Annotated in this window: 55 protein-coding genes (2 of these 55 running past the window's edge); 35 read left to right on the forward strand and 20 right to left on the reverse strand. The window is 70.8% G+C overall.

Going from position 1 to position 55844, the window contains the following annotated elements:
• On the reverse strand, window positions 1-184 hold the 5' portion of the coding sequence (locus ACZ58V_RS37005) for an ion channel protein (RefSeq protein ID WP_471295587.1). It extends 1103 nt beyond the left edge of the window; only the first 184 of its 1287 coding nucleotides appear in the window; the start codon lies at window positions 182-184; its stop codon lies beyond the left edge, outside the window.
• 105 nt (window positions 185-289) lie between these two features.
• Between ACZ58V_RS37005 and ACZ58V_RS37010 the strand changes: the two genes are divergently transcribed.
• The 5 genes from ACZ58V_RS37010 (at window position 290) to ACZ58V_RS37030 (ending at window position 6024) form a co-directional block, all read left to right on the forward strand.
• Complete coding sequence (locus ACZ58V_RS37010) at window positions 290-1054, forward strand: MerR family transcriptional regulator (RefSeq protein ID WP_471295590.1); 765 nt, start codon at window positions 290-292, stop codon at window positions 1052-1054.
• Between the two features lie 181 nt (window positions 1055-1235).
• Complete coding sequence (locus tag ACZ58V_RS37015) at window positions 1236-3137, forward strand: ABC transporter ATP-binding protein (RefSeq protein WP_471295593.1); 1902 nt, start codon at window positions 1236-1238, stop codon at window positions 3135-3137.
• Entirely contained in the window at window positions 3134-4618 is a 1485-nt protein-coding gene (locus ACZ58V_RS37020) for a phytoene desaturase family protein (RefSeq protein ID WP_468192550.1), read from the forward strand. The genes ACZ58V_RS37015 and ACZ58V_RS37020 overlap by 4 nt, the downstream gene beginning before the upstream one ends.
• 358 nt (window positions 4619-4976) lie before the next feature.
• The gene (locus ACZ58V_RS37025) at window positions 4977-5633 is read left to right on the forward strand and encodes a class I SAM-dependent methyltransferase (protein WP_471295596.1); all 657 of its coding nucleotides are present in this window, start codon (window positions 4977-4979) and stop codon (window positions 5631-5633) included.
• A 28-nt stretch (window positions 5634-5661) separates the two neighbouring features.
• A complete protein-coding gene (locus tag ACZ58V_RS37030; protein ID WP_468192546.1) occupies window positions 5662-6024 on the forward strand; it encodes a transposase in 363 nt (120 codons plus the stop codon).
• Between the two features lie 52 nt (window positions 6025-6076).
• Here ACZ58V_RS37030 and ACZ58V_RS37035 read toward each other — a convergent pair whose 3' ends face one another.
• The gene (locus ACZ58V_RS37035; RefSeq protein WP_468193042.1) at window positions 6077-6259 is read right to left on the reverse strand and encodes a hypothetical protein; all 183 of its coding nucleotides are present in this window, start codon (window positions 6257-6259) and stop codon (window positions 6077-6079) included.
• On the opposite strand from ACZ58V_RS37035, the gene ACZ58V_RS37040 reads away from it, so the two are divergent.
• The 4 genes from ACZ58V_RS37040 (at window position 6260) to ACZ58V_RS37055 (ending at window position 8997) form a co-directional block, all read left to right on the forward strand.
• Window positions 6260-7117, forward strand: a complete 858-nt coding sequence (locus ACZ58V_RS37040) for an alpha/beta fold hydrolase (RefSeq protein WP_471295684.1) — start codon at window positions 6260-6262, stop codon at window positions 7115-7117.
• Window positions 7114-7701: a hypothetical protein gene (locus ACZ58V_RS37045; RefSeq protein WP_468192544.1), complete on the forward strand. Its 588-nt coding sequence runs from the start codon at window positions 7114-7116 to the stop codon at window positions 7699-7701. The genes ACZ58V_RS37040 and ACZ58V_RS37045 overlap by 4 nt, the downstream gene beginning before the upstream one ends.
• A gap of 129 nt (window positions 7702-7830) precedes the next feature.
• Window positions 7831-8013 carry a linaridin family RiPP gene (locus ACZ58V_RS37050; RefSeq protein WP_215119833.1) on the forward strand — a complete coding sequence of 61 codons (183 nt, stop codon included), beginning with the start codon at window positions 7831-7833 and terminating at the stop codon, window positions 8011-8013.
• A gap of 144 nt (window positions 8014-8157) precedes the next feature.
• The gene (locus ACZ58V_RS37055; protein WP_468192542.1) at window positions 8158-8997 is read left to right on the forward strand and encodes a hypothetical protein; all 840 of its coding nucleotides are present in this window, start codon (window positions 8158-8160) and stop codon (window positions 8995-8997) included.
• A gap of 31 nt (window positions 8998-9028) precedes the next feature.
• On the opposite strand, the gene ACZ58V_RS37060 is transcribed toward ACZ58V_RS37055, so the two are convergent.
• Window positions 9029-9403: a YbjQ family protein gene (locus ACZ58V_RS37060; RefSeq protein ID WP_468192541.1), complete on the reverse strand. Its 375-nt coding sequence runs from the start codon at window positions 9401-9403 to the stop codon at window positions 9029-9031.
• Between the two features lie 136 nt (window positions 9404-9539).
• Between ACZ58V_RS37060 and ACZ58V_RS37065 the strand changes: the two genes are divergently transcribed.
• On the forward strand, window positions 9540-10397 hold the full coding sequence (locus ACZ58V_RS37065) for a DedA family protein (RefSeq protein WP_471295600.1): 858 nt from the start codon (window positions 9540-9542) through the stop codon (window positions 10395-10397).
• Window positions 10398-10513: 116 nt separating this feature from the next.
• Here the strand turns inward: ACZ58V_RS37065 and ACZ58V_RS37070 are convergent, their stop codons facing one another.
• Complete coding sequence (locus ACZ58V_RS37070; RefSeq protein WP_468192538.1) at window positions 10514-12211, reverse strand: threonine/serine exporter family protein; 1698 nt, start codon at window positions 12209-12211, stop codon at window positions 10514-10516.
• Window positions 12212-12328: 117 nt separating this feature from the next.
• Window positions 12329-12820, reverse strand: coding sequence for an inorganic diphosphatase (locus ACZ58V_RS37075; protein ID WP_184594751.1), 492 nt, complete (start codon window positions 12818-12820; stop codon window positions 12329-12331).
• A gap of 124 nt (window positions 12821-12944) precedes the next feature.
• Between ACZ58V_RS37075 and dacB the strand changes: the two genes are divergently transcribed.
• The 6 genes from dacB (at window position 12945) to folE (ending at window position 20643) form a co-directional block, all read left to right on the forward strand.
• A complete protein-coding gene (gene dacB, locus ACZ58V_RS37080; RefSeq protein WP_468193008.1) occupies window positions 12945-14480 on the forward strand; it encodes a D-alanyl-D-alanine carboxypeptidase/D-alanyl-D-alanine endopeptidase in 1536 nt (511 codons plus the stop codon).
• Window positions 14481-14695: 215 nt separating this feature from the next.
• Complete coding sequence (locus ACZ58V_RS37085; RefSeq protein WP_471295602.1) at window positions 14696-15823, forward strand: zinc-dependent metalloprotease; 1128 nt, start codon at window positions 14696-14698, stop codon at window positions 15821-15823.
• A 195-nt stretch (window positions 15824-16018) separates the two neighbouring features.
• The gene (gene tilS, locus ACZ58V_RS37090; RefSeq protein ID WP_468192535.1) at window positions 16019-17056 is read left to right on the forward strand and encodes a tRNA lysidine(34) synthetase TilS; all 1038 of its coding nucleotides are present in this window, start codon (window positions 16019-16021) and stop codon (window positions 17054-17056) included.
• Between the two features lie 61 nt (window positions 17057-17117).
• A complete protein-coding gene (gene hpt / locus ACZ58V_RS37095; protein WP_184594965.1) occupies window positions 17118-17678 on the forward strand; it encodes a hypoxanthine phosphoribosyltransferase in 561 nt (186 codons plus the stop codon).
• 185 nt (window positions 17679-17863) lie between these two features.
• Window positions 17864-19906, forward strand: coding sequence for an ATP-dependent zinc metalloprotease FtsH (ftsH, locus tag ACZ58V_RS37100; RefSeq protein ID WP_468193007.1), 2043 nt, complete (start codon window positions 17864-17866; stop codon window positions 19904-19906).
• 131 nt (window positions 19907-20037) lie between these two features.
• Window positions 20038-20643, forward strand: a complete 606-nt coding sequence (folE, locus tag ACZ58V_RS37105; RefSeq protein WP_468192533.1) for a GTP cyclohydrolase I FolE — start codon at window positions 20038-20040, stop codon at window positions 20641-20643.
• Between the two features lie 222 nt (window positions 20644-20865).
• Here folE and ACZ58V_RS37110 read toward each other — a convergent pair whose 3' ends face one another.
• The 6 genes from ACZ58V_RS37110 to ACZ58V_RS37135 form a co-directional block, all read right to left on the reverse strand.
• Window positions 20866-21354 carry a DUF3180 domain-containing protein gene (locus tag ACZ58V_RS37110; RefSeq protein ID WP_471295605.1) on the reverse strand — a complete coding sequence of 163 codons (489 nt, stop codon included), beginning with the start codon at window positions 21352-21354 and terminating at the stop codon, window positions 20866-20868.
• Between the two features lie 59 nt (window positions 21355-21413).
• Window positions 21414-22025, reverse strand: coding sequence for a 2-amino-4-hydroxy-6-hydroxymethyldihydropteridine diphosphokinase (gene folK, locus ACZ58V_RS37115; RefSeq protein ID WP_471295608.1), 612 nt, complete (start codon window positions 22023-22025; stop codon window positions 21414-21416).
• Entirely contained in the window at window positions 22022-22381 is a 360-nt protein-coding gene (gene folB / locus ACZ58V_RS37120) for a dihydroneopterin aldolase (RefSeq protein ID WP_184594766.1), read from the reverse strand. Before folB ends, folK begins: the two co-directional genes overlap by 4 nt.
• Window positions 22382-22641: 260 nt before the next feature.
• Entirely contained in the window at window positions 22642-23145 is a 504-nt protein-coding gene (locus ACZ58V_RS37125; RefSeq protein ID WP_468192528.1) for a nuclear transport factor 2 family protein, read from the reverse strand.
• Window positions 23142-24032, reverse strand: coding sequence for a dihydropteroate synthase (gene folP / locus ACZ58V_RS37130; protein WP_471295610.1), 891 nt, complete (start codon window positions 24030-24032; stop codon window positions 23142-23144). Before folP ends, ACZ58V_RS37125 begins: the two co-directional genes overlap by 4 nt.
• A gap of 73 nt (window positions 24033-24105) precedes the next feature.
• Entirely contained in the window at window positions 24106-25950 is a 1845-nt protein-coding gene (locus ACZ58V_RS37135; protein ID WP_471295612.1) for a phosphatidylglycerol lysyltransferase domain-containing protein, read from the reverse strand.
• A 232-nt stretch (window positions 25951-26182) separates the two neighbouring features.
• On the opposite strand from ACZ58V_RS37135, the gene ACZ58V_RS37140 reads away from it, so the two are divergent.
• Together ACZ58V_RS37140 and ACZ58V_RS37145 are read left to right on the forward strand one after the other, a co-directional pair.
• Complete coding sequence (locus tag ACZ58V_RS37140; RefSeq protein WP_471295614.1) at window positions 26183-27331, forward strand: alpha/beta hydrolase; 1149 nt, start codon at window positions 26183-26185, stop codon at window positions 27329-27331.
• 115 nt (window positions 27332-27446) lie between these two features.
• Entirely contained in the window at window positions 27447-28637 is a 1191-nt protein-coding gene (locus ACZ58V_RS37145) for a hypothetical protein (protein ID WP_468192523.1), read from the forward strand.
• A gap of 28 nt (window positions 28638-28665) precedes the next feature.
• Here ACZ58V_RS37145 and ACZ58V_RS37150 read toward each other — a convergent pair whose 3' ends face one another.
• Entirely contained in the window at window positions 28666-30012 is a 1347-nt protein-coding gene (locus tag ACZ58V_RS37150) for a PH domain-containing protein (RefSeq protein ID WP_468193005.1), read from the reverse strand.
• An 83-nt stretch (window positions 30013-30095) separates the two neighbouring features.
• On the reverse strand, window positions 30096-30629 hold the full coding sequence (locus ACZ58V_RS37155) for a PH domain-containing protein (protein WP_468192521.1): 534 nt from the start codon (window positions 30627-30629) through the stop codon (window positions 30096-30098).
• A 31-nt stretch (window positions 30630-30660) separates the two neighbouring features.
• Between ACZ58V_RS37155 and ACZ58V_RS37160 the strand changes: the two genes are divergently transcribed.
• Entirely contained in the window at window positions 30661-31812 is a 1152-nt protein-coding gene (locus ACZ58V_RS37160) for an NADH-quinone oxidoreductase subunit D (protein WP_215119813.1), read from the forward strand.
• 18 nt (window positions 31813-31830) lie between these two features.
• Here the strand turns inward: ACZ58V_RS37160 and ACZ58V_RS37165 are convergent, their stop codons facing one another.
• The gene (locus ACZ58V_RS37165) at window positions 31831-32832 is read right to left on the reverse strand and encodes an SAM-dependent methyltransferase (RefSeq protein ID WP_471295617.1); all 1002 of its coding nucleotides are present in this window, start codon (window positions 32830-32832) and stop codon (window positions 31831-31833) included.
• A 118-nt stretch (window positions 32833-32950) separates the two neighbouring features.
• Between ACZ58V_RS37165 and ACZ58V_RS37170 the strand changes: the two genes are divergently transcribed.
• Both ACZ58V_RS37170 and ACZ58V_RS37175 read left to right on the forward strand, forming a co-directional pair.
• The gene (locus tag ACZ58V_RS37170; RefSeq protein WP_468192517.1) at window positions 32951-34144 is read left to right on the forward strand and encodes a sensor histidine kinase; all 1194 of its coding nucleotides are present in this window, start codon (window positions 32951-32953) and stop codon (window positions 34142-34144) included.
• 101 nt (window positions 34145-34245) lie between these two features.
• Window positions 34246-34917, forward strand: a complete 672-nt coding sequence (locus ACZ58V_RS37175; protein WP_382589498.1) for a response regulator transcription factor — start codon at window positions 34246-34248, stop codon at window positions 34915-34917.
• 47 nt (window positions 34918-34964) lie between these two features.
• Here ACZ58V_RS37175 and ACZ58V_RS37180 read toward each other — a convergent pair whose 3' ends face one another.
• Window positions 34965-36074, reverse strand: coding sequence for a DUF5937 family protein (locus tag ACZ58V_RS37180; protein ID WP_471295620.1), 1110 nt, complete (start codon window positions 36072-36074; stop codon window positions 34965-34967).
• A gap of 159 nt (window positions 36075-36233) precedes the next feature.
• Between ACZ58V_RS37180 and ACZ58V_RS37185 the strand changes: the two genes are divergently transcribed.
• Window positions 36234-36455: a hypothetical protein gene (locus tag ACZ58V_RS37185; protein WP_468192514.1), complete on the forward strand. Its 222-nt coding sequence runs from the start codon at window positions 36234-36236 to the stop codon at window positions 36453-36455.
• Here ACZ58V_RS37185 and ACZ58V_RS37190 read toward each other — a convergent pair.
• Window positions 36445-37632 (reverse strand): threonine aldolase family protein, encoded by a 1188-nt coding sequence (locus ACZ58V_RS37190; protein ID WP_471295623.1) that lies wholly within the window; start codon window positions 37630-37632, stop codon window positions 36445-36447. The genes ACZ58V_RS37185 and ACZ58V_RS37190 overlap by 11 nt on opposite strands.
• Window positions 37633-37782: 150 nt before the next feature.
• Between ACZ58V_RS37190 and ACZ58V_RS37195 the strand changes: the two genes are divergently transcribed.
• The 10 genes from ACZ58V_RS37195 to ACZ58V_RS37240 all read left to right on the forward strand — a co-directional run bounded on the left by ACZ58V_RS37195 (window position 37783) and on the right by ACZ58V_RS37240 (window position 46312).
• Window positions 37783-38721, forward strand: a complete 939-nt coding sequence (locus ACZ58V_RS37195; protein WP_468192510.1) for a Rossmann-like and DUF2520 domain-containing protein — start codon at window positions 37783-37785, stop codon at window positions 38719-38721.
• On the forward strand, window positions 38718-39710 hold the full coding sequence (gene panC / locus ACZ58V_RS37200; RefSeq protein WP_468192509.1) for a pantoate--beta-alanine ligase: 993 nt from the start codon (window positions 38718-38720) through the stop codon (window positions 39708-39710). Before ACZ58V_RS37195 ends, panC begins: the two co-directional genes overlap by 4 nt.
• The gene (locus ACZ58V_RS37205) at window positions 39707-41428 is read left to right on the forward strand and encodes an L-aspartate oxidase (RefSeq protein ID WP_471295626.1); all 1722 of its coding nucleotides are present in this window, start codon (window positions 39707-39709) and stop codon (window positions 41426-41428) included. The genes panC and ACZ58V_RS37205 overlap by 4 nt, the downstream gene beginning before the upstream one ends.
• Before the next feature lie 5 nt (window positions 41429-41433).
• Entirely contained in the window at window positions 41434-42408 is a 975-nt protein-coding gene (gene nadC, locus ACZ58V_RS37210) for a carboxylating nicotinate-nucleotide diphosphorylase (RefSeq protein WP_471295628.1), read from the forward strand.
• Between the two features lie 14 nt (window positions 42409-42422).
• The gene (locus tag ACZ58V_RS37215; protein WP_184594802.1) at window positions 42423-43220 is read left to right on the forward strand and encodes a type III pantothenate kinase; all 798 of its coding nucleotides are present in this window, start codon (window positions 42423-42425) and stop codon (window positions 43218-43220) included.
• A gap of 449 nt (window positions 43221-43669) precedes the next feature.
• Complete coding sequence (locus ACZ58V_RS37220; RefSeq protein WP_471295689.1) at window positions 43670-44386, forward strand: hypothetical protein; 717 nt, start codon at window positions 43670-43672, stop codon at window positions 44384-44386.
• A gap of 18 nt (window positions 44387-44404) precedes the next feature.
• The gene (locus tag ACZ58V_RS37225) at window positions 44405-44587 is read left to right on the forward strand and encodes a hypothetical protein (RefSeq protein ID WP_184594804.1); all 183 of its coding nucleotides are present in this window, start codon (window positions 44405-44407) and stop codon (window positions 44585-44587) included.
• Between the two features lie 199 nt (window positions 44588-44786).
• Entirely contained in the window at window positions 44787-45209 is a 423-nt protein-coding gene (locus tag ACZ58V_RS37230; protein ID WP_471295691.1) for a BlaI/MecI/CopY family transcriptional regulator, read from the forward strand.
• A 9-nt stretch (window positions 45210-45218) separates the two neighbouring features.
• Complete coding sequence (locus ACZ58V_RS37235; protein WP_189725877.1) at window positions 45219-45752, forward strand: amino-acid N-acetyltransferase; 534 nt, start codon at window positions 45219-45221, stop codon at window positions 45750-45752.
• Window positions 45753-45976: 224 nt separating this feature from the next.
• Complete coding sequence (locus ACZ58V_RS37240; protein ID WP_094057033.1) at window positions 45977-46312, forward strand: histone-like nucleoid-structuring protein Lsr2; 336 nt, start codon at window positions 45977-45979, stop codon at window positions 46310-46312.
• Between the two features lie 9 nt (window positions 46313-46321).
• Here ACZ58V_RS37240 and ACZ58V_RS37245 read toward each other — a convergent pair whose 3' ends face one another.
• Window positions 46322-47122: an SCO3374 family protein gene (locus ACZ58V_RS37245; RefSeq protein WP_471295631.1), complete on the reverse strand. Its 801-nt coding sequence runs from the start codon at window positions 47120-47122 to the stop codon at window positions 46322-46324.
• Between the two features lie 430 nt (window positions 47123-47552).
• Between ACZ58V_RS37245 and ACZ58V_RS37250 the strand changes: the two genes are divergently transcribed.
• Window positions 47553-50078 (forward strand): ATP-dependent Clp protease ATP-binding subunit, encoded by a 2526-nt coding sequence (locus ACZ58V_RS37250; RefSeq protein WP_468192503.1) that lies wholly within the window; start codon window positions 47553-47555, stop codon window positions 50076-50078.
• Between the two features lie 66 nt (window positions 50079-50144).
• Here the strand turns inward: ACZ58V_RS37250 and ACZ58V_RS37255 are convergent, their stop codons facing one another.
• Window positions 50145-50780 (reverse strand): HAD family acid phosphatase, encoded by a 636-nt coding sequence (locus tag ACZ58V_RS37255; RefSeq protein ID WP_468192501.1) that lies wholly within the window; start codon window positions 50778-50780, stop codon window positions 50145-50147.
• 437 nt (window positions 50781-51217) lie between these two features.
• Between ACZ58V_RS37255 and ACZ58V_RS37260 the strand changes: the two genes are divergently transcribed.
• On the forward strand, window positions 51218-51916 hold the full coding sequence (locus ACZ58V_RS37260) for a M23 family metallopeptidase (RefSeq protein ID WP_471295634.1): 699 nt from the start codon (window positions 51218-51220) through the stop codon (window positions 51914-51916).
• Between the two features lie 27 nt (window positions 51917-51943).
• Here the strand turns inward: ACZ58V_RS37260 and ACZ58V_RS37265 are convergent, their stop codons facing one another.
• Window positions 51944-52540 (reverse strand): TetR/AcrR family transcriptional regulator, encoded by a 597-nt coding sequence (locus ACZ58V_RS37265; protein ID WP_471295636.1) that lies wholly within the window; start codon window positions 52538-52540, stop codon window positions 51944-51946.
• A 123-nt stretch (window positions 52541-52663) separates the two neighbouring features.
• Here ACZ58V_RS37265 and ACZ58V_RS37270 point away from each other — a divergent pair, with 123 nt between their 5' ends.
• The gene (locus tag ACZ58V_RS37270) at window positions 52664-54259 is read left to right on the forward strand and encodes an MDR family MFS transporter (RefSeq protein ID WP_471295639.1); all 1596 of its coding nucleotides are present in this window, start codon (window positions 52664-52666) and stop codon (window positions 54257-54259) included.
• Between the two features lie 262 nt (window positions 54260-54521).
• On the opposite strand, the gene cseC is transcribed toward ACZ58V_RS37270, so the two are convergent.
• Window positions 54522-55844, reverse strand: the 3' portion of a protein-coding gene (cseC, locus tag ACZ58V_RS37275; RefSeq protein ID WP_471295641.1) for a two-component system sensor histidine kinase CseC. The gene runs 33 nt beyond the window's last position; only the last 1323 of its 1356 coding nucleotides appear in the window; its start codon lies off the right edge, out of view; the stop codon is at window positions 54522-54524.

The raw sequence follows: 55844 nt of genomic DNA on the forward strand, positions 1-55844 counted from the left end.
CCAGCGCGTCCGGCACGGTCTGCCACAGCACGTCCTCGAGCTGCTCGGCGGCGCTCTCCACCCCCACCAGGAGCAGGCTGGAGATCACCCCCACCGCCAGTGCGGGCAGGATCGACGGCAGCAGCGTACGGGCGGGAGTCGCGGGGGTGACGGAGGGCGCCTGCCGCTCGGAGTCCTGGACCACGAGCACACGATAAACGGATCAAACGGAACAAACCGGGAACCCGCTTGCACCTCACGTGGCGTGAGGCCCGACCGTGAAGCACGCAACACCAAGAAGGGAGCGGAAGTGAGCTTCTCCGTGGGACAGGTCGCGGGCTTCGCCGGGGTCACCGTGCGCACGCTGCACCACTACGACGGCATCGGCCTGCTCGTCCCGAGCGAACGCAGCCACGCGGGCCACCGGCGTTACAGCGACGCCGACCTCGACCGGCTGCAGCAGATCCTGTTCTACCGCGAGCTCGGCTTCCCCCTCGACGAGGTCGCCGCCCTGCTCGACGACCCGGACGCGGACCCGCGCGCCCACCTGCGGCGCCAGCACGAACTGCTGACCGCCCGGATCGAGAAGCTGAGCAAGATGGCGGCGGCCGTGGAGCACGCCATGGAGGCACGCACGATGGGCATCGACCTGACCCCCGAGGAACGCTTCGAGGTCTTCGGCGACAAGGACCCCGAACAGTACGCCGAGGAGGCCGAGCAGCGCTGGGGCGGCACCGAGGCCTACGCCGAGTCACAGCGCCGGGCCGCGAGCTACACCAAGGAGGACTGGAAACGCATGCAGGCCGAGGTGGCCGACTGGGGCGAGCGCTACGACGCCCTGATGGACGCCGGTGAACCCGCGACCGGGGAGACGGCCATGGACATGGCCGAGGAACACCGGCAGCACATCTGCGGCTGGTTCTACGAGTGCTCGTACGAGGTGCACCGCCGCCTCGGCGAGATGTACGTCGCCGACGAGCGCTTCAAGGCGTTCTACGACTCCATGCGCCCGGGTCTCGCCGAGCACCTGAAGGACGCGATCGCGGCGAACGCGGACCGCCACCGCGCCGAGTAAGAAGCGCGCAAAAAAGGAGAGCGCTTAATTTGCGCGAGTCCTCTTGCTTCTTCAGGTAATGAGACGACCGCCCGCCCATCAGTCAACCTACTCATAACTTTAGGCCGGAAGGGGCGTGTTAGCTTCGAACAAAGCGGGGGGAGCGCTTGTGGCGAGTCACGTGAAAAACGCGAGCCCGGAAGTGAGGGGCCCGAACGGCGCGGAGTCGGTGGCGAGCGTCGCCAGAGCGCACACCGGGCTGCTGCTCACAGGTGTGCTGCTCGGTCTGCTGGGCGTGGGCGCCTCGCTCGCCCAGCCCTGGGCCATCGGCAACCTGATCGAGGCGGCGGGCGGGGGAGCCTCGATGACCGGCCCCGTCGCCCAGCTCGTCGCCCTCTTCTGCGCGGGCGCGCTCTTCTCCTCGCTCCAGGCCTATGTCATCGGGCGGGCCGGGGAGAATATCGTCCTCGACGTTCGGCAGATCCTGGTCGGACGGCTTCTGCGCGCCGATCTCACCGCGTTCGGAAAAGAGTCGCAGGGCGATATCTTCACCCGCACGGTCACCGATACCTCACTGGCGAGAATTGCCCTCGCGCAGAGCCTCGCCCAGCTGATCGTCAGCGGCGCCACGGTCATCGGCGGCATCGTGCTGATGTTCCTCATCGATCTGTGGCTGATGGTCATCACCATGAGCTGCCTGGGGACCGCCAGCATCATCTCCGTCACGCTCGCCCGGAAGCTGCGCAAGGCCGCTCTGCGGAACCGGGACGACACCGGCGCCTTCGCCGGCGGCATCCAGCGCGTGCTCTCCGCACTGCCCACGGTGAAGGCGTCCCGCGCCGAGTCCCGTGAGGCCGCCCGCATCGGCGAACTGGCCGAGAAGACGCGGCGCTCGGGCATCCGGGTCAACGCCTACAACGCACTGCTGACACCCTCCATGAACGTCGGCACGCAAGGCGCCCTGGCCGTCGTCGTGGGCGTCGGGATGGCCTGGGTGGCCCGCGGCGAGATGGACATGGCCAGTCTGACCACGTTCATCATGTACTTGTTCCAACTGGTGTCGCCGCTGGTGATGCTCTTCATGGGGGTGGGCCAGCTCGTCCAAGGCCGCGCCGCCATCCAACGGGTGGACGAACTCGCCCGCCTGCCCCAGGAGGGCGACGGCACGGCCGGCGCGGCGGGCTCCGCGACCTTCGGGCACCTGGCCCCGCACTGGCCGGCGGTCGAGTTCCACGACGTGCGCTTCGCCTACCGGCGAGGGAAGCAGGCGGAGCGGACGCAGGTCCTCAACGGCGTCTCGTTCAGCGTGCCGACCCGGGGGCTGACGGCGGTGGTCGGGCCTTCGGGCGCGGGCAAGACCACCATGTTCCAGCTGCTCGAACGCTTCTACCCGGTCGACGGCGGCCTCGTCCGGCTCGGCGGACAGAACGTCGAGGCGCTGCCCCTCGACACGGTCCGCGGGCTGGTGGGCTACGTCCAGCAGGACAGCGCGGCCATGCGCGGCACCATCCGGGAGAACCTGACCTACGCCAATCCCCACGCCGGTGACGACGCCATCCGGGAGGCGGTGGCGATGGCCGGCCTCACTTCGGTGATCGCCCAGCTCCCGCGCGGCCTGGACACCGAACTCGGCGACCAGGGCAGCGGGTTGTCCGGCGGACAGCGCCAGCGCCTGTGCATCGCCCGCACACTGCTCCAGCAGCCCGCGGTCATGCTGCTGGACGAAGCCACCTCCAACCTGGACTCCGACTCGGAGCGGGACTTCCGCGAGGTGCTGCGCCGCGTCTCCCGGCGGTGCGCGGTCATCGCCATCGCCCACCGGATCTCCACGGTGATCGACGCCGACCAGATCGTGGTGATGGAAGCGGGCAGAGTCCGGGCCACCGGAGTGCACCAGGACCTGATGGAGCGCGACGAGCTCTACCGGCGCCTCGCCGGCTCGCAACTGCACGCCGAGCCCGGCCTCGCCGCCCCGACGGCCCGCCCGGTACCGGTGGAACCGTGGGCGCCCCCGCCCTCCATCGCGGTCGGCTGGCCGTCGTACGTCGGACTCGCCGAGCAGACGTTGCAGCTTCGGCCCATCAAGAGTGAGGAGCACTGGTGAGTACCACCGACGTCGCCATCGTGGGCACCGGACCCAACGGCCTCGCGGCCGGCGTGGTCCTGGCCCGTGCCGGTCTGCGCGTGGAGCTCCACGAGGCGGCCGAGAGCATCGGGGGAGGGCTGCGCACCGCTTCGCTCTTCGACTCCGGGGTGGTGCACGACATCTGCTCCGCCGTCCACCCCATGGCCGCCGCCTCCGCGTTCTTCCGCGCGTTCGACCTGCCGGCCCGCGGAGTCGAGCTCCTGCAGCCCGAGATCGGTTACGCCCATCCGCTGGACGGGGGCCGTGCCGCCCTGGCCTACCGCTCACTGGCGAAGACGTGCGAGCACCTGGGCGCCGACGGCCCCGGCTGGCGCCGGCTCATGGGCCCGCTGCTCGAGCGCAGCGAAGAGGTCGTCGACCTCGTCCTGTCCGGACCGCGCACCCTGCCGCGGACCTCAGCGGCGGCCCTGCTGCTGGCGAGCCGGGCAGCGGTCCACGGCAGCGGGCTCGGCGCGGCGCTCTTCCGCGGCCAGGAGGCGCCCGCCCTGCTCACCGGTGTCGCCGCGCACGCGGTCGGGAAGCTGCCGAGCCTGGCGTCCGCGGGGGTGGCCATGCTGCTGGGCCATCTGGCGCACGGTACGGGGTGGCCGCTGCCGCGCGGTGGCAGCGGACGTATCGCACAGGCACTGGCCGAGGACATCACGGCACATGGCGGCGTCTTCCACACCGGGCACCACGTGACGGACCTGGCCGAACTGCGCGGCGCGCGCGCGGTGCTGCTCGACACCAGCCCCAAGGGCCTGCTGGCTCTCGCGGGCGGCCGGCTGCCCCGCGCCTACGCGCGCGCTCTGGAGCGGTTCCGCTACGGCCCGGGCGCCGCCAAGGTCGACTTCCTGGTCTCCGAGCCGATCCCCTGGGCCGACCCGGCGGTGGGCCGCGCCGGAACCGTGCATCTGGGCGGCACGCATGCCGAGATGGTGCGCCAGGAGACGGCGAACGCCCGCGGAGTGCGTACCGGGGAGCCGTTCGTCCTCGTGGTGGACCCGGCGGTGGCCGACCCCGGGCGGGCCCTGCCCGGCAAGCGCCCGGTGTGGGCGTACGCGCATGTGCCGAACGGTGACCCCACGGACCCCTACGACCTGGTCCGGGCGCGTATCGAGCGCTACGCCCCCGGGTTCGGGGACACCGTCGTCGCCCACCGGTCCGTCGCCGCCGCCGCGTACGAGGCCTACAACCCCAACTACGTGGGCGGGGACATCGGTTCCGGTGCGATGACGCTCTATCAGAGCATCGCGCGGCCCCTCCCGCGCCTCGACCCCTACCGGACCCCGCTACCCGGAGTCTTCCTGTGCTCCTCGTCCACTCCTCCGGGTCCCAGTGTGCACGGAATGTCTGGATACCTGGCCGCCCTCTCCGCACTCCGGCATTGTTTCGGGATATGTGAGGTACCCGACTTGGCGCCCGATTCGGCACCACTTGCATTCCGGCGTCCTGGATAAATGCGCGGCGCGCTCCTTGGGAATCGGTGGCCAAAATCCATGGAACTGGCCATATCGCTTTGGTACGGTGGTGCCAACGAAGCTCCCCACAAGCTCCGTTGAGGCGTTACCGTGCTGTCTGACTCACCACACGGGTGGTCGCGGAGTTTTCCGCAACCGCTGAAGCCGGCATCTCACGTCTTGCCCGGCTCCGACTCCTCGGCTTCATGACGCTCCCATCGGTATGGCAGTGGGGACATCATGAACGGGGAATTCTGTGGTAACCGGAGTTGAAGACATAGGCTACGGCAGACAGTTCGAAGGGTGGTACGACCGGCTGATCCCGGATGACAGGATTACCGCCGAGGCTGTAAAGGGGTTGCAGGCGCGCCACCCTGCTCCCGAGGCGGGGACCCTTGAATTCGGTGTCGGCACCGGGCGTATCGCCATTCCACTGTCCCGGAGCGTCGGCCAGGTGACCGGCGTGGACTCCTCTCCGGAGATGCTGGACGCGCTGCGCGTCAAGCTCAAGGACGGCGGGGACGTCACCCCGGTGCACGGGGACATACGCGCCTACACCTCGGAGTCCCGCTACGGGATGGTGTACTGCGTCTGCGCGACCTTGTCGTGCCTGACCACTCCCGAGGATCAGCGACGGGCCGTGCGACGCGCGGCCGACCTGCTGGTTCCCGGTGGACGGCTGGTCATCGAGACGCACAACAAGCCGCCGATCCTGGAGCTTCACGAGGGCCGGACCCGCACCACCTACTTCGTCCCCTACCCGGAGCCCGGGACGGGTGTGCAGACCCATTCCACCCTGCTCGACGGCGGTCTGTGGCACTGCTCGCACATCCTGTACCAGGCCGACGGCACCACCCGGGTGGGCAGTGAACTCACCCGGCTGACGACCCCGGAGGACGTCGACGGCTACGCCCGCGCGGCCGGTCTGGAGCCCGAGGCCCACATGTCCCGCTGGGACGGCACCCCTTACAGCCAAGAGGCGCCCATGTTCATGTGCTCCTACGTCAAACCCTGAGCGCACTACACACAGCACACGGTTGGCTATGAGGGGGTTGTACGTGGGGCGTCCGCCAGTACTTCCGGTAGACAAGAAACTCGGCCTGGTGGTCAGAGTGATGAGCGGTGAACTGACAGCGGCCGAAGCCGCACGGGAAGCAGGGGTGTCCGAGCAGTCGGTATCGAACTGGCGCCGGCAGTTTATTGAGGGCGGCCGCAGCGGCCTGGCCGGCGAGGGTGGAAGACCCACCGAGGAAGCGTCCCGGATGGCCGAGCTGGCAAAAGAAAACGCCATGCTCAAGGTGACGATCGGCGAACTCTACATGGAACTGCGGAAGTACGGCCGGAGCACGGCCCTACGCCCGCCGCAGCGACGTGAAGGAACCCGCCCCGGTCGGCTCGTCAATTAACTCATAAATTGAGCCCAGGATTGCGTGTTAGCCTTCCGGGCAGACAGTCACTTCACATCACGGGGGAGGGAATGTGGCGTCTTTGGAGCGCCAGTTTGCCGTCGGCATTTCTGGATTGGCCGGCGCTAGCCTTCTGGCCGGTGCGGTAACGAGATTCACTGGCAAACGCGAGCGTGCGCGTCGCTACCAGCTGCACGAGAGACCGGACGGAAGTCTCGTCGAGGTTGACGTCCATATTCCTCCGCAGGCACAGCGCGCCGTTCTGCTCGACAACGGTATGGGTGCGCCTCAGGAATACTGGGACTGGGTCTGTGGCGCACTTCCCGCGGACATGGCGTACGTGCGGTTCAACCGCCCCGGCTACGGGCTCAGCACGCCGGACACCCGGTACGGCCTGGACCCGCACTTCGAGCTGTTGCAGGAACTGCGCGACACCTACCTGGCCGGCCTTCCGGTCGTCCTGGCAGGCCACTCCCTGGGCGGCTACCTCGTCGCGGCCTATGCCGCGCTGCATCCGGACGCGGCCGAGGGCGTGACGCACGTGGTCATGATCGACGCCACCGAGGTGGTCAGCCTGCGCCACGCCCGCCGAACCGACGTCGACCGCTGGTCCAACCAGCGGATGGTGATGGAGCAGGTGTTCGCCGGTACGGGTCTCTCGGTCTTCCGCCCCGCCATGAACCGGAACCAGCAGTACCGCCCGGACATCAACCGGAGCTACCGGGCCTTCCAGACGACCCCCCGCACCTGGGCCACGGCCCATCGGGAGTACCGGGACGCGATGACCTATCCGCAACTGACCGATCTCGACTGCCCGCTGACGGTCATCACCGCGGAGAACAACATCGGCGACAACACCCTGCACGCCGGTATCCAGGCCAGACTGGCCGTCATCTCCCAGCGGGCCCGGCACCACTTCGTCGCCGGCTCCGATCACGAGTCCCTGCTCTCCGTGCGGCCGCACGCCGAAGAGGTGGCGGAGCTGATCGTCGGCGAACCGCCCTCCGAGCCGCTCGGGACGTCGTGGCGGCCGTCCACCAAGGGACTCCGGGCCGTCGACAGCGCTGCGGAGCGGGAGGAGGAGTTGGCATGACCATGATGCCGAACGCCGAACGCGTGAAGGTCGCCGCCGTCACGACGTCGCTCGCCGTATGGCTGGTCGCGACGGCCGTGGCACAGATCCCCGAGCAGCGCTTCGACGGTCTCCTGCGCCGCGGGAGGCTGCGCATACCGACCCCGAACTGGCGCTTCTTCGGGCCGAACCCCGGCGTCAAGGACAACCATCTTCTGTACCGTGACCTCACGGACGGCAAGCCCGGTGAGTGGACAGAGGTCCCGATCGTCCAGGACCGGCCGTGGTACGCACTGGCCTGGAACGCCCGCAACCGGAGCCCGAAGGCCCTGTTCGACGCCACCCAGCACGCCCTGACCCATGCGGTCGCCTTCGGATCCGAGGTACTTCCGGTGACGACGGCGACCGGGTACCGGCTGCTGGCCCGCTACATCCAGCTCCACCTTCCGCATGCCGAGGGCGCCTCGCACAGCCAGTTCATGCTGCTGCACTCGTACCCCACCAGCCCGGAAGACCGGAACATCGAACCCGTCTTCGTCTCCATGGAATTCCCCCTGGAGGGAGACGTCACCCCGGCTGACGCGCCTTCGCGGATAGCCGCATAGCGAGTCGATCAACCCCCTCGACTGGAAGCCGCGAGCTCACTCGGCACCCTCGTGCCGCGTGAGTCCGCGCCCTCCCGCCGAACGGCTGGAGAACTCGCTCCGAGCTTTTCTGAGAGAAAGAGGACAACAATGTCTGTTGTGGCTGACTTCGCCAACACCGAGCTGGCGGACGTGACCCCGGGCCGTATCGGCAACGAGGCGACCCCGACCATGCTCACCCCGACGGCCACCATCGCGACCCCCGAGGGTGTCGCCGTGACCGCCGCGACCGCTTACGCCTTCAACGAGGTCACGAACGACCTCGCGGGCTGAACAGCCGGCCGGCGGGCGATGCTGACCGGCATCGCTAGCTCCGTCTGATGAAAGACGCGGCGGCACGGTACGCCCGATACGCATACCGTGCCGCCGCTTTTCATATCCACCGTACTCGCATCACACCATCGGGAGCACCCATCCATGTTCCTCAGCGCTCCGCCCGAGGTCACGGCACGCCGAGTGGCTTCGCTGGGTACGCTGGTCTCCGCACTCGAAATGCTGAGCCAGACGCGTAAGTTCGAAGAAGGCGAAATGCTGAGCGGGCAGTTGGCGAACATGCGCCCCAAGTTCGCCAAGCGCTTTCCCCGGCTGACCCGCGCCCTCGAGTCCAAGCAGGCGGCGGTCGCCCTGTACGGGATACAGGCGGGTGCTTCCGCCGCCACCCTGATCTGGGGCCACAAGCGCGGAGTGCGCACGGCGGGCAGTGCCGTTCTGGCGGCGACGGGCGCGGCCGGACGCCTGCGCTCCCCCTTCGGCGGGGACGGCGCCGACCAGCTCCAGCAGGTCATCAACATCGCCCTCGCCTCGACCGGCACCTTCAAGGACGGCGACAAGGCCCGCGACGTGGCCATGCGCGCGCTGGCGCTGGAGACGAGCATCTCCTATGTCGCGTCCGGTGTGGTCAAGCTCGTGTCCCCGGTGTGGCTCAGCGGAGAGGCGTTCAGCGGCGTCATCCGTACGCGCAACTACGGCGACCAGCGCGTCTACCGGCTCGTGCACAAGTACCCGACGGTGGGAAAGCTCGTGACCTGGGGGACGATCGCCGCGGAGGTCTCCTTCCCGCTGGTCTTCGTCCTGCCCAAGCCCGCGGCGAAGGCCTATCTCGGCTCCATGACGCTGTTCCATCTGGGAATCGGGCAGTTCATGGGCCTCAATCGCTTCGTACTGGCGTTCGGTGCTACTCATCCGGCGCTTCTCTACGTCTTCGCCCAGCGGGACGAGCGCGCGGAGCGGGACGGGAAGGCGTCGCTCGAGGGGTGACGCCGTACGGCCACAACAAGGGATTCTCCGGTCACCCTGTGTGATCAACCTCGATCACCACGGCCGTGCCGTACGCGCACACCTCCGTGCCCACGTCCGCCGCCTCCGTCACATCGAAGCGGAACGCGAGCACACCGTTGGCGCCGCGCGCGCGTGCCTGCTCGACGAGTCGCTCCATGGCCTGGTTGCGGGTCTGCACGAGGGTCTTGGTCAGCCCGCGCAGCTCGCCGCCGACCATCGACTTCAGCCCGGCACCGATCTGGCTCCCCAGGTGCCGGGAGCGCACGGTCAGGCCGAAGACCTCGCCGAGCACCTCCCGCACGCGGTAGCCGGGTACGTCGTTCGTGGTGACGACGAGGACCTCGGGCTGGGGGCCCTGTCCACCGCCGTATTCGTCGATGCCCATGGTTCACAGCTTTGACCGGGACCGCCCACAGTGCATCCTGAGTACGCCCATGGAACCTGGGCCATGACGGCCGCGTTGATACTTTGAGGCAGTCAGCCCCAGCCCGTATCCCCCCAGCAGCAGGAGCCACATCCCCGTGACCACGCTTGCGCTCGGCCCCGAGTGGCTCAGCCCGGACTACCTGATCTCCACGTTCAGCCTGCCCGGCATCCTGCTCATCGTCTTCGCGGAGTCCGGACTCTTCGCGTTCCTGCCCGGCGACTCCCTGCTGTTCACGGCCGGCCTCTTCGTGGCCGAGGGCACCTACATCACCCAGCCGCTGTGGCTGGTCTGCACGCTGATCGTGATCGCCGCCGTCGTCGGTGACCAAGTGGGCTACATGATCGGCAAGTTCCTGGGCCCGAAGCTCTTCAACCGACCGAACTCCAAGCTCTTCAAGCAGGAGAACCTGGACAAGGCCCACGAGTTCATGGAGAAGTACGGCCCCAAGGCGATCGTCCTGGCCCGCTTCGTCCCGATCGTGCGCACCTTCGCCCCCATCGTGGCCGGCGCCGGCCGCATGAAGTACCGCACGTTCCTCACGTACAACGTGATCGGCGGCATCGCCTGGGGCACCGGCGTCACCCTCGCGGGCTACTGGCTCGGCCAGATCGGCTTCATCAAGAAGAACGTCGAGTCGATCCTGATCCTGATCGTCCTGCTCTCCGTCCTCCCGATCATCATCGAGTACCTGCGCGAGCGCTCCAAGAAGAAGCGCGCGGCGGCCTCGGCCCCGGTTCCCCAGTCCCAGCTGCCCGCCATGGACGACGCCACGACCCAGCTCCGCCGCATCACCCCGGACGACCAGCCCCCGCACCACCAGCCCCCGCACCACCAGCCCTACGGCGACCAGAACGGCTACAACGACCAGCAGTACTACAACCAGTACCCCCAGGCCCCGGGCTACGGTCAGCAACAGCAGGGGAACCAGCAGCCCTACAACGGGGGCTACTGAGTCTTCAGGGGCGCGGGGCCGTATCGATCTGCGGCTCCGCCGCGTGGGCGCGACAAGCGACGAACCACCCGCAGCCGCCAACGGACACGAAGCCCCGGCCCCATAGGCACTCGGCGCTAGAACCCTCGCGTCCGCTTGGCGGCCCGCCGCTTCTCAGCAGACCCGATCCGCAGGAACATCCGCGAGATCTCGGACCCCAGATTCACTCCGATGGCGATGGCCATGGCCAGCGCCACCGCCTTGGACAGCGACACCAACCCCTCGTCGATCTCGTTCTGCGCGATCGCCAGCAGTCCGAAGTACGTCGCGGAACCCGGCAGCAACGGCCCGATCGCCGCGGTCGTGTACGGCAGAGCCGAAGCGAACTGATACCGCGACAGCAACTGCCCGAACAGCCCCACCAGCCCCGCGGCCGCGGCCGTCGAGGCCACCGGCGAGATCTCCCCGGCATAGTGCATCGCGCCGTACACGATCCACGCGACACCGCCGTTCAGCGTCACCCACACCACGGTGGATCGTTCCTGCTGAAGCAGCACGGCGAACGCCAGCGACAGCAGCATCGACGCCCCGATCAGCAGCACCGGCTCGTCGGAGACCCCGAGCGCCGCGTCGGGGTTCAGCCGCGCTCCCAGCTGCACACCGAAGTACAGCACCAGGAGCACACCCGCGACGATGCCCACGAAGAAGTACAGAACCTCCAGCAGACGCGCCGACGCGGTGATGTAGAAGCCGGTCAGCCCGTCCTGCACCCCCGCCACCAGCGCCCGCCCGGGCAGCAGCGCGAACAGCCCACCGGTGATGACCGCGGAGGCGTTCACGTTCACATGGACCAGCGTCAGCGTGACCCCGATCGCGGCCGGCGGCATCGCGGCCACCGTGAACTGGTAGAACTCCGGCAGCCCGCGCCCCGCGCACAGCCACGCCAGCCGGTCACCGAGCATCGCGCCGAGCGCGGCCGCGACGAACACGAGCAGATCACCGCCGACGAGCACGGAGGCCGCACCGGCCAGCAGCCCGCTCGCACCGGTCAGCGCCCAGCCGGGGTAGGGGTGCCGGTTACGCCGGATCTCCGCCAGCCGCCGGTAGGCCTCCTCCAGGGAGACCGCCGTCTCGTCGTCGCTGAGGTCGTCCACCAGCTGGTACACGGCCGCCAGCCGCGTGTAGTCGGTGCCTCTGCGGCGCACGGTCCGCGACGCCGTGACCGGGTCGTCGACGAGCGACGGCTGGTAGGAGATCGCCAGCAGCGTGAAGGTGACGTTCGGCTCGCAGCGGTCCAGACCGTACGACCGGCAGACGGCGAACATGGCCGCCTCCACGTCCTCGGCGCCCTCACCGCCCGCCAGCAGCAACTCCCCGATACGCAGCGTCAGGTCGAGCACGCGCGGCACGGCGGGACCCGACTCGTCGGTGCCGCGCTGGCTCGGCTCCGGCGCCGGCCGCTCCGCGACCGGCATGCGCAGCATGGTGCGCATCCGGTCCTGCCAGGGCACGTCCTTGGTCAGGCTGACCACGGGGATCCCGCTCGGCGGGGTGAACGCCGACGGGGCCTGTTTCGCGCTGTACGTGCTCGGCGTCGTGAACGCCGACCCCTCCGGCTCCACCGAGGGCGCCTGCGGGACGTCCATCCCCTCCGGCAGGGAGAACTCGGACGTCGTCTCGGCCTCCGCACCGGCCGTCCTGTGGACGGCCAGCCCCTCCGGGATCGCGAACTCCGACGTCGTCGACATCTCCCCGTCGACGGCGGCCCCGCCGGGAGGCGAGAACCCGCTCCTCGCCTCGTCCGACTTCGGCTTGCGGTCCTCCGCGTCCGTCACTGCCTGGCGCTCCCTGTACGACACGTCAGCCTCGTACCCCCCACAGCTTCAGTATGCGCACAAACGGACGAACGGGCCGCACGCGCAGGCGTGCGGCCCGAGGGCATCAAGGAGGGGTCAGTGCCCGCCCTGCTCCTTGAAACGCTTGTAGGACCGCTCGATCTCGACCTCGGCGTCCGTACGGCCCACCCAGTCGGCACCCTCGACCGACTTGCCGGGCTCCAGGTCCTTGTAGACCTCGAAGAAGTGCTGGATCTCCAGGCGGTCGAACTCCGACACGTGGTGGATGTCCCGCAGGTGCTCCACACGCGGGTCCGTCGCCGGCACGCACAGCAGCTTGTCGTCGCCACCGGCCTCGTCCGTCATACGGAACATACCGATCGCACGGCACTTGATGAGACAGCCCGGGAAGGTCGGCTCGTCCAGGATGACCAGCGCGTCCAGCGGGTCGCCGTCCTCGCCGAGGGTGTTCTCGACGAAGCCGTAGTCGGTCGGGTAGGCGGTCGAGGTGAAGAGTCGCCGGTCCAGGCGGATACGACCGGTCTCGTGGTCCACCTCGTACTTGTTGCGCGAACCCTTCGGAATCTCGATCGTGACGTCGAACTCCACCGGTGGCTCCTCCATGATCAACACATAGTTCTGGTGGTTAAGTGTCCCTCACGCAGGTGTGTGATCGCGAAAGGGGCTGGTGTTCGTGCCAGAGCTGAGGCCTTGGCGGTCCGCGAGGCCGCACATGGTGCGGATCGCGGGTGCCGTACGACCGCGCCTGGCCCGGGCCGCCGCGGCCGCGAAACCACGGGTCGCGCGGCTTGCACGGGCCGGGAAACCGCAGGTCACGCGGCTCACGCGGCCGAAGACCTGGCAGTACACCGCGGGTGCCGCCACCGCCGGTCTCGCACTGGCCGCCGGTGTGGTGACCGCCGCCGGTCCCTGGGACTCCTCGGGTCAGCGTACGGCCGAGCGGGACCGGGCCGCCGCCCTGAACCGCCCGGGTGGCACAGATCACGGCGGCACCTCCGGCGCCCCCGGCCGCCCCCGGCCCGCCCCCAGCGCCGCCCCGGTGCTGACCGGCCTCGGCGGCGTCAGCAAGGTGAAGGCCGCCCCCGACGGCAAGGCCCTCGCCAACGCCCTCACGCCCCTGCTGGAGGACCCGGCGCTCGGTCCCCGGCCCGCCGCGGCGGTCGTGGACGTCACGAGCGGCAGGCGCCTGTACGGCACGGGCTCGGACGCCGCGCTCACCCCGGCCTCGACGACGAAGATCGCCACGGCCGTCGCCGCGCTGTCCGCCCTGGGCGCCGACCACCGCATCACCACCCGCGCCGCGCTGGAACCCGACACGAAGGAAGTCGTCCTGGTCGGCGGCGGCGACCCCACGCTCACGGCCCACGAGGACGCCGACGGCTCAGCGAGCCTGCGCGAACTGGCCGCCAAGACGGCCGGGTCCCTGGCCGAACGGGGCGCCCGCGAGGTGACGCTCTCCTACGACACGACCCTCTACGCGGGCGACGAAAAGCACCCGATCGGGGTCAACCCCAACCTCGCCCTCGTCAGCCCCCTGATGGCCGACGAGGGCCGCACCGACGACTCGACGAGCGGCCCGGTCGCCCGTGTCCCCGACCCGGCGGCCGACGCGGCCCGCCGGTTCGGGGACCTCCTGAAGTCCCACGGCATCAAGACCACGACCCCCGGCCCGTCCAAGGCCACCACCCGGGCCAAGACCCTCGCCACGGTCTCCTCGCCCCCGCTCTCGGCCCTCGTCGAACGCATGCTGACCAACAGCGACAACGACATCGCCGAGGCCCTCGCCCGCCAGACGGCCCTCGCGACCGGCGACCGCGCCGACTTCGCCGGCGCCGACCGGGCGGTCAGCGCGCAGCTGCGCGAGCTCGGCCTCCCCTTGAAGGGCGCCGCCTTCAGGGACGGCAGCGGCCTGAACCGCGCCGACCGGCTGACGGCGGACCTCCTCACCGCCCTCCTGGCCAAGGCGGCCGACCCCGACCGCCCCGAACTCCGCCCGGCCCTCACCGGCCTCCCCATCGCCGGCTTCACCGGAACTCTGACCAGCCGTTACACGGACGGAGCAGCCGGCGTCGTACGCGCCAAGACCGGCACCCTGACCGGCGTCAACACCCTCGCGGGCACCCTGGTCGACCAGGACGGCCGCCTCCTCGCCTTCGCCTTCATGGCCAACGACACGACCAACCCGGAGGCGGCCCAGAAGGCCCTGGACAGAGCGGCGACGACCCTGGCGGAATGCGGCTGCCGATAACCACCCCCGCCCGCCCGTGCCCACCCGTTCCGCCCCGCTGTGGGCAGTCGTTCCGCTGGGGCGGAACGGGTGGGCACAGCCGACAACGCCCAGCACCGGCCGAGCAACCCCGGCGTCAGCCGACCCCGCAAACGCCGAGTACCTGAAAACGGACCCCGGCGTCACCCACCCTCGCCGCCCTGCCCCAGCGGCCGGCGCTCACGTACGGTTGACGCATGACGAGCATCGGTGGTGCTTCAACCGGCATGGTCGACTGGAATCTCGCGGTCGCGACCGCGACCCGGCTCGTACGGCCGGGTCCCGACGTCAGCCGGGACGAGGCCCGCGCCGTCGTCGCGGAACTGCGCCGGCACGCCAAGGCCTCGGAGGAACACGTCCGCGGCTTCACCCGCCTGGGCACCGAGGAGGGGCACGACACCCCCGTCCTCGTCGTCGACCGCCCCGGCTGGATCCGGGCGAACGTCGCCGGTTTCCGGGAACTCCTCAAGCCCCTGCTCGACAAGATGCAGGACCGGCGCGGCAACACCCCCGGCGGCGCGGTGATGAGCGCGGTCGGCGGCAAGGTCACCGGCGTCGAGCTCGGCATGCTGCTGTCCTTCCTGGCCTCCCGCGTCCTCGGCCAGTACGAGACCTTCGCCCCCGCCACCGCCGGGCTCCCGGCCGCGGAGAACGGCGGCGGCCGGCTCCTGCTCGTCGCCCCGAACATCGTGCACGTGGAGCGCGAACTCGACGTCGACCCCCACGACTTCCGCCTCTGGGTGTGCCTCCACGAGGAGACCCACCGCACCCAGTTCACCGCCGTGCCCTGGCTCCGGGACCACCTCGAGGGTGAGATCCAGTCCTTCCTGGGCGAGACCGACGTCGACCCCATGACCGTCCTGGAACGCGTACGCGAAGCCGCCCAGACCCTCGCCGGGGGCCGCCCCGAGGCCGAGGAGGACGACGGCGGGCGCTCCCTCGTCGAGATCGTGCAGACCCCCGCCCAGCGGGAGATCCTCGGCCGTCTCACCGCCGTCATGTCCCTGCTGGAGGGCCACGCGGACTTCGTGATGGACGGCGTCGGCCCGGACGTCGTACCGACCGTCGGAGAGATCCGCGAGAAGTTCCAGCAGCGCCGCGCGAAGGGCGCCTCCCGCCTGGACCTGGCCCTGCGCAAGCTCCTCGGCCTGGACGCCAAGCTCCGCCAGTACCGCGACGGCGAACGCTTCGTCCGGGCCGTCGTCGACGAGGTCGGCATGGACGGCTTCAACCGGGTGTGGACCTCGCCCAACACCCTCCCCACCAAGACGGAGATCGCCAAACCGGCGGACTGGATCGCGCGGGTGCATCGCAGGACCGAGTAGTGAACATCGCGGCAAGGTCGTGAAAGGAATCCGGTCCACGGCAGGCGAACGCCCCTCCAATCACCCGTCCGAGGGACCGTGGGGCAGGGGTAGGCGTGCAATGCTCGGGGAACGGCCCGGTTCTGTCACCATCTACACACTCTGCGTGACCGAACCTCGGGCTCACCCCCGACAACTTCATGAAGGGAACCGGACATGGGTCCCCATCCTGCGGTCGCGGCGATACGCCTGGCGGTCCGCCGCGTCCTCCACGACCTCCTCACCGAACACCACAGCGCCACCGCCGCGCTCGCGCACGCCCCCTCACACGAGCCGCCGCCCCCGCCGCTCGTGCTCGTGGCATGCTCCGGCGGCGCCGACTCCATGGCCCTCGCCTCCGCCCTCGCCTTCGAGTCCCCCAAACTCGGCATCAGAGCAGGCGGGGTGACCGTCGACCACGGCCTCCAGCCCGGCTCCGACGCACGCGCCGCGGAAGTCGTCCAGCGCCTGCGCGAACTCGGCCTCGACCCGGTCGACTCCGTCGCCGTGACCGTCGGCCGCACCGGCGGACCCGAGGCCGCCGCCCGCGACGCCCGCTACGCCGCACTCGACACCGCGGCCGAACGCCACGGCGCCGCCGCGGTCCTGCTCGGCCACACCCGCGACGACCAGGCCGAAACCGTCCTCCTGGGCCTCGCCAGGGGCTCCGGCACCCGCTCCCTGTCCGGCATGGCCGCGGTCTCGGGGGCCGGCGGCCGTTACCGGCGCCCCTTCCTGGAACTCGACCGGCAGACCGCCCGCAAGGCCTGCATGGTCCAGTCCCTGCCCGTCTGGGACGACCCCCACAACGCCGACCCGGCCTACACCCGCTCCCGGCTGCGCCACGAAGGCCTGCCCGCCCTGGAGAAGGCCCTCGGCAAGGGCGTCGTCGAAGCCCTCGCCCGTACGGCACAGCTCTCCCGCGACGACGCCGACGCCCTCGACGGCTGGGCCGGCCGGGCCGAGGCCACCGTCCGCGACGCCACCGGGGTGCTGGAGTGCGCGAAGCTCTACGCCCTGCCCCCCGCCGTACGCCGCCGTGTCCTGCGCCGGGCCGCCATCGCGGCCGGTGCGCCGGCCGGCTCGCTGTTCGCCCGCCACATCGAGGAAGTCGACCGGCTCATCACCGGCTGGCGCGGTCAGGGAGCCATCAACCTCCCCGGCAAGGTCGTGGCCCAGCGGCAGGGTGGCAGACTGGTGATTCGGCAAGGCTGAACCACGACCCCTCCGGGCAGTCGATGGAGGGGCCGCTCAGCCGGTGGGACGACCGAAAGTGATGCGGGTGGACGCGAAAGACATGGGTGCCGACCTTCAACAGGTACTCATCACCAAGGAAGAGATCGACGCCAAGCTGGCAGAGCTGGCCGCGAAGATCGACGCGGAGTACGCGGGCAAGGACCTGCTGATCGTCGGAGTCCTCAAGGGCGCGGTGATGGTCATGGCCGATCTCGCCCGGGCGCTGTCCACCCCCCTCACCATGGACTGGATGGCCGTATCCTCGTACGGGGCGGGCACCCAGTCCTCCGGTGTGGTGCGGATCCTCAAGGACCTCGACACCGACATCAAGGGCAAGCACGTCCTCATCGTCGAAGACATCATCGACTCCGGCCTGACCCTGTCCTGGCTGCTCTCCAACCTCGGCTCGCGCGAGCCCGCCTCCCTCAAGGTGTGCACCCTGCTGCGCAAGCCCGAGGCCGCGAAGGTCGCCATCGACGTGGAATGGGTCGGATTCGACATCCCCAACGAATTCGTCGTCGGCTACGGCCTGGACTACGCCGAGAAGTACCGCAACCTCCCGTTCGTCGGTACGCTCGCGCCCCACGTGTACGGCGGCTGAATCCCGGCCGGGGTGCCGTGACGGTGATCGGGAACCCCAGCGGACTTCCCGCCGTTGGAGCATGCGTAGACGGATCGCCAGTCGTCCCGCGCAGCTTCAGGTGACAATGCTGGGGTACCGTCCGAAGAACAGTCTTTATCAAACTCACTATGGCAGGAGGGACGGGGCGGCACCGCTCCGTATGGATGGACGTGAAGCGATACTTCCGTGGGCCGGTCATGTGGATCGTGCTGGCCGTCCTTGCCGTGGTCGTGTTGATGCAGGTCGTCGGCTCGTCCGGTGGCTACAAGACGGTGGACACTGGCCAGGTCGTCCAGGCGATCAACCAGAACAAGGTGGAGTCGGCCAAGCTGACCACCGGTGACGAGCAGACCATCAAGGTCACGCTCAAGGACGGCGTAAAGGTCGAGGGCAGCTCGAAGATCCAGGCGAGCTACATCGGCGACCAGGGCGTGAACATCGCCAACACGCTGCAGAACAAGTACCAGGACAAGCAGATCTCGGACGGCTACACCATCTCGCCGTCCAAGCAGAACCCGTTCATCGGGATGCTGATCTCCTTCCTGCTGCCCCTGGTCCTCATCGTGGTCATCTTCCTGTTCCTGATGAACCAGATGCAGGGCGGCGGCTCCCGGGTCATGAACTTCGGGAAGTCCAAGGCCAAGCTCATCACCAAGGACACCCCGAAGACGACGTTCTCGGACGTCGCAGGCTCGGACGAGGCCGTCGAGGAGCTCTACGAGATCAAGGAGTTCCTCCAGGAGCCGGCCAAGTTCCAGGCCGTCGGCGCCAAGATCCCCAAGGGCGTGCTGCTGTACGGCCCGCCCGGCACCGGCAAGACCCTGCTCGCGCGTGCCGTCGCGGGCGAGGCGGGCGTGCCGTTCTACTCGATCTCCGGTTCCGACTTCGTCGAGATGTTCGTCGGTGTCGGTGCCTCCCGAGTCCGTGACCTGTTCGAGCAGGCCAAGGCGAACGCCCCGGCGATCGTCTTCGTCGACGAGATCGACGCGGTCGGCCGCCACCGCGGCGCCGGCCTCGGCGGTGGCCACGACGAGCGCGAGCAGACCCTGAACCAGCTGCTCGTCGAGATGGACGGCTTCGACGTCAAGGGCGGCGTCATCCTGATCGCCGCCACGAACCGCCCGGACATCCTCGACCCGGCCCTCCTGCGCCCCGGCCGCTTCGACCGCCAGATCGCGGTCGACCGCCCGGACATGCAGGGCCGTCTGGAGATCCTCAAGGTTCACCAGAAGGGCAAGCCGGTCGCGCCCGACGTCGACCTGTCGGCGGTCTCCCGCCGTACGCCCGGCATGACGGGTGCCGATCTCGCCAACGTGCTGAACGAGGCCGCCCTGCTGACGGCCCGCAGCGACCAGAAGCTGATCGACAACCACATGCTGGACGAGGCGATCGACCGTGTGGTCGCGGGCCCGCAGAAGCGGACCCGGATCATGTCGGACAAGGAGAAGAAGATCACCGCGTACCACGAGGGCGGACACGCCCTGGTCGCGGCGGCCTCACCCAACTCCGATCCCGTCCACAAGATCACGATCCTCTCCAGAGGCCGTGCCCTCGGCTACACGATGGTGCTGCCGGACGAGGACAAGTACTCGACCACGCGCAACGAGATGCTCGACCAGCTGGCCTATATGCTGGGCGGCCGCGCGGCCGAGGAGCTCGTCTTCCACGACCCGACGACGGGTGCCGCCAATGACATCGAGAAGGCCACCGGCCTGGCCCGCGCGATGGTCACGCAGTACGGCATGACCGAGCGTCTCGGCGCGATCAAGTTCGGCGGCGACAACACCGAGCCGTTCCTCGGACGTGAGATGGCTCACCAGCGCGACTACTCGGAAGAGATCGCCGCGCTGGTCGACGAAGAGGTCAAGAAGCTCATCGAGACCGCGCACAACGAGGCGTGGGAGATCCTGGTCGAGAACCGCGACGTGCTGGACAACCTGGTCCTGGCCCTCCTCGAGAAGGAGACGCTGGGCAAGGAGCAGATCGCCGAGATCTTCGCGCCGATCGTCAAGCGCCCGCCGCGGCCCGCCTGGACCGGCTCCTCCCGTCGTACGCCGTCCACCCGCCCGCCGGTCCTCTCCCCCAAGGAGCTGGCCCTGACGAACGGGACGAACGGCGCGACGCCGGCGATCTCCACCGCGAAGAGCACCGCGGCGGAGCCCGCCCCGGCGCCGGAGCACACCCCGGAGGACCGCCCCGAGAGCTGACCAGGCTCTCCCCTCCCGGCGGCCCCAGGGCCCGGAATGGATGCCGCGCCCCCCAGGTTTTAGCCTGGGGGGCGCGGCTTTTCGCCATCTCCGCCCGCCGCCCATGAAGCACACAGGAACGAGGCACCCAGATGACCGACCCCGTGACGCTGGCCGGCGAGGGCCAGCTCGGCGAATTCGACGAGAAGAGAGCCGAGAACGCCGTTCGGGAACTGCTGATCGCGGTCGGCGAGGACCCCGACCGCGAGGGTCTTCGGGAGACACCGGCGCGGGTCGCGCGGGCGTATCGGGAGCTCTTCGCGGGGCTTTGGCAGGAGCCTGAGGATGTTCTGACGACTACGTTCGACTTGGGGCACGATGAGATGGTCCTGGTCAAGGACATCGAAATCGTATCTCTGTGCGAGCATCATTTGCTGCCGTTCCACGGCGTGGCCCACGTCGGGTACATCCCGGCCGAGACGGGAAAGATCACCGGCTTGTCGAAGCTGGCGCGTCTCGTCGAGGTGTTCGCCCGGCGGCCGCAGGTGCAGGAACGACTCACCACACAGATCGCCGACTCCCTGATGAAGATCCTCGAGGCGCGGGGCGCCATCGTCGTCATCGAGGCGGAGCACATGTGCATGTCGGTGCGCGGCATTCGCAAGCCGGGTGCCAAGACCACGACGTCGGCGGTCCGTGGCCAGCTTCGGGACGCTACGACCCGGGCCGAGGCCATGAGCCTGATACTGGCGCGCTGACCTGATTGTCAGTGGTGCCCGATACCGTCGTTGATCAGTGGGGTTGATCGCTGACCCAGGGGGAGCCCGAGCAGCACTCGCTGCAACTCCGAGAGGTCGCCTGGACCCAGGTGCATGAGGTGCGGCGGCGGACGACGACGAACAAGCCCTTCACCCTCTACGGCTACCGCCTCGACCCCAACGGGCACCTCGCCCGCCAGCCCTGGTGAGGCCTGGGTGTGGTCACGTCGTCGGGGCCGTGCCCGTGCCGTTGTGTTCGTCGTCCTCCGGGAGCTTGCAGACGCGCTCCAGGAAGATGGCGGCCGCTATGACGGCGATGCCCGCGACGACGGAGAGGCCGGCGTAGATGGCCTGGTCGCGGCGGGCGGGGATGTCGAGGGACTCCAGGAGGAAGACGCCGGCGCCGCCGTACATGCCGGAGACGAGGGCGGCGACCAGGGCGCTGGCATGGCCGAAAACGACCGCTCGGGCCGCCATCATGGGGTCGACGCCCTTGGCGTCGGGCTGCCGCTCGCGCTGGTCCTTCAGGCGGGCGCGGAGCGAGAGCGCCGTGGCCAGGAGGACCACGGCGATCAGGGCGAGGACGATGGGGGCGGCCAGGGGGACGCCGGGAAGGGTGCCGACCGAGTTCCACAGGCGGGCCCCGGCCCAGGACAGCACCCCGGCCACGACGAAAACGCCGACCAGCACCCTGATGCGCAGCTCTCTCACGGTGTCCCTTCAGTTCCCCCGGCGGTGGCCTCGTTCCGCGGCCGTCTTGACCTTAACGGCTACTCGGGCAGCCGGAGTTCCAGGTCCTTGCGGGGCGTCACGCCGTCCCGGGTGACGGCGTCCAGCAGACCGGCGACCGGGCCGCGGCCGGGCAGCTGTGCCTCGGGGTCGAGGTCGTGCCAGGGAGCCAGGACGAAGGCGCGCTCGTGGGCGCGGGGGTGGGGGAGGGTGAGCTGCGGGTCGTCGGAGACGACGTCGGCGTAGGACACGATGTCGACGTCCAGGGTGCGGGGGCCCCAGTGCTCGTCCCGGACGCGGTGGAAGGCCTCCTCGACCGCGTGCGCGCGCTCCAGGAGCGAGGACGGCGGGAGGGTGGTCTTCAGGACGACGACCGCGTTGAAGTAGGCGGGCTGGCTGCCGGGGTCCACGCCCCAGGGCTCGGTCTCGTAGACCGGGGAGACGGCTTTGATGCGCAGGCCGGGCGTGTCCTCGAGTGCGTCGACGGCTCCCTGGAGGGTCTCCAGGCGGTTGCCGAGGTTGGAGCCGAGGGCGACCACGGCCCATTTCGGATTGCTCAGCGTGGTGTCGGCGGCGTCGACCTTGTCGACGACGGAGGCGGGTACCGGCTGTACGGTCGGGTCGCTGGGACCCTTGAGGAAGGGTGCAGTCATACTCGGCTCCGGGTGATGGTGACGGTCACGTCGTCGAAGGGGACGGTGATCGGGGCGTCCGGCTTGTGGACGCGTACCTCGACCTCCTCGACTCCTTCGTGCTTCAGACATACCTGGGCTATCCGCTCGGCGAGCGTCTCGATGAGGTTGACGGGCTCGCCCTCGACGACGGCCACGACCTCCTCGGCCACGATGCCGTAGTGAACGGTCTTCGCCAGGTCGTCGTCGGCCGCGGCCGGCCGGGTGTCCAGGCCGAGGACGAGGTCCACGACGAAGGTCTGGCCCTCCCTGCGTTCCTCGGGGAACACACCGTGGTGCCCACGGGCCTTCAGGCCGCGCAGCGCGACACGATCCACGCGAATCACTCCTGCAATCGTCGGTCACGGCCGGTCCGTGCCGTGTGCGGGCGGCACACCGGCCTCAGTCGAATCTACCTGCGAGCCCGGGCGGGGCCGGGCCACGGGGGTGGGCGCCCGGACCGGGCCGGGCAGGATTCATCCAGCGTTTCCCCTGGCGAACCCGGCGGCTCATGGGTTGGTAGCCGCCCATACCCGGGGGTCCGTGATTCCAACCACGTCGTCGTCCCGCGTCCGGCCCTTGTGAGGCGCCTACCCACTCAGGAGGGGGTCTCTTCGCCCTCGTCCTCGTCGGTTTCGGCCAGAACGGGGGAAGCGTGGTGCGACCAGAGTTTCCACCCCTGGGGCGTGCGCCGGAACACGTTGGTGGCGACCACGAGCTGGCCGACGAGCGGGCCGAGCTCCTCGTCGCCCTCGGGGGCGGGGCCGCCGCTGAGGATGTTCTCCGTGCAGTTCACCAGGGCGGTGTCGCCGGTGACCGAGACATGCACATCGGTCAGGAAGAACTGGATGTAGTCGGTGTTCGCCATGATCAGCGCGTACGACCGGAGGACCTCGCCGCGGCCGGTGAGCACGGGCCAGCCGGGGTGTACGCAGGAGACCACGCCGGTGTCGGCCGGGTCGTGGTACGACTCGTCGACGCCCAGGTCGGAGGGGGCCAGCCAGAGCGACGCCAGTTCCTCGAAGTCGCCGCGTTCCAGTGCCTCGTAGAAGGCGGTGTTGGCGGCCTCGACCTGTTCGACGTCGGTGTGCGGGGCGCTCACCGGGCTCCTTCTGCGCCGGTGTCCGTGGTACGCGCCCCTTCGATGGCGTGGGCGACCCGTACCGCGTCGGCCGTGGCGCGTACCTCGTGCACGCGTACGGCCCAGGCGCCGGCGTGTGCCGCGAGCGCGGAGACGGCGGCGGTGGCCGCGTCGCGTTCGCGTGCGGGCGGGGGCGGGCCGTCGGGGCCGGCCAGGACCCGGCCGAGGAAGCGCTTGCGGGAGGCGGCGACGAGCAGCGGGTGGCCGAGGCGCTGGATCCGGTCGAGGCCCGCGAGGAGCGCGAGGTCGTGCTCGGCGTCCTTGGAGAAGCCGAGCCCGGGGTCGACGACGACGCGGTCGGGGGCGATGCCGCCGGCCAGGACGGCCTCCACGCGCGTGTGCAGCTCGTCCACGACCTCGCCGACGACGTCGGCGTACTCGCCCTTGACGTTGCCGCCCTGGAGGAAGCCGCGCCAGTGCATGACGACGAAGGGGGCGCCGGCGTCGGCGACGGCCGGGATCATGCGGGGGTCGGCGAGGCCGCCGCTGACGTCGTTGACGAGGGCGGCGCCCGCCGCGAGGGCCCGTTCGGCCACGGAGGCGCGCATGGTGTCGACGGAGACGGTGACACCCTCGGAGGCCAGGCCGCGGACGACGGGGATGACGCGGCGCAGTTCCTCGGCCTCGTCCACCCGGGCGGCGCCGGGGCGGGTCGACTCGCCGCCGACGTCGACCAGGTCCGCGCCCTCGGTGACCAGGTCGAGGCCGTGTTTGACGGCGGCCGTGGTGTCGAAGAAGCGGCCGCCGTCGGAGAAGGAGTCGGGGGTGACGTTCACGACTCCCATGACCGCGCAGCGGTCCCATTCCGGTAGGCCCGCCACGCGCCCGCGTCCGCTCTGGTTGCTCATATGTTCAGCGTAGGCCCAGGCGGGGGCCGTCAGGCGCTGCGGCCCAAGTGACGGCCCCGTGCGGGGGGCTCGGTCATGCCGCCCGGACGTTGCGTTCCGTCGTCGTGCCGTGGGCGCAGAGCCGGCGGCCCGCCGGGCTACGGCGGCGCAGGAAGCGCGGCAGGGGCAGGGCGAGGTTGACGAAGCCCTCTGCCTGCATGGCGGCGAATCCGATGCGGGGCAGGTCGGCGGAGGCGCGGTAGACGACGAAGCGGGGCTCCCAGCGCGGCCGGAACTTGGCGTTGAACTTGTACAGGGACTCGATCTGGAACCAGCGGGACAGGAACACCAGCAGTCCGCGCCAGGCGCGCAGCACCGGGCCGGCGCCGATCTTCTCGCCGCGTGCCAGTGCCGCGCGGAACATGGCGAAGTTGAGGGAGACGCGCTCGATGCCGAACTTGGGGGCGGCCTGGAGTGCGGCCACGATGAGCAGTTCGTTCATGCCGGGGTCGGCGGAGCGGTCGCGGCGCATGAGGTCCAGGGAGGCGCCGTCGGTGCCCCAGGGCACGAAGTGCAGGATCGCCTTGAGGTCGCCGTGGGGGCCGGGGTGGTCGTCCTGCTTGTGGGCGGTGGCGATGAGGCAGTCGCCGTCGGCGGGGTCGCCGACCCGGCCCAGGGCCATGGAGAAGCCGCGTTCGGTGTCGGTGCCGCGCCAGTCGTCGGCGGCGCGGCGGATGCGCTCCAGCTCGGCCTCGCCGAGGTCACGGACACGTCGTACCCGGGTTTCGTAACCGGCGCGCTCGATGCGCTTGACCATCTGGCGCACGTTGCGCATCGCGCGGCCGGCGAGTGAGAAATCCTTGACGTCCACCACCGCCTCGTCGCCCAGTTCGAGGGCGTCGAGCCCGGTCTCGCGGGTCCACACCTCGCCGCCGGTCTCGGAGCAGCCCATGACGGCGGGGGTCCAGGAGTGGGCCTTGGCCTCGTCCATGAACTGTTCGATGGCGCCGGGCCAGGCCTCGACGTCGCCGATCGGGTCGCCGCTGGCGAGCATCACGCCGGAGACCACGCGGTAGGTCACGGCGGCCTTGCCGCTGGGGGAGAAGACGACGGCCTTGTCGCGGCGGAGCGCGAAGTGGCCGAGGGAGTCGCGGTGGCCGTGCCGCTCCAGCAGGGCCCGCAGCCGGGCCTCGTCCTCCTCGGTGAGCCGGGCGGCCGGGTGTTCGGGGCGGAAGGCCAGGTAGATGGTGGTGACGGCGGTGAGCAGGCCGAGGGCGCCGAGCGAGAAGGCCACGGTCCAGGAGGTGTTGCCCTGGTAGTCGACGGGGCCCTCGAAGCCGAAGAGGCCGTAGATGACGTGGGTGATGCGGTCGGCCAGGCTCGGGTCGCCGATGATGCGCTCGGAGTGGACGCTGACGATGAGCAGGCCGAGCGTCAGCGAACCGGCGCTCATGAGCACGAAGTTGGCGAGCGCCCGCCAGCGGCTGCGCGGGTCGGGCAGGGCGTCGAACTGGTCGCGGTGGCGCAGCAGCGGTGCCAGCAGGGCCAGGGAGATGAGCACGCCCACGAGCGAGTGCCGGTACGTGAACTGCGCGACGGCACCGGCGGGCAGCAGGGCGACGGCCGCGCGCCAGGCCCGGCGCTTGCCGCGCTTGAGGCCGTGGGCGAGGAGCAGCAACAGCACGCCGGTGCTGAGCGACAGGGCCGCCGCGAAGGGGCCGAGCGCGCCGGGCAGTACCTCGGCGATGGCGTGCATGCGGCTGTGGCGGAAGCGCGGGAACACGCCCGCGGCGATGTCCAGGACACCCACGAGGGCGCACGCTCTGCCGACCAGGACGGGGACGGCCTCGGGGCGCGGTCCGCGCAGCAGCCGGCGCACCCGGTTCACCCGGCCCGTGGGAGCCGCGTCGCCTCTGCGACGCGGAACCTCGACCGACATTTCCTCATCTGTCCTGACAGACATCGCATCCCGTAGTTCTGCGAGAGACCTTGGATCCGGTACCGATTCGGGCATCCGGCGACATTGCGCCCTCTAGGACGGTGTCTCGGGGGGAGAGGTTCACTCCCCACGTCAAAGCCGTTTCAAAGGCCAAGGAAAGTCCGGGACAAGCCCTCGCGAAGGTGTGGTCGCGGGGGCGGCCGGACGGAGAGCGCGGACAGGTAACCAACCCATGGGTCTCACGAGCAACAAGGTGCTGCTGCTGGCGGCGCTGTCGGCCGTGCTGCTGTTCGCCGGCACGGTCTGGCTGTGGCCACGGCTGGCCCGGCGCGGCTGGCGGGCGGTGGGCGGGCGCGTCGGCCTGCTGCTGGCCACGCAGTTGGCGCTGTTCGCGGCGGTGGGCCTCGCCGCCAACCAGGCCTTCGGGTTCTACGCGAGCTGGGCGGACCTGTTCGGGCAGGAGAAGGACCAGGGCGTCGTCGTCGACCACGCGCGGGGCGACGGCCCGCTGGAGGTGGTCGCCACGCGGCGGGTGCCCGGGGCGGGCGGCGCGCAGCCCCAGGCCGGCGGCCGGGTCCAGGAGGTCGCCATCGTGGGCCGGACGACCCGCATCGCCACCCCCGCGTACGTCTATCTGCCGCCGGAGTACTTCCAGCCGCGGTACCGCACCCGTTCGTTCCCCGCGGCCGTCGTGCTGACCGGCTACCCGGGCACGGCGTCGGCGCTGGTCGAGAAGCTCCACTACCCGCGTACGGCCCTGGAACTGGCCCGGGAGGGCCGGATGCGGCCGACGATCCTCGTGATGCTGCGGCCGACGGTGGCGCCGCCCCGGGACACGGAGTGCGTGGACATCCCGGGCGGACCGCAGACCGAGTCGTTCTTCGCCAGGGATCTGCCCGACGCGTTGCGTTCGCACTTCAGGGTGGCCGAAAAGCCGGGCCGGCTGGGCATCATCGGCAACTCCACGGGCGGCTACTGCGCGTTGAAGATCGCCATGCACCATCCCGATGTGTACGCCGCGGGGGCCGGTCTCTCCGCGTACTACAAGGCGCCGATCGACGCCACGACAGGTGATCTCTTCCAGGGCGACAAGGGGCTGCGGAATCGCGCCGACCTGTGGTGGTACCTGAAGCACAGGCCCGCTCCCGATACGTCGCTGCTGGTCACCAGCAGCAAGGCGGGCGAGTCCAACTACAAGGACACGCTGCGGTTCATCGAGCGGGTGAAGAACACCGGGCGGACGCGGATCTCGTCGATCGTCCTGGAAAGCGGCGGGCACAACTTCAACACCTGGCGGCGGGAGATTCCGGCGACGCTGGAGTGGATCAGCGGGCGGCTGGGCGACCGTTCGCGGTCCGTTGGGAATGATCTTGAGAATTGATTGAAGGGGGGATTCCGCTTCGTGCCGAGTTCTGATGCGGTGTGAACACTTCGGTATGGCTTTGTTTTGCGGGGTGGCTCACCATGATTCGCCTACGCGCGGTAAGTTTCTGGCCATGCCACGTGGACGACACCGCCATTCCCCGCCCCTGCACAGGCTGCTCCCCCCGTCGGCGATCGCAGGCGTCTCCCTCGTCTGCGCCCTGGGGCCCTGGGTGTTCACGGATCCGATGGCGCTGCGCGGTCTGGCCGCGGCAGCCGCGGCGACGGCGGTCGTCGGCGCGGTCGTGCTGCGCCGCTGGGACAGCCAGGCGGGCAAGCGCGTCGCCGACCTCACGCGCGGGCGCGCGAGCGACGAGTGGCGCTTCGAGGAGCGCGTCGCCGAACTGGAGGGCGACCTCGAGGAGTCCCGCGAGCTGCGCGTGAAGCTCGAGCAGCGGCTGCGCGCCAAGCGCACGGAACTGGCCGGGCTGCGCAACGAACACGCCGCGCTGCTGCGCCGGTACGCCACGGCCGAGACCGAGCGCGCGAGCGTCCTCGAGGAACGCCGGGTGCTGGAGATCGAGGCGACGGTTCCGGTGCGGGCCGCGCTGCCCGCGGGGGCGGCGAAGACGGCGGACGCTTCAGCGGAGACGGAAGAGGCACCCGCCGCGGCGGTCGAGGACCTGACCGTCGAGGCGGAGCCGGCGGTTCCGGCCGTCTTCTCGCCGGAGGGCTCCCGGCTGTTCCTGCGTGCGGCGGCCGCGCTCGCCCGGTTCGACGGCGACGCGGCCCCGGACCCGGACGGCGGCCCGGACGGCGACGGCGACGGCGCCCCCGAGGACGACGAGGACGAGCCCGCGCAGGAGGGGAAGGACGAACAGCCGGACCTGCGGGAGCCGTCGCACGCGGACGAGCCGCAGGGGCGGTCCGAGGCGGTGGACGGGCACGAGCGCGCGGCCGCCGGCACGTCCGCCACGGCCGAGACCGAGCGACTCCCGCAGTCTGCCTCCTCAGGTCACTACACGGTGCCGACCGCGGTGGCCGTCGCACCGCAGACGCCGGTGCGGCGCCCGGTGACCGAGGGCGGCTTCGACTTCTTCGGCGCGAAGCGGGAGACGTCCCGCGCCGCCCTGGAGGCCGTGCAGAACGAGGACCTGGCGGATGTCGTCGGCCAGGAGGCCCTCGCCCTGCACAAGGCCGAGGCCGAGGCCCGGTACAAGCCCGCGGACGAGGAGTCGCGCGGGATCGGCCAGGTCATCGACCTGACCGCGCACGACGAGACGGAACAGATCGACGTGCAGGGGCTGCGCAGCGCGGTTTCCTGAAGCCCGCGCCTTTTCGGTTCTCGGCCGGTCACGCCATCCAGCGGTCCGGCAGCGCGTCCCTGCGCCCGGTCCGGGACCGCTCCGCCTGCCGGGCCAGCAACTCGCGTGCCTCGTCCGCGTCCCGCAGCCGCGCCCGCACCACCTTGTTCGCGCCGGTGTCCACACAGACGTCGGCCACGCCCCGGGCCCGCTCCCAGGGCCCCTGCGTCATCCGTACGCTCTGCACCTTGGCGTGCGGCACCAGCGCCAGAGTCCGCGCCAGCAGCCCGGAGCGCGCCGCGAACACCGCGTCGGTGACGGCGAGTCCGTACCCCCGCCACCACACCGGCACGCACCACCGGGCGCGGCGCGGCGACGGCGACAGGGCCGCGCTCTCCGGCACGGTCACCCCGGGCAGCACCAGCGCGACGACGGTCTCCGCGAGTTCGCGCGGAGCGACCGGCACCAGCACGGAGTTGGACGAGCCCGCCACATCGAGCTCCACGCGCACCCAGCCGCGCCGCCGCCACAGCAGCGGCTCCACGATCCGCACGGTCTGCACCCGGCCCGGCGGCACCGTCTCGTGGGCCCGGTCCAGCAGGCCGTGGTCGATGCGCAGCCCGTCGGGCGACTCGCCCACCGTCCAGTCGTACTCGCCGACGAACCGCCCCACACTGCTCGCGCCCGCCGCGCCCAGCAACGGCAGGGCGACCGCGAGAACTGTCCACAGGCTGTGGGTGACCAGCCACAGCACCGGCGGAACGACGAGCGCCGCGGCCAGCGACCCCCAGGTCGCGCCCGTCAGCACCAGTGACACGGCGAGGACACCGGGTGGCACCCGCAGCAGCTGCCGGGACGGCGCCTCACCGACCTCGTGCGCGGTCTCGGGCGCGAAACCGGCCGCCCGGGCGAGCAGTTCGGCCCGCAGGGTCCGTGCCTCGTCCGCGCCCAGGAAGGCCAGTTCGTCCTTCTTGTCGGTCCCTATGACGTCGAGTTTCAGCTTGGCGACGCCCGCGACCCGGGCGAGCAGCGGCTGCGTGATGTCGATGGCCTGGATGCGCTCCAGCCGGATGTGCGCGGTCCGCCGGAACACCAGGCCGGTGCGGATGCGCAGCTCGGTGTCGGTCACCGCGAAGTGCGTGAACCACCAGGAGCAGAAGCCGTAGAGGGCGGCGGCCGGGACGATCACGGCGAGGCCGATCAGCAGCGTGGTCGTCGTCAGCCGGGCCAGATGGCGCTGCGCCCCGTCGGGGTCGTGCACGGCCCAGCCGATGACCACGGCGACCGGCGCCCAGGCCCGCCGCAGCGGTGTGACGGGGTGCAGCCGCCGCTCGGCCAGGGCGCCGGCGGGTTCGGCGGGTTCGGGGGTCTTGGCGGGCTTGGCGAGCTCGGTGATCCCGGCGCCCCCGGTGGTCTCGGTGGCCCCCGCGGCCCCGCCGGCCTCTGTGCCCCGGCCGGTCTCGGCGCTCTCGGGCGTCGTCACAGCCCCGCCGATCGGGCCTCGCCCAGCTCGGTGAGCCGGTCGCGCAGCCGTTCCGCCTCGGCCGGGTCCAGGCCGGGGATGGTCGCGTCGGTGGCCGCGGCGGCCGTGTGCAGCTGCACGCTGGCCAGCCCGAAGTGCCGCTCGACGGGCCCGGAGGTGACCTCGACCAGCTGCATCCGCCCGTACGGCACGACCGTCTCCTCACGCCACAGCACGCCCCGGCTGATCAGCAGGTCGTCGGCGCGCTCGGCGTACCGCCAGGAACGCCAGTTGCGGTCGATCATCACCCAGCCCCAGGCCATCAGCGCCAGCGGCAGCACCGCGAAGACGGCCCAGGCGGGCCCGGCCAGCAGGCCCGGCAGCAGCCCGGCGGCCAGGGCGATCAGCCCCAGCCACACCACCAGCAGCAACCGCCGCATCTTCAGCAGCCCTGGCGGCAGCGCGATCCACACCGGCCCGTCCTCGACCGCCCCCGCCGTGCCCTCGACGGACGCCGCCGGCTCCGCCTCCCGCGCACTCCCCGTATCCATGAGGCCAGCGTACGTAGGAGAGACTGTGTCCATGACTCCTACGACGGAGACCATGGTCGGAATCGGCGGCGCCGCGGAGAGCACCGACATGGTGCTCAACATCGGACCCCAGCATCCCTCCACGCACGGCGTGCTGCGGCTGAAGCTCGTCCTGGACGGCGAGCGCATCACGCACGCGGAGCCGGTGATCGGCTATATGCACCGCGGCGCGGAGAAGCTGTTCGAGGCGCGCGACTACCGCCAGATCATCATGCTGGCCAACCGCCACGACTGGCTGTCGGCGTTCTCCAACGAGCTGGGCGTGGTCCTCGCCGTGGAGCGGATGCTCGGCATGGAGGTCCCCGAGCGCGCGGTGTGGCTGCGCACGCTGCTCGCCGAGCTGAACCGGGTGCTCAACCACCTGATGTTCCTCGGCTCGTACCCGCTGGAACTCGGCGGGATCACCCCGATCTTCTACGCCTTCCGGGAGCGCGAGGAACTCCAGCACGTCATGGAGGAGGTCTCCGGCGGGCGGATGCACTACATGTTCAACCGCGTCGGCGGCCTCAAGGAGGACCTGCCGGCCGGGTGGACCACGCGCGCGCGTGCCGCCGTCGCGGACGTGCGCTCGCGGATGGACCGGTTCGACGACCTGGTGCTCGGCAACGAGATCTTCCGGGGCCGCACCCGGGGCGTCGGCCGTCTCACGCCCGAGGCCGTGCACGCGTACGGGGTCAGCGGGCCGATCGGGCGCGGCTCGGGCGTCGACTTCGACCTGCGCCGGGACGAGCCGTACCTGGCCTACGGCGAGCTGGGCGACGTCCTGAAGGTGGTGACCCGGCAGGAGGGCGACTGCCTCGCCCGCTTCGAGTGCCTCCTGGAGCAGACGCACAACGCGCTCGACCTGGCCGACGCCTGCCTCGACCGGCTCGCCGAGCTGCCGCCGGGGCCGGTCAACCAGCGGCTCCCGAAGGTCCTGAAGGCACCCGAGGGCCACACGTACGCCTGGACCGAGAACCCCCTCGGCATCAACGGCTACTACCTGGTCAGCAAGGGCGAGAAGACCCCGTACCGGCTGAAGCTGCGCTCGGCCTCGTACAACAACATCCAGGTGCTGACGGAGCTGCTGCCGGGGACGCTGGTCGCGGACATGGTGGCGATCCTGGGGTCGATGTTCTTCGTGGTCGGGGACATCGACAAGTAGGTCCCGACCAGCGGGCCCTCAGCCGGAGAGCACGTCGGGGATGCCCACCGGCTGCACCAGCCACCCGAAGTCGCCCAGCCCTCCCGCCGCCGTGAGCTCGGCGGCCTCCCCGGCGCTCGCGAGGGCGCGGACGTAGGCAATGGGGTCGGTGGACGCGAGCGTGAGCGGGGGGCGTACGCCGGTCATGCCCAGGGCGTGCAGCGCCTCACGCTGGGGGAGGAGCCGCGCGCCGGGCAGCGCGCACGCGTCGAGCGCGACATGGGCGGTGATGTCACAGGAGCCGTCCGGTACGGCCGTGGTCTCGCGGCCCTCCCGGAACCCGGTGAGCGTCCCGAACGGCGGCCGGGCGTCCGCCGCGTGCGCGTAGTCCACGGCGACCGCGAGCCCCCGGTCGAGCGTGGCGACCGCCGAGGCCCAGGCCTCGTCCCTGGTCAGGCCGATCTCGGCCCGCAGCCCCGGCTCGCCGGGCAGCGGCCACCACCGCCGCAGCCACCGCGCCTGGTCCCCGTCGACCGGCTCCCCGAGCCGCTCGCTCCCGTCCTCCCGGACCAGCACCAGCCGGGTGGTGCCCGCGGAGTCCACCTCCGCGACCTCCACCGGCACGTTGTCCAGCCACTCGTTGGCGAACAGCAGCCCCGTCGTCCCTTCCGGGGGCGCGGCCAGCCACTCGATCCGGTGATCGATCCCGGCGGGCCGCCCGGCGATCTCGACGGCGTACGCGCGCGTGCGGGCCGCCACCTCGGCCGGGAGCGCGGCGAGCACCCCGCCGGCCAGCTCGCCCCGCCCGGCCGCCATGTCGACGAAGTCCAGCGCCGCGGGCCGTCCCAGCGCCTCGTCGACCCGGCACAGCAGCCGCGCCACGGCCCCTGCGAACAGCGACGAGGCGTGCACGGACGTACGGAAGTGCCCGGCCGGCCCCTCCTCCCGCCGGTAGAACCCACCCGGCCCGTACAACGCCTCGTCCGCCGCCGCTCGCCACCCACGCCACTCGTGCAACTCGGGCCTCGTACCTGGTGTCACCGGGTCAGGGTAAGCGCACACAACGAACGCAACTCCACCTTGCGGAGTACGTGCGCCCGGTGCGGATCGGTCCTCCGGTTGACCCCTGCACCTATTCCGCTTCCCTACGCTGGGTTACGTGCAGCGCCTCTATGACTTCCTCCGCAGGCACCCGATGTGGGTCGACGGCTCCTGGGCCGTGGTCCTCCTCGGGATTTCCATGGTCGGCGGAGTGGCGGGCGGATACGGTCCCGTGGCCGCCGCCGTCCCGATCACGCTGCTGCTCTGCCTGGTGGTCGCGCTGCGCCGCCGGATGCCGGAGAAGATGCTGCTGCTCGCGGCCGGGGTCGGTGTGGCCCAGCTGATCACCGACGTCGAGATGGGGCCCGCCGACTTCGCCATGCTGGTGATCGTCTACACCGTCGCGGTGGAGGGTGCGCGCTGGGCCTCCCGCTTCGCGCTGGGCGCCGGCCTGTGCGCGGCCCCCGTGGCCCACCTGCGCTGGCCGAGCGATCAGACGACGAACGTCGCGGGCAACATCGCCCTGACGGTCTTCATGACCGTGCCCTTCGCCCTCGCCTGGGTGCTCGGCGACTCCATCCGCACCCGCCGCGCCTACTTCGCGCAACTGGAGGAGCGGGCCACCCGCCTGGAGAAGGAGCGCGAGGCCCAGTCCAAGGTCGCCGTCGCCGCCGAACGCGCCCGGATCGCACGCGAGTTGCACGACGTCGTCGCGCACAACGTCTCCGTGATGGTGGTTCAGGCCGACGGTGCCGCCTACGTCCTCGACGCGGCTCCCGACCAGGCGAAGAAGGCCCTGGAGACCATCTCCTCCACCGGCCGCCAGGCCCTCGCCGAGATGCGCCGCCTGCTCGGCGTGCTGCGCACCGGGGAGCACCAGGAGGCCGGCGAGTACGTGCCGCAGCCCGACGTCCAGCAGATCGAGGACCTCGTCGAGCAGTGCCGCGCTTCCGGACTGCCCGTCGACTTCAAGGTCGAGGGCACCCCCCGTCCGCTGCCCAGCGGCGTCGAGCTCACGGCGTACCGCATCGTGCAGGAGGCGCTCACCAACACCCGCAAGCACGGCGGGCCCAACGCGGGCGCGAGTGTGCGCCTGGTGTACTTCGACGACGGCCTCGGCCTGCTCGTCGAGGACGACGGCAAGGGCGCCCCGCACGAGCTGTACGAGGAGGGCGGTTTCGACGGCCAGGGCCACGGCCTCATCGGCATGCGCGAGCGGATCGGCATGGTCGGCGGCACCCTGGACGCCGGACCGCGCCCGGGCGGAGGATTCCGCATCAGTGCGCTGCTGCCGCTCAAACCCGCCAACTGACGCCGGCACACACGCCCTTCGCTGACACCTGTAACGCTCCCACCGGCAACGTTCCCACCCGTAACACTCCCATCTGCAAAAGAGACTTGGAAGAGGACCCGATGACGATCCGCGTGATGCTCGTCGACGACCAGGTGCTGCTGCGCACCGGGTTCCGGATGGTGCTCGCCGCCCAGCCGGACATGGAGGTCGTGGCGGAGGCGGGTGACGGAGTCGAGGCCCTCCAGGTGCTGCGGTCGACCGAGGTCGACGTGGTGCTGATGGACGTCCGCATGCCGAAGCTCGACGGTGTGGAGACGACCCGCCGGATCTGCGCCGACACCGACCCGCCGAAGGTGCTCATCCTGACCACCTTCGACCTCGACGAGTACGCCTTCTCCGGGCTGAAGGCGGGCGCCTCCGGCTTCATGCTCAAGGACGTGCCGCCCGGTGAGCTGCTCGCCGCGATCCGCGCCGTGCACAGCGGGGACGCGGTCGTCGCGCCCTCCACCACCCGACGGCTCCTGGACCGCTTCGCACCGATGCTGCCGGGCACCGCGAAGCAGCCCCAGCACCAGGAGCTGGAGCGGCTCACCGGCCGCGAGCGCGAGGTCATGGTGCTGGTCGCACAGGGCCTGTCCAACGGCGAGATCGCGGCCCGGCTCGTGCTGTCCGAGGCGACCGTGAAGACGCACGTGGGCCGCATCCTGACCAAGCTGGGCCTCAGGGACCGGGTGCAGGTCGTGGTGCTGGCCTACGAGACGGGGCTGGTGCGGGCCGGCGGCCACGGCTGAGCCGGGCGGCGACCGGCCGGCTCCCGTCGGCTGTCCGAGGCTCCCCTCTATCTGAGGATCCCCTCCAGGAACTCGCTGCCGAGCCGGGCCACCACCGTCACATCCAGCTGGTGCAGGACGTAGCGCCCGCGGCGGCGGGTGGTGAGCAGGCCCGCCTTCTTCAGCACGGCCAGGTGCCGGGATATCTCCGGGGCCGTCATGCCGTGCACCTGCGCCAGCTCGCCCGTGGTGTACGCGCTGCGGGCCAGATTGCGGCACATCCGCATCCGCACGGGGTGGGACAGCGCGGTCATGCGCAGGGCGAGCTGTTCGAGATTGGGCGGGGCGGCGAGCTCGGGGGAGCCGACCGGGTAGTGCAGCACCGGCTGCCAGCCGTACCGGTGCAGGACCATCAGATGCGGCCAGCCCAGGCTCGTCGGGACGAGCAGCAGGCCGCCGTCACCGGTGGACGTGCCGTCGTCGCCGCCCAGTTTGTCGACCGTGATCCGGGCGGCCGCCTCGTCGAGCGTGATCGCCGGGGACACCGCGGCCAGCGCCTCGGCCATGCCCCTGCGCCGGAAGAGGTCCGTCTTCAGCCGCGCGTCCGCCGCGAGCTGATGGCGCAACCGGGACCAGGCCTCCGCGAAGAACGCCTCGTCGCAGTCCTTGAGGAACTGCCGCAGCCAGGCCCGGATCGAGGGCGGGTCGGCCAGCAGCCTTCGGCTGAACCGCAGTTGCTGGGGCCCGCGCGCGGCGGCCAGGTCCAGGGCGCGGCGGCGCACCTCGGGGTCGGACAGCGCGGTGGGCCCGCACGAGCCGTACCCGAGGGCACAGGTGAACTCCAGCGCCGCGTCCACGAACTGCTCGTCCGACAGCTTGTCGAGCAGGTCCAGCTCCTCGGCGAGCGTGCCGCCCGGGAGCGTGCCGCCGCCCGGGACGCCGGCGAAGGGCATGAACAGGTCCGAGAACGTCGACCGCCACAGGAAGTCGGCCTCGCACATCCGGTCGGCCAGATGCGGGTCGAGCCGGGCGGTCACGCCCGTCACCCAGCCCTGGAGACCAGGATGGTGCCCCGGCTCGGACAGCGCGTGCAGCGCCATGCCGAGCTCGGCCAGGGGGGAGGGCACGACGGCGATCTCCTCCGGCCGCAGCCCCGTGATGTCGATGTGCACGCTCATGCCTTCATGGTGCACCCCGCCACTGACAGCGTCCCCGTCGATTGACGGGCGTCGTCAATCGACGCGACGTCGCCCCCGGCGTGGGCGCAGGGTGGGAGCACCGGGGCAGCCGCGGAGCCTTCGGACCTCCATCACCCCGTCCAGCCGAGGCGATTCACCATGAGCATCACGCAGCAGCACCTCCTCGACGTCTACCGCGCCCAGCGGCTCGGCGAGCCGGCCCCGCCCGCGCCCGGCACACACGACCGGCGGGTCGTACGGGAGTGGCGCGACGAACGACAGTTCCGCGCGGTCCTCGCCGGGCGCCCGGCCCGCGTGCGGCAGCGCATCCGCCACGCCCTGGGCCGGTGGCTGCTCTTGAGGCGCCGTACTACCTGCTGATCAGCCGGGCGACGAAGTCGGAGACCGCCGTCCTCACGTCCTCGGCGGTCCACTCCAGCCCGGGGGAGCGCACGCACACCTCCGTGCCGGCCAGGCCCGGACCGCCCCGGCTCCAGGCGGCGGCGAACAGGAAGACGCCCGTCTCCTCGGCCGTCCGGACCGACGCCTCCGTGAGGACGTCCGCGTCGTACGGCAGCCAGACCTGGAAGTCGTGGGTGTGCGGCACCTCCGGGTACACGCGCGCCCACGGCACCCCGGCCGCCGCGAACCCCTCGCGCAGGGCGGCGGCCACCACGCGCGCGTGGGCGACGTACTCCGGCAGCCGGGGCAGCTCACGCTCCAGTCCGGCCAGGGCCGACAGGGCCGTGGGGAACTGCTGGAAGACCTGCCCGCCGTACCGGTGCCGCCAGGTCTTCGCCTCCTCCACCAGCTCCTTCGGGCCGGCGAGCGCCGCGCCGCCGAACCCCTCGAGGGACTTGTAGAACGACACGTAGACGCTGTCCGCCAGGCCCGCGATCTCCTCCAGGGACCGGCCGAGGTGGACGGTGGACTCCCACAGCCGGGCGCCGTCGAAGTGCACCACCGCGTCCCGCTCCCGCGCGGCCTCCACCACCTCCGTGAGCTCCTCCCAGGACGGCAGCACGAAACCGGCGTCCCTGAGGGGGAGTTCCAGCATCAGCGCCCCGAAAGGCTCCTCGAAGTCGCGCACCTCGGCGGCGGTGGGCAGCCGCGGCTCGTCCGTCACACGCACCGGGCGCAGGCCGCCGACCTCGCTGAACGCGTTCCGCTCGTGCACCTCGGGATGGCTGAGCGCGTGCAGGGCGACGGTCGGGTTGCCGGTGCGGCCCGCCCAGCAGCGCAGGGCCACCTGCTGGGCCATCGTGCCCGTCGGGAAGAACGCGGCGGCCTCGGTGCCGAGCAGCCCGGCGACCTTCGTCTCCAGCGCCTCGACGACCCCGTCGCCGTACACGTCGGACAGCTCGTCCAGGTCGTACAGGCCCTCCGCCCCGTCCAGCTCCGCCAGACGCTCCCGGAGCGTCTTGTGGAAGCCGAAGCGCGCGAACACCCGCCGCGCGCCGCGATGGGCGGCCAGCCGCCGTCTACGGAGCCCCGCGCGCCGCTCGTGGTCCGACAACTGCCCGGTCGCCTGCTCGTCCTGTTCCGTCGTGTCAGTCATGCCCCGGATCCTGCACCGCGCACGCGCGTGCGAGCATCCGCATTTCCGCACACCCTGTGGACGACCGAACACCCCTCGAACCGATCGCGTTAACATGACGAGAAATCGTCCGGTACCCGGAGCGGACTGGAACGGGAAGGCCGCCGTCGAGTGAACACAACCCCACAGCCAGAGCCCAAGGACCGCCCCGCGCGGCTCACCGTCGGCGTCGTCGGCGCCGGCCGCGTGGGACCCGCACTGGCCGCGGCCCTGCAGCTCGCCGGGCACCGCCCGGTCGCCGTCTCCGCGGTCTCCGACACCTCCCGGCGCCGTGCCGCGCAACTGCTGCCCGACGTGCCCGTGCTGCCGCCCGCCGAGGTCCTGCAGCGGTCCGACCTGGTCCTGCTGACCGTTCCGGACGACGCCCTGCCCGACCTGGTCGCCGGACTCGCCGACACGGGGTCCGTACGGCCGGGACAGCTGCTCGTCCACACCTCCGGGCGCTACGGCGCCCGGGTGCTCGACCCCGCCCTGCGCGCGGGCGCCCTGCCGCTGGCCCTGCACCCCGCGATGACCTTCACCGGCACGCCCGTGGACGTCCAGCGGCTGGCCGGCTGCTCCTTCGGCGTCACCGCGCCCGAGGAGCTGCGGCTGGCCGCCGAGGCCCTCGTCATCGAGATGGGCGGCGAGCCGGAGTGGATCGCCGAGGAGAACCGGCCGCTCTACCACGCGGCGCTCGCCCTGGGCGCCAACCACCTGGTCACCCTGGTCGCCCAGTCCCTGGAGCTGCTGCGCGCGGCCGGGGTCGCCGCCCCCGACCGGATGCTCGGCCCGCTGCTCGGCGCGGCCCTGGACAACGCCCTGCGCTCCGGCGACGCGGCCCTCACCGGCCCGGTCGCGCGCGGCGACGCGGGCACGGTCGCGGCCCACGTCACCGAGCTGCGCCGGCACGCCCCGCAGACCGTCGCCGGCTATCTGGCGATGGCCCGCGCCACCGCCGACCGGGCCCTGGCCCACGGCCTGCTGAAGCCGGAGCTCGCCGAGGACCTCCTCGGGGTACTCGCCGACGCGAGCGACGGCACCGACGGCATCGAAGGGGACGCCCGATGACCACCACCTTGCTGAGCACCGCCGGCGAACTGCACGCACGCGTGCGTGCGGGCCGCCGCGCCGTGGTGATGACCATGGGCGCCCTGCACGAGGGCCACGCCACGCTGATCCGCACCGCGCGCGGCATCGCGGGCCGGGACGGCGAGGTCGTCGTCACGGTCTTCGTCAACCCGCTGCAGTTCGGCCAGGGCGAGGACCTCGACCGCTATCCGCGCACCCTGGACGCCGACCTCAAGCTCGCCGGGGAGTCCGGCGCGGACGTCGTGTTCGCCCCCGCCGTGGACGAGGTGTACCCCGGTGGCGAGCCCCAGGTCCGCGTCACCGCGGGCCCCATGGGCGAGCGCCTGGAGGGCTCCGCCCGCCCGGGCCACTTCGACGGCATGCTCACGGTCGTCGCCAAGCTGCTGCACCTGACCCGCCCCGACGTCGCCCTGTACGGCCAGAAGGACGCCCAGCAGCTCGCCCTGATCCGCCGCATGGTCCGGGACCTGAACTTCGGCGTGGAGATCGTCGGCGTCCCCACCGTCCGCGAGGACGACGGCCTGGCCCTGTCCAGCCGCAACCGCTACCTCTCGCCCGTCGAGCGGCGCACCGCCCTCGCGCTGTCCAGCGCCCTGTTCGCGGGCCAGGACCGGCATGCCGCCCAGGAGGCGCTGCGGGCCCGGGCCCGTGAAGTGCCCGCCACGCGCGCGCGTGCCGAGGCGCTCAGCGCCATCGGCGAGTCCCGCGCGGCGGCCGACGCGCACGCCGTGGCGACGGCCGTCCCGGGCGGCCCGGCGGCCGTCCGCGCCGCAGCCCGGCAGGTCCTGGACGAGGCCGCCCGCCTCGACCCGCCGCTGGCCCTGGACTACCTGGCCCTGGTCGACCCGTCCGACTTCACCGAGATCGGGCACGACTTCACCGGCGAGGCGGTCCTCGCCGTGGCCGCCCGGGTCGGGGCGACCCGGCTGATCGACAATCTCCCCCTCACCTTCGGAGCCGCCTCGTGACCAGCACAGGCATACGACTGCACGCGCCGGCGCCCGGGTGGTCCATCGCCGCGGACGTGGTCGTCGTCGGCTCCGGCGTCGCCGGCCTGACCGCGGCCCTGCGCTGCCAGGCCGCGGGCCTCAAGACCGTCGTCGTCACCAAGGCCCGCCTCGACGACGGCTCCACCCGCTGGGCCCAGGGCGGCATCGCCGCGGCCCTCGGCGAGGGCGACACCCCCGAACAGCACCTCGACGACACCCTGGTCGCGGGCGCGGGCCTGTGCGACGAGGAAGCCGTCCGCATCCTCGTCACCGAGGGCCCCGACGCCGTACGCCGTCTCATCGAGACCGGTGCCCGGTTCGACGAGTCCACCGAGGGCGGCCTCGAACTCACCCGCGAGGGCGGCCACCACCGCCGCCGCATCGCCCACGCCGGCGGTGACGCCACGGGCGCCGAGATCTCCCGCGCCCTGGTCGACGCGGTACGCGCGCGGGGTGTGCGCACGGTCGAGAACGCGCTCGTTTTGGACCTCCTCACGGACGCCGAGGGCCATACCGCGGGCGTCACCCTGCACGTCATGGGGGAGGGCCAGCACGACGGCGTGGGCGCGGTCCACGCACCCGCCGTGGTCCTCGCGACCGGCGGCATGGGCCAGGTCTTCTCCGCGACCACCAACCCGTCCGTCTCGACGGGCGACGGCGTGGCGCTCGCGCTCCGGGCCGGAGCGGAAGTCAGCGACCTGGAGTTCGTCCAGTTCCACCCCACGGTCCTCTTCCTGGGCCCGGACGCGGAGGGCCAGCAGCCCCTGGTCTCCGAGGCGGTCCGGGGCGAGGGCGCCCACCTGGTCGACGCCGACGGCGTGCGTTTCATGCTCGGCCGGCACGAGCTCGCCGAACTGGCCCCCCGGGACATCGTCGCCAAGGGCATCACGCGCCGCATGCAGGAGCAGGACGCCGAGCACATGTTCCTCGACGCCCGGCACTTCGGCGCCGAGATGTGGGAGCACCGCTTCCCGACGATCCTCGCCGCCTGCCGCGCCCACGGCATCGACCCGGTCACCAGCCCCATCCCGGTCGCCCCGGCCGCCCACTACGCCTCCGGCGGCGTGCGCACCGACTCCCGGGGCCGTACGACGGTCCCCGGCCTGTACGCGTGCGGTGAGGTCGCCTGCACCGGCGTGCACGGCGCCAACCGCCTGGCCTCCAACTCCCTCCTCGAAGGCCTGGTCTACGCCGAGCGCATCGCGGCCGACATCACGGCGAGCCACGCGGAGAACGGCCTCCTCACGCGCGTGCCCCGCCCGCTCCCGTACCCGGAGACCCCCGAGCACCCCCTGCTCACCGCGGAGGCCCGCTTCACGATCCAGCGGATCATGACCGACGGCGCGGGCGTGCTCCGCTCGGCCGGGTCCCTGGCCAAGGCCGCCGACCAGCTCCAGCGACTGCACACCGACGCCCGCGACGCCCTCGCCGAGAACGGCAAGACCGCCGAGCCCGGCGTCGACACCTGGGAGGCCACCAACCTCCTGTGCGTGGCCCGCGTCCTGGTCGCCGCCGCCCGGCTCCGCGAGGAGACCCGGGGCTGCCACTGGCGCGAGGACCGCCCCGAGCGCGACGACACCGCCTGGCGGCGCCACATCGTCGTACGCCTGAATCCGGACCGCTCGCTGGCCGTGCACACCACGGACACCACACACTTCCCTACGACCCTCCCGCCCCAGGCCCCCCAGGAGCAGTGACCGACGTGACCACCCCCGACCTTCCCCTCGCCTCGTCCGGAGGCTGCGGCGACGGCTGTGCCTGCGGCGCGGACGAGGAGACGTACCTGGAGTGCGGCCTGGACCCCGCACTCGCCCAGCTCCTGGCCGACGCCGGCCTCGACCCCGTCGAGATCGAGGACATCGCCAACGTGGCCGTCCAGGAGGACCTGGCCAACGGCGTGGACGTGACGACGGTGGCGACGATCCCCGAGGACGCGGTGGCCACCGCCGACTTCACCGCACGTGAAGCAGGAGTCGTGGCCGGCCTCCGGATCGCGGAAGCCGTCATCTCGGTCGTCTGCGAAGAGGAACTGGCCATCGAACGCCACGCGGAGGACGGCGACCGCGTGGAGGCGGGCCAGAAGCTCCTCTCCGTCACCACCCGCACCCGCGACCTCCTCACGGCCGAACGCAGCGCGCTGAACATCCTGTGCCGCCTGTCGGGCATCGCCACGGCCACGCGCGCGTGGGCGGACACCCTCGACGGCACCAAGGCCAAGGTCCGCGACACCCGCAAGACGACCCCCGGCCTCCGCAGCCTCGAGAAGTACGCGGTCCGCTGCGGCGGCGGCGTCAACCACCGCATGTCCCTCTCGGACGCGGCCCTGGTCAAGGACAACCACGTGGTCGCCGCGGGCGGCGTCGCCCAGGCCTTCCAGGCGGTCCGCGACCGCTTCCCCGAGGTCCCCATCGAGGTCGAGGTCGACACCCTGCACCAGCTCCGCGAGGTCCTGGACGCCGGCGCGGACCTGATCCTCCTGGACAACTTCACGCCGGGCGAGTGCGAGGAGGCGGTGGCCATCGTCCAGGGCCGCGCCGCTCTGGAGGCGTCGGGCCGCCTGACCCTCGACAACGCCAAGGCCTACGCGGACACCGGCGTCGACTACCTGGCCGTCGGAGCCCTCACCCACTCCTCGCCGATCCTGGACATCGGCCTCGACCTGCGGCCGGCGGAGTAGGGCGGGTACGGGTCATGCTGCTCACGATCGACGTAGGAAACACCCACACCGTCCTGGGCCTGTTCGACGGCGAAGACATCGTCGAACACTGGCGCATCTCCACGGACGCGCGCCGCACCGCCGACGAACTTGCGGTCCTCCTCCAGGGCCTGATGGGCATGCACCCGCTCCTCGGCGACGAACTGGGCGACGGCATCGACGGCATCGCCATCTGCGCGACCGTCCCCTCGGTCCTGCACGAACTCCGCGAGGTGACCCGCCGCTACTACGGCGACGTGCCCGCCATCCTCGTCGAACCGGGCGTCAAGACGGGCGTCCCGATCCTCATGGACAACCCCAAGGAGGTCGGCGCCGACCGCATCATCAACGCGGTCGCGGCGGTCGAGCTCTACGGCGGTCCCGCCATCGTCGTCGACTTCGGCACGGCGACGACGTTCGACGCGATCAGCGCGCGCGGCGAGTACGTCGGCGGGGTCATCTCGCCCGGCATCGAGATCTCCGTCGAGGCCCTCGGCGTCCGCGGCGCCCAGCTCCGCAAGATCGAGGTGGCCCGGCCCCGCAGCGTCATCGGCAAGAACACGGTCGAGGCGATGCAGTCGGGCGTCATCTACGGCTTCGCCGGCCAGGTCGACGGCGTCGTCAACCGCATGGCGCGCGAGCTGTCGGAGGACCCGGAGGACGTCACCGTGATCGCAACGGGCGGCCTCGCGCCGATGGTCCTGGGCGAGTCGTCGGTCATCGACGAGCACGAGCCGTGGCTGACACTGATCGGCTTGCGTCTGGTGTACGAGCGGAACGTGTCCCGTATGTGAGCGGCCACCGGCGTCGTCGCTGAGGCCGGGTGGGCCCGCAGCCCGGCGTGGCGGGGTGCCTCCCCCACTCTCGGCTTCGCTCGAGCGGGGAACCCCCACCGTCCACCCGTGCCGCCCTGGGGGCACCTCCCAGGCCCTTGAGGCACTGGGGGAGGCACGCGCAGCCAGGGCAACCACGACGCGCCCGCAGCCGCGTACGCACGGAAGGGGACGTGTCGGGGGGTGTCCGCCCGCAGCGGTTGGCGCGTCAACGCCAGTCAGTCGGTCTCTCACCCCATCGCGCCGTTCCGAGGACGGACACCCCCCGACGCGGCCCCGACCCACCACCACCGCGCAGGCGCGACGCGCACCCGAGTGGTCCCCCACGCCACACCCATCCCCTATGCGTAATTTGTCTGATTAGCGCGTATCGTCGCCACATGCCCACGCCATACGGATCCCGCGGCGGCATGGCGTTCGGCGTGGAGGAGCTGCGTGTGCTCCGCCGCGCTCTCGCCCTCGCCCTCCACCCCACCACCGCCTCGTCCGACGACGTCCAGGACTGCCTCCGCCTAGCAGAGTCGCTCGACGAGGCGACGCGGGAGGGAGCCAGGCTGCGTGCCTTCCTCGTGGCCGATCTCGGCCGGTACCGCGCCGCCCTGCCCGGCACCGCCGCCGGGTACCTCACCCTCCTGGACGAGGCCTTGGGCGCCGGATACCGCCCCCACCCCCACGACCTCACCGCCCTCCGCGCCCTGCGAGGCAACCCCGCCGCCGCAGCCCTCCTGGACCGCTGCCGCCTGCTCGCCGAGCGGCACGTACGCACCCACGCGCGGCAGCACTCCCGAACCACCCACCCGGTCACCCGGATGACCCCCGCCGCTCCCACCGATCCCGCCACCCCCACCGTCCCCGCCGCCCGCACCCGCCTGCTGGCCCTGGCGGGAGGCCTCTCCAGCCGGGGGGACTCCGCCAAGGACACTCCCGGACAGCCGCCCGAGAAGAAGCCCGCCCGCAAGCCACCGGCCCCGAAACCGGCCCCCAAGCCCGCCCCGGCTCCGACCCCCGCTCCCGCCCCGGGCACCCCGAAACCCAGTCGCCCGATCCCCACCCCGGGCGAGGTCTTCCCGCGCCGCAAGCCCACCCCGCCGCCCCCCGCGAACCCCCAGCAGCTCGCCGCGGGCTGACGTGGCTACCCTGGATCCATGGACTATGTCTCCGCGCTGCTGCCCCCGGTCGTCATGGCCGTCTTCTTCATCGGCGTGATCCGGGTGATCGTGAAGACACAGGGCGGCGCCAACAAGGCCAAGGAGGACGCGGCCGTGGACGCCGCCCTCGCGCGCGTGGAGGGCGCCCGCCAGTCCTCCGCGAGCACCCCGAAGGCCTGACCGGCCCCACCCCCGCCTCACCCCGCCGACGGCGTACGACTCGGCGCGGCCCGCCCACCGCGAGGCCCGCAGCCACGAGTCGTACGCCCTTTTTGTTCCGGTTCGCCGCTGAAGCGCACGTCCGCCACGCCATTACCGAGATCTCCCACTATTGTTCTGAGCTGTGCCTCGCCCATTGGGAGAACTCGAAGACGCGGTCATGTCGCGGGTGTGGAAGTGGAACCGCCCGGTGACCGTTCGAGAAGTCCTGGAAGATCTTCAGAAGGAGCGGTCCATCGCGTACACCACCGTGATGACCGTTTTGGACAATCTCCATCAGAAGGGCTGGGTGCGCCGCGAGGCGGAAGGCCGCGCCTATCGATATGAGGCGGTCTCCACACGCGCCGCCTACGCCGCGGCCCTGATGAACGACGCCTGGTCGCAGAGTGACAACCCCGCCGCCGCTCTCGTCGCCTTCTTCGGCATGATGAGCGAGGAACAGCGACAGGCTCTCCGCGATGCCGTACGCATCGCCCAGGTCCCGGAAACCCAGGAACCGACCGAAGCGTCTGATTCGACCCCGGCCCCCGAGAACCCCGCCCCCCAGAACCCCGCCTCCGCTCAGGACCGCGGCGGGCGATAGCGTCCGCCCATGTCCGCGAAGAGCCCCGAAGCCACCGCAAAAGCCATCACCGTCCGACGGGCCCGCACCAGCGATGTCCCGGCGGTGCGCCGTCTCCTTGACGCCTACGTCCGCGGCGGCAACCTGCTCGACAAAGCAACGGTGACGCTTTACGAGGACATCCAGGAGTTCTGGGTCGCGGAACGGGACGACAACGCGGAGGTCGTCGGCTGTGGCGCCCTGCACGTGATGTGGGAAGACCTCGCGGAAGTCCGCACTCTCGCGGTGAAGCCCGGCCTGAAGGGCGCGGGCGTCGGACACCAGTTGCTGGAGAAGTTGCTGCACACCGCCCGCTGGCTCGGCGTTCGTCGCGTTTTCTGTCTGACCTTCGAAGTCGACTTCTTCGTCAAGCACGGCTTCGTGGAGATCGGTGAGACGCCGGTCGACACGGATGTCTACGCGGAGCTGCTGCGTTCCTATGACGAGGGTGTCGCGGAGTTCCTCGGTCTCGAACGAGTGAAACCGAACACCTTGGGCAACAGCCGGATGCTTCTGCATCTGTGATCGTCGGCGATTCGGGGATCGACACCTGCCCCGGTGCCCTATGTCCGAAACGCGCACGTTTCCGGACGGAGCCAGGGCTCCCGGTCTCTGCCGAGGGTTTGTGTTTTTCCGGCAAAAGCGGTTTGCTTTCCGACGTACTGCAGTACTGCATATAACAGGGGACGGCGATACGGCGGACGCCGGCACACTCCCCGGCCCTGAAGATATCGATGAAAGGAAATCCGGTGGCACAGAAGGTTCAGGTCCTTCTTGTCGACGACCTCGACGGTGGCGAGGCGGACGAGACCGTGACGTTTGCGCTGGACGGCAAGACGTACGAGATCGATCTCACCACCGCCAATGCGGACAAGCTCCGTGGCCTTCTCGAGCCTTACGTGAAGGGCGGTCGTCGTACCGGAGGCCGCGCTTCGGGCGGGCGCGGAAAGACGCGCGCGGCGTCGAGCGGCAGCCAGGACACGGCGGCCATCCGCGCCTGGGCGAAGGAGAACGGCTACGAGGTCAACGACCGCGGCCGTGTCCCCGCGACCATCCGCGAGGCCTACGAGAAGGCCAACGGCTGAACAGCGGCACTACTGACCTTGCGTACGCAAGGCCGGCGGCTGGGCGCACGCGCGTCGCAGCCGGACCCGGTGGCAGTGCGTGGCCACCGTGTCCACCAGCCGTACGAGATCGGGGGCGTTTCCACCGCCCCCCAAGGCCGACAGTGTCGGCAGCGAGGTCTCGACCTCGCATCCCGGCTCGGGGGGCCGCAGCCACACGGCGGCCCCCTGGGAACCGACCGGGTCCAGGGGGAACGGCCGGCCGGTGAACGGCCCGGCCCTGTCGGGAGCCGGCGCCGCAGCCGCCCCAGGAGGCACCTGCGTGGCTCTCTGGCCGGGCAGCAGCACGTTGCCACGGGGCGACAGCCCCTCCGCCTCGCAGGGCGACAAGGCGTCCGTCACACTCGGCGGCACCCCGCCCGCCCCGCTGACCCCACCCGCCCCGCTCACCCCGCCCGGCACCGGAGCCTCCATGGACCCGCCCGCGCCGATCGCGACCAGGTCGAGCGCCAGCGACCCCCACTCCAGCCACTCCAGCAGCCCGGGCAACTCCTCCGCGCTGCCGGCGGCCACCAGCAGCCGCATGCGGTCGCCCCGTACGGCCACGGGAGAGCCCGGCCCCAGGTGCCGCAGCGCCGCGTGTCCGGCCTCGGCCGGTACGTCCAGGACGTCGAAGCGAACGCCGGCCGCCAGCCGCGCCGGATCCCCGGGCACCGTCGGCCAGCCCAGTTCCCTCTCGTACCACCGCCGGACCCGGCAGCTCTCGTCGAGCGGCCGGCGGGGGAGCGGGACGAGCGCGGACGCGGTCACGGGGTGCGGGGCGCCGAACATGCCACGTGCAACCGCCGGAAGGACGTGCGAGTTACGCTGGGTTCCATCGCGAGCGCACAGAGTGGCGAAACGGGGCGTGCGGGGGGTTGCCGGGAGGCGCAAGGTTGTTCGCCCGTAGCGGAGGGAACCGGGGCACCCGGCATGGACATCCGGGCTCTACGGGTAAGACATCCCTAGTGGGAGGGGGCGACACGCAGGAAAGGCCGTCTCACGTTCGCCATCGGCGTACTGGCGATGGGGGTAACTGCCTGGCCTGCGGGAACATCGTCTCGCACCATCGGGTTGGAGCAGATGTCGGCGTTCGGGGTCAGGAGGCCATCGACGGTGTCGGCAGTTGGAATGAGCGGTCCCCGCTTGCGGGACTAAGCTGCGGAAGGACAGGGAGGGGAAGTTCCCCCCACTGCCTGACCGCTCTGAGGAGCGATTAACGATGTTCGAGAGGTTCACCGACCGCGCGCGGCGGGTTGTCGTCCTGGCTCAGGAAGAAGCCCGGATGCTCAACCACAACTACATCGGCACTGAGCACATCCTCCTGGGCCTGATCCACGAGGGTGAAGGTGTCGCCGCCAAGGCCCTTGAGAGCCTCGGGATTTCGCTCGAGGCGGTCCGCCAGCAGGTGGAGGAGATCATCGGGCAGGGGCAGCAGGCCCCGTCCGGGCACATCCCCTTCACCCCCCGTGCCAAGAAGGTCCTGGAGCTGTCGCTCCGCGAGGCCCTTCAGCTGGGCCACAACTACATCGGCACGGAGCACATCCTGCTCGGCCTGATCCGCGAGGGCGAGGGCGTCGCCGCCCAGGTCCTCGTCAAGCTGGGCGCAGATCTCAACCGGGTGCGGCAGCAGGTCATCCAGCTGCTCTCCGGTTACCAGGGCAAGGAGACCGCCACCGCCGGCGGGCCTGCCGAGGGCACGCCCTCGACGTCCCTGGTCCTCGACCAGTTCGGCCGGAACCTCACCCAGGCCGCTCGTGAGTCCAAGCTCGACCCGGTCATCGGGCGCGAGAAGGAGATCGAGCGGGTCATGCAGGTGCTGTCCCGCCGTACGAAGAACAACCCGGTCCTGATCGGTGAGCCCGGCGTCGGCAAGACCGCCGTCGTCGAGGGCCTCGCCCAGGCCATCGTCAAGGGCGAGGTGCCCGAGACCCTCAAGGACAAGCACCTCTACACCCTGGACCTCGGCGCGCTGGTCGCCGGCTCCCGCTACCGCGGTGACTTCGAGGAGCGCCTGAAGAAGGTGCTCAAGGAGATCCGCACCCGCGGCGACATCATCCTGTTCATCGACGAGCTGCACACGCTGGTCGGTGCGGGTGCCGCCGAGGGCGCCATCGACGCGGCTTCCATCCTGAAGCCGATGCTGGCCCGCGGTGAGCTGCAGACCATCGGTGCCACCACGCTGGACGAGTACCGCAAGCACCTGGAGAAGGACGCGGCCCTCGAGCGCCGCTTCCAGCCCATCCAGGTCGCGGAGCCGTCCCTGCCGCACACGATCGAGATCCTCAAGGGTCTCCGTGACCGGTACGAGGCCCACCACCGCGTCTCGATCACCGACGAGGCGCTGGTCCAGGCCGCCACGCTGGCCGACCGGTACATCTCGGACCGCTTCCTGCCGGACAAGGCGATCGACCTGATCGACGAGGCCGGTTCCCGGATGCGCATCCGCCGGATGACCGCGCCGCCGGACCTGCGCGAGTTCGACGAGAAGATCGCCGGTGTCCGCCGGGACAAGGAGTCCGCGATCGACTCGCAGGACTTCGAGAAGGCCGCCTCCCTCCGCGACAAGGAGAAGCAGCTCCTGGCCGCCAAGGCCAAGCGGGAGAAGGAGTGGAAGGCCGGCGACATGGACGTCGTGGCCGAGGTCGACGGCGAGCTGATCGCCGAGGTCCTCGCGACCGCCACCGGCATCCCGGTCTTCAAGCTGACCGAGGAGGAGTCCTCGCGTCTGCTGCGCATGGAGGACGAGCTCCACAAGCGGGTCATCGGCCAGGTCGACGCCGTCAAGGCGCTGTCGAAGGCGATCCGCCGTACGCGTGCCGGTCTGAAGGACCCGAAGCGTCCCGGTGGCTCGTTCATCTTCGCCGGCCCGTCCGGTGTCGGTAAGACCGAGCTGTCCAAGGCGCTCGCCGAGTTCCTCTTCGGCGACGAGGACGCGCTGATCTCCCTCGACATGTCGGAGTTCAGCGAGAAGCACACGGTGTCGCGGCTCTTCGGTTCGCCCCCCGGCTACGTGGGCTACGAGGAGGGCGGCCAGCTGACCGAGAAGGTCCGCCGCAAGCCGTTCTCCGTCGTCCTCTTCGACGAGGTCGAGAAGGCCCACCCGGACATCTTCAACTCGCTGCTGCAGATCCTGGAGGACGGTCGCCTGACCGACTCCCAGGGCCGGGTCGTGGACTTCAAGAACACGGTCATCATCATGACGACCAACCTCGGCACCCGGGACATCTCCAAGGGCTTCAACCTGGGCTTCGCGGCCTCGGGTGACACGAAGTCCAACTACGAGCGCATGAAGAACAAGGTGTCGGACGAGCTCAAGCAGCACTTCCGTCCCGAGTTCCTCAACCGCGTCGACGACGTGGTCGTCTTCCCGCAGCTGACCCAGGACGACATCCTCAAGATCGTCGACCTGATGATCGGCAAGGTGGACGAGCGCCTGAAGGACCGGGACATGGGCATCGAGCTCTCCCAGTCCGCCAAGGAGCTGCTGTCCCAGCGGGGCTACGACCCGGTGCTGGGTGCGCGTCCGCTGCGTCGCACCATCCAGCGCGAGATCGAGGACTCGCTGTCGGAGAAGATCCTCTTCGGCGAGCTGCGTCCCGGTCACATCGTGGTCGTGGACACCGAGGGCGAGGGCGATGCCAAGACCTTCACCTTCCGGGGTGAGGAGAAGGCGGCCCTCCCGGACGTCCCGCCGATCGAGCAGGCGGCCGGTGGAACCGGGCCGAACCTGAGCAAGGACGCGTAAGCGTCACGGCTGAGTGAGAGGGGCCGGTGCTGAAAAGCACCGGCCCCTTTCGCATGCCCTGCGGCTTTACGACAGCTGCCCGTCGTAATCCGGCAGCTTGTACGTCTTCTCGGCATGGCCGCCCGAGAGATCGGTGGCGCTGTTGCCGATGTTCGCGATGATCGTGTAGCCCTTCTTCTCGATGTCGACGCGCTGGGCCGTCTTGTACTCGGCGACGTTCTTGAAGAGGTCGATGAAGTTCCGGACGTAGAGGCCGGAGACCCGGTAACCGGTCTGCTTGAGGTTGTACTCGGTGAACGAGTAGACGATGTCCGGGCGGGCGGTCACGAAGAACAGGGCGACACCGCGCTCCTGGGCGTATCTGGCGGCCTCCAGGACCGGCTTGTTGGCCGGCTGCGGGTAACTGAAGCCGAAATCGGTCTCCAGCGTGGTGTTGTCGATGTCGAAGACGATCGCCTGCTTCTCACCCGGCTTGGTGGCCGCGATCCGCTGCTTCAGGTAGGGCAGCGCCTGGGCCATCACCGCCTGGCAGTCCTTCTGCCAGGTGGTGTAGTCGACGTCCGCCGCGGCGGCCGTGGCGGTGGCGGTCGTGGAGGCACGGGTGGCGGTCGTGGCGTCGGCCGGTGCGGCCATCGCCACGAGGGCCGCCGCCGATACGGCGGTCACTGATGCGCGGCGCAACCAGGGGCGTCGGGTCTGCATTCGTGGGGGTCCTCTCACGTCCGTGACGCTGCAACATGTCGTGTGCATGTTCGTGGGCGAGGGTGGCGTGAGGGGAACCGTAGGGTTACCGGACGGTAGGTGCCTAGAGGCGTGCGCCACATTTCCGGAATGGCTGAAGAGGGCCTCCGGTGACATGGCGCACAGGCGATATGTCCGTTACTAGATGGAATAGTTGCTAACGGGTCGGGAGGAAAGGGACTTTTGCCGCGCGAGGTAGGGGAAACTGCAGTGCAGTGGGCTGATTCGTCCCCTATGACTGCTGTGTCAAGAGACGTGGAACACTGAACCAAATTACTAACTTCAGTCGTAGATCACGCTTTTTGGGGTTTGTCGGACTTCGGGTTACCAAGGGATGGCCATTCGGCGAGCGTCTGTGCGCCGGGTGGTTTCTCCGTCCCCTTCCACACGAGGTTTCGATGTCCCAGCGCGTCACGTCCCGTTCTTCCCGTACGTCCCAGCTCCGCACCCGTGCGACCGTGCTGGCCGCCGGCCTTGGCGTCTCGGTCGCACTGGGAGCCGGGGTCGCGTCCGCCGCCGACACCACGTCCGCGTCCGGCGCCGCCAGTGCCGTCCAGGCGCAGGCCGCCGCCCAGGCCAAGCACGCCAAGGCCGAGGCCGTGAAGGCCGAGAAGGCCGCCAAGGTCGCCGCCGCGAAGAAGGCCGCTGCCAAGAAGGCCGCCGCCAAGAAGGCCAAGCCGTCCTGGGTCGACCCGGTGAAGAAGTACAAGCTCTCCGCGAGCTTCGCCCAGAACGGCGGCATGTGGCAGTCCACCCACAGCGGCCAGGACTTCGCCGTCCCGAGCGGCACCCAGGTCGTCGCCGCGCACGGCGGCACCGTGGTCAAGGCCGGCGGCAACGGCGCCGGTGACGGCCCCGCCTACGGCAACGCCGTCGTGATCAAGCACGGCAACGGCACGTACTCCCAGTACGCCCACCTGTCGAAGGTCACCGTGAACGTCGGCCAGATAGTCAAGACCGGCCAGGAGATCGCCAAGTCCGGCAACACCGGCAACTCGAGCGGTCCGCACCTGCACTTCGAGATCCGTACGACCGCGAACTACGGCTCGGCCGTCGACCCGGTGAAGTTCCTGCGCGCCAAGGGCGTGAAGGTCTGACGACCGCCCCCTGACCCGGCGGTGCCGCTAGGAGCCCCCGGCTCCCTGGTGGGCCCGGGTCACCAGTTCGGTGGCGACCTCGAGGACGGCTTTGTCCTTCTCCTCGGGGTCGCCTTCCATTTCCTGGAGCAGGAACATCCCGGCGTGCAGCGTGAAGAGCGCGCTGGCGCAGCGGACCTGGTCGACCAGGTCCGCGTCCGGGTCGATGATGGTGTCCCGCAGGCTGCGGATGCGCTCCTTGAAGGAGTCGCCGATCCGCAGTTCCCGTACCGTCGCCTGGTTCTCGTGCATGAAGCGGAACAGCGGCGCCGCGTGGGACAGCGCCTCGGCGTAACGGCGGACGATCTCCTGCTTGGTTTCGAGGGTGTGCGGCTGCCGCCGGCCCCACTCGATCAGGTCGTCGATCGGCTGTGTGAGGTCCTCGAAGATGCTGACGAGGATCTCTTCCTTCGTCTTGAAGTGGTAGTAGAGCGCCGCCTTGGTGACATCCAGGCGCTCGGCGATCTCGCGCAGGGACGTCTTCTCGTAGCCCTGCTCCACGAAGAGTTCGAGGGCCACGTCCTGGATGCGCTGGCGGGTGTTCCCGCGGCGCCGCTGCCTGGTGCCGTCCATGGTGCCGCCCATCCTCCTACGCCGCCCGCTTTCCATAAAACTTACTTGACGCCCGGCTAGTTCCGGAGCTAACTTCCGAGTGTAGTCACTAGCCGGTCGGCAAGTAAGTAGCGGTAGCTGGGGGAGTGGGAAGCGATGGCGGACACGACGGACACACCGGCGGTCGGCGCCGACGGCGGGGGGAAGCAGCCGAGGAGCGTGCGGGTCGTGCTGCTCGCGCTGATGATCGCGATGATGCTCGCGATGCTCGACAACATGATCATCGGTACGGCGATGCCGACGATCGTCGGTGAGCTGGGCGGGCTCGAACACCTCTCCTGGGTCGTCACCGCCTACACGCTCGCGACCGCGGCCTCCACCCCGCTGTGGGGCAAGCTCGGCGACATGTACGGCCGCAAGGGCACGTTCATGACGTCCATCGTCATCTTCCTGATCGGCTCGGCGCTCAGCGGCATGGCCCAGAACATGGGCGAGCTGATCGGCTTCCGTGCCGTCCAGGGCCTCGGCGCCGGCGGTCTGATGGTCGGCGTCATGGCGATCATCGGTGATCTGATCCCGCCCCGGGAGCGGGGCAAGTACCAGGGCATGATGGCCGGCGTCATGGCGCTGGCGATGATCGGCGGTCCGCTGGTCGGCGGCACCATCACCGACAACTGGGGCTGGCGCTGGGCGTTCTACATCAACCTGCCGCTCGGCGTGGTCGCCCTGGTCGCCGTCAGCGTGGTGCTGCACCTGCCGAAGAAGCGGTCCGAGGCGCGGATCGACTACCTGGGCGCCGCCCTGCTGACCATAGGCATCACCGCGATCGTGCTCGTCACCACCTGGGGCGGCACGGAGTACGCCTGGAGCTCCGCGCGGATCATGGAGCTGATCGGCATCGGGGTCGCCGCGCTCGTCGGGTTCGTGTTCTGGCAGACGAAGGCCGCAGAGCCGGTCGTGCCGCTGCACATCTTCCGCAGCCGCAACTTCACGCTGATGTCGGTCATCGGCTTCGTCACCGGCTTCGTGATGTTCGGGGCCACGCTCTTCCTGCCGCTGTACCAGCAGTCCGTGCAGGGTGCTTCCGCGACGAACTCCGGGCTGCTGCTCCTGCCGATGCTCGGCGCGATGCTCGTCACGTCGATGGTCGCCGGGCGGGTCACCACGAACACCGGCAAGTACAAGATCTTCCCGATCCTCGGCAGCGTCCTGATGATCGTCGGGCTCTACCTGCTCTCCACGATGGACACGGGCACCTCCCGCCTCACCTCCGGTGTCTTCATGGCCGTGGTCGGGCTCGGCATGGGCTGTCTGATGCAGATCACCATGCTGGTCGCGCAGAACAGCGTCGAGATGAAGGACATGGGCGTCGCGTCCTCGTCCACCACGCTGTTCCGCACCCTCGGCTCCTCCTTCGGCGTCGCGATCATGGGCGCGCTGTTCAACAACCGCGTCCAGGACGTCATGGCCGAGCGGGCCGGGGCGCTGGGCTCCAAGGTGACCGAGCAGTCGGCGCAGATCGACGCGAAGGGCCTGGAGAAGTTGCCGGTGCTGGTCCGGGAGGCCTACCAGCACGCGGTCTCGGCCGGCACGCACTCGGCGTTCCTGCTCGGGGCCGTGGTGGCCGTGGTCGCACTCGCGGCGGCCGTGTTCGTGACGGAGGTCCCGCTGAAGGGAGCGGGACCGAAGGCATCGGACGACGACACGGCGAACGACCCGGCCGCGCAGACGCCGGTGGCCGAGTCCGTCTGACCGGCCCGCCCGGAAGGCCCCTGGGGTATCACCCCAGGGGCCTTCGCCATACCCGAGCGCACCGGCCTCGCCCGCACCTCGTGAGGCCTGGCGCGCCCCCACACGGCCCTCGCACGGCCTCGCCCGCGCCTCGTGCGGCCTGGCGCGCCCTCGCACGGCCCTCGCACGGCCTCGCCCGCGCCTCGTGCGGCCTGGCGCGCCCCCACACGGCCCTCGCACGGCCTCGCCGCCCCACGTACGTCCCGTCGTCCCCAGGACCTCGTTACGCCTCCGCCCCCGGCAGCATCGGATAACTCCCCGTGTTCGTCGGCGCGTGCTCCGGCAGCCACAGCACCGCCACCGCGCCCTCGGCCGGCAGCTGCTCCGGTGTCCCGGGCGTGCGGACGTTGCGGAAGGTCAGGCGGGCGCCCAGGACCCGGGACTGTCCGGCCGCGATGGTCAGGCCGAGGCCGTGGCCGTGGCCGGCCCGGTCCGTGCTGCCGGTGCGGAAGCGGCTCGGTCCCTCGGCGAGCAGGTCCTCGGGGAAGCCCGGGCCGTGGTCGCGGACCCGGATGACCCGGCCCTCGACGGTGACCTCGATGGGCGGCTTGCCGTGCCGGGCCGCGTTGGCCAGGAGATTGAACAGGACCCGCTCCAGGCGCCGCGGGTCGGTCGTGACCTCCGACTCGTGCACGACCCGCACCTCGATGGCCGGGTCCTTGGCCCTCACCCGCCGGGCGACGAACTCGCCCAGCACGATGTCCTGCAGCTCGGCCCGCTCCGAGGCCCCGTCCAGCCGGGCCACCTCCAGCACGTCCTCCACGAGCGTGCGCATGGCCTTCGCCCGGTCCAGCACCAGCTCGGTCGGGCGCCCCGGCGGCAGCAGCTCGGCCGCGGTCAGCAGCCCGGTCACCGGCGTGCGCAGCTCGTGCGCGATGTCGGCGGTGACCCGCCGCTCCGCCTCTATGCGCTGCCGCAGCGTGTCCGCCATGGCGTCCACCGCGCTCGCCAGGTCGTCGGTCTCGTCCCGGACGACCCCGCCCATGGCGTCCCGCACCCGCACGTCCGTCTCGCCGCCCGCGAGCTGGTGGGCCGCGACGGCCGCCTTGCGCAGCCGCCGCGACAGATGCCCGCCGATGAGCACGCCGAGCGCGCTGCCGCCGAGGACGACCGCGATGGACCCGATGAGCAGGGCCTGGTCGAGGTCCTGAAGGATGTCCGAGCTGCGGTCCGTGAAGCCCGAGTGCAGGGACATCACATGCCCGTTCTTCAGCGGCACGGCGGCCCATATGTCCGGCGTGCCACCCGCCCGGTCCGCCACGTAGGTCGCCCGCTGGCCCACCTCGACCCGGTCCCGCAGCGCCTCCGGCAGATCCGGGTCGTCGATCTTGGTGTTGGGGAAGTTCATCCGCCCGGACAGCTCGAAGTTGCGCTGGGCGATCATGATGCGCTCGTCGGCGAGGTCGCGCGCGTTGTCCAGCATCGACACCCGCGCGGCGTTGTGCACGACCAGGCTCAGCGCGATCGCCACCAGCGCGCCGACCAGCGCGATGGCCGCGCTCAGCTTCCATCTGAGGCCCGTACGGATCCCCGCTCGTTCCACGCC

This window comes from Streptomyces sp. NPDC040589 (assembly GCF_055594445.1).

What these genes read in the sequence shown, in the direction of transcription:
- ACZ58V_RS37030 (WP_468192546.1), top strand. Translation starts at nt 5,662, where the DNA reads ATGAGGGGGTTGTACGTGGGGCGTCCGCCAGTACTTCCGGTAGACAAG.
- ACZ58V_RS37035 (WP_468193042.1), bottom strand. Translation starts at nt 6,259, where the DNA reads ATGGACGTCAACCTCGACGAGACTTCCGTCCGGTCTCTCGTGCAGCTG.
- ACZ58V_RS37045 (WP_468192544.1), top strand. Translation starts at nt 7,114, where the DNA reads ATGACCATGATGCCGAACGCCGAACGCGTGAAGGTCGCCGCCGTCACG.
- ACZ58V_RS37050 (WP_215119833.1), top strand. Translation starts at nt 7,831, where the DNA reads ATGTCTGTTGTGGCTGACTTCGCCAACACCGAGCTGGCGGACGTGACC.
- ACZ58V_RS37055 (WP_468192542.1), top strand. Translation starts at nt 8,158, where the DNA reads ATGTTCCTCAGCGCTCCGCCCGAGGTCACGGCACGCCGAGTGGCTTCG.
- ACZ58V_RS37060 (WP_468192541.1), bottom strand. Translation starts at nt 9,403, where the DNA reads ATGGGCATCGACGAATACGGCGGTGGACAGGGCCCCCAGCCCGAGGTC.
- dacB (WP_468193008.1), top strand. Translation starts at nt 12,945, where the DNA reads ATGGTGCGGATCGCGGGTGCCGTACGACCGCGCCTGGCCCGGGCCGCC.
- ACZ58V_RS37085 (WP_471295602.1), top strand. Translation starts at nt 14,696, where the DNA reads ATGACGAGCATCGGTGGTGCTTCAACCGGCATGGTCGACTGGAATCTC.
- tilS (WP_468192535.1), top strand. Translation starts at nt 16,019, where the DNA reads ATGGGTCCCCATCCTGCGGTCGCGGCGATACGCCTGGCGGTCCGCCGC.
- hpt (WP_184594965.1), top strand. Translation starts at nt 17,118, where the DNA reads ATGCGGGTGGACGCGAAAGACATGGGTGCCGACCTTCAACAGGTACTC.
- ftsH (WP_468193007.1), top strand. Translation starts at nt 17,864, where the DNA reads ATGGACGTGAAGCGATACTTCCGTGGGCCGGTCATGTGGATCGTGCTG.
- folE (WP_468192533.1), top strand. Translation starts at nt 20,038, where the DNA reads ATGACCGACCCCGTGACGCTGGCCGGCGAGGGCCAGCTCGGCGAATTC.
- folK (WP_471295608.1), bottom strand. Translation starts at nt 22,025, where the DNA reads ATGACTGCACCCTTCCTCAAGGGTCCCAGCGACCCGACCGTACAGCCG.
- folP (WP_471295610.1), bottom strand. Translation starts at nt 24,032, where the DNA reads ATGAGCAACCAGAGCGGACGCGGGCGCGTGGCGGGCCTACCGGAATGG.
- ACZ58V_RS37135 (WP_471295612.1), bottom strand. Translation starts at nt 25,950, where the DNA reads ATGTCGGTCGAGGTTCCGCGTCGCAGAGGCGACGCGGCTCCCACGGGC.
- ACZ58V_RS37140 (WP_471295614.1), top strand. Translation starts at nt 26,183, where the DNA reads ATGGGTCTCACGAGCAACAAGGTGCTGCTGCTGGCGGCGCTGTCGGCC.
- ACZ58V_RS37145 (WP_468192523.1), top strand. Translation starts at nt 27,447, where the DNA reads ATGCCACGTGGACGACACCGCCATTCCCCGCCCCTGCACAGGCTGCTC.
- ACZ58V_RS37155 (WP_468192521.1), bottom strand. Translation starts at nt 30,629, where the DNA reads ATGGATACGGGGAGTGCGCGGGAGGCGGAGCCGGCGGCGTCCGTCGAG.
- ACZ58V_RS37160 (WP_215119813.1), top strand. Translation starts at nt 30,661, where the DNA reads ATGACTCCTACGACGGAGACCATGGTCGGAATCGGCGGCGCCGCGGAG.
- ACZ58V_RS37175 (WP_382589498.1), top strand. Translation starts at nt 34,246, where the DNA reads ATGACGATCCGCGTGATGCTCGTCGACGACCAGGTGCTGCTGCGCACC.
- ACZ58V_RS37180 (WP_471295620.1), bottom strand. Translation starts at nt 36,074, where the DNA reads ATGAGCGTGCACATCGACATCACGGGGCTGCGGCCGGAGGAGATCGCC.
- ACZ58V_RS37185 (WP_468192514.1), top strand. Translation starts at nt 36,234, where the DNA reads ATGAGCATCACGCAGCAGCACCTCCTCGACGTCTACCGCGCCCAGCGG.
- ACZ58V_RS37190 (WP_471295623.1), bottom strand. Translation starts at nt 37,632, where the DNA reads ATGACTGACACGACGGAACAGGACGAGCAGGCGACCGGGCAGTTGTCG.
- panC (WP_468192509.1), top strand. Translation starts at nt 38,718, where the DNA reads ATGACCACCACCTTGCTGAGCACCGCCGGCGAACTGCACGCACGCGTG.
- ACZ58V_RS37215 (WP_184594802.1), top strand. Translation starts at nt 42,423, where the DNA reads ATGCTGCTCACGATCGACGTAGGAAACACCCACACCGTCCTGGGCCTG.
- ACZ58V_RS37220 (WP_471295689.1), top strand. Translation starts at nt 43,670, where the DNA reads ATGGCGTTCGGCGTGGAGGAGCTGCGTGTGCTCCGCCGCGCTCTCGCC.
- ACZ58V_RS37225 (WP_184594804.1), top strand. Translation starts at nt 44,405, where the DNA reads ATGGACTATGTCTCCGCGCTGCTGCCCCCGGTCGTCATGGCCGTCTTC.
- ACZ58V_RS37230 (WP_471295691.1), top strand. Translation starts at nt 44,787, where the DNA reads ATGTCGCGGGTGTGGAAGTGGAACCGCCCGGTGACCGTTCGAGAAGTC.
- ACZ58V_RS37235 (WP_189725877.1), top strand. Translation starts at nt 45,219, where the DNA reads ATGTCCGCGAAGAGCCCCGAAGCCACCGCAAAAGCCATCACCGTCCGA.
- ACZ58V_RS37245 (WP_471295631.1), bottom strand. Translation starts at nt 47,122, where the DNA reads ATGTTCGGCGCCCCGCACCCCGTGACCGCGTCCGCGCTCGTCCCGCTC.
- ACZ58V_RS37250 (WP_468192503.1), top strand. Translation starts at nt 47,553, where the DNA reads ATGTTCGAGAGGTTCACCGACCGCGCGCGGCGGGTTGTCGTCCTGGCT.
- ACZ58V_RS37255 (WP_468192501.1), bottom strand. Translation starts at nt 50,780, where the DNA reads ATGCAGACCCGACGCCCCTGGTTGCGCCGCGCATCAGTGACCGCCGTA.
- ACZ58V_RS37260 (WP_471295634.1), top strand. Translation starts at nt 51,218, where the DNA reads ATGTCCCAGCGCGTCACGTCCCGTTCTTCCCGTACGTCCCAGCTCCGC.
- ACZ58V_RS37265 (WP_471295636.1), bottom strand. Translation starts at nt 52,540, where the DNA reads ATGGGCGGCACCATGGACGGCACCAGGCAGCGGCGCCGCGGGAACACC.
- ACZ58V_RS37270 (WP_471295639.1), top strand. Translation starts at nt 52,664, where the DNA reads ATGGCGGACACGACGGACACACCGGCGGTCGGCGCCGACGGCGGGGGG.